Source organism: Vibrio sp. 10N.286.52.C3 (genome assembly GCF_041468865.1).
Classification (GTDB): Bacteria; Pseudomonadota; Gammaproteobacteria; order Enterobacterales; family Vibrionaceae; genus Vibrio; species Vibrio crassostreae_C.
In genome coordinates this window covers 1-57,671 of record NZ_JBFRJM010000005.1, presented here as the reverse complement: position 1 = coordinate 57,671, position 57,671 = coordinate 1, and the positions used below count along the sequence as shown (strand labels likewise).

Sequence of the window (57,671 nt, the reverse complement as noted above, 5' to 3'; positions counted from 1 at the left end):
GCTCTTGAAGTTCGCTATCTTTAATGTGCGGTTGAACTAGGTAAGCCATGGTTGCGAGTGAGCCAAGGCGTGCGTTCTCGCCTTGCCACCAGTAACCGGTTTCGTTCTGTTGAGCGACGAAGAAGGCATCACGTTTATCACCATCGACAGATTTAACGTATTGTCTTGGATAGCCAAATGGGTTGGTGACTTTGTCGGTGATGTTGATTTCGAACTGACAAGCTTGTTCAACAACTGTGCGCGCCTGTTCTTTTAATTCAGCATCGGTTTCGTTGTCGATGTATTCACATAGTGCAATCACAGGAAGACCGGCTTCAGCTGCGTGAAAGTATGGACGAGAGCCATCAGAGTTTGCCGACCAGAAGTGCTCAAATGAATCATCGGATTGCTGACGAGAGATTAAACGAGTCGCCCAAGTTCTTGCTTCTGATAGGTATTGCTGGTCTTGTGTTACGCGATACAGCTCATTGGCTGCGAGTAGGGCGCAATACTCATCGATGATGTTCTCTTCACCATCGTTTAGATACTGGAGGTTGTACTCTTTTAGATGCCAGTAACCCTTAACCGCCATTTCAAGGTATGTGTGGCTCGAGTAGCTGCCAGAGATTTCAAGCTCAGAAGCTGCGGCTAATGCTGCGATAGCAACACCTGCACCTTGTCGGTAGCCCGCTTGTAAGTCCGTTGATTTATGACCTTCTTGAGTCGCATAAGCGCAGATATCGCGTTGGTTGATATCTTTGCTCCATTTGTCGAATACCGTCATATAGAAGTATCCGTCAGCGTCTTGCATACGCACTAAGAAGTCGGCACCGAACAGAGCCTCTTCCGTTAGACGAGTCATGGAGAATTTCGGGAAGTCTGGGTTATGGCCAGTCAAGCGTACGCTTTTTAGCATGTTCCAAACGACCATCGGAATTTGTTGTGGGTTTAGGTAGTTACCATAAGACAGGTGGCTAAAATACTTACTGACATCACCTGATGCGTCATACCATCCACCGTGGACATCGACGTATCGGTCGGTACCTAGAATTTGTGCTTGTCGATCTTTTTTGTCGAAAATCCCGCCACAGCGTTGTGACTTAAAGTAATGAAGCACATCAGAAAACGTGTGGTTCATTAATAGGTTGCTACCAATCTCAAATACTTCTGAACGCAGGTTGTCAAAACGTAGGTAGTAGCGACCAGATTCAGTGACTGAACTGAAATCAATAGTGAAGAATTGCCCTTGATGCCAATTTGCTACGCGGCCTTGTTTAACCACATCAAAATTTCCGACAGTCATATGGTTGTCAGCACAGACGAGTAGAGCCGTAGTGCTTGATAGGCGAGCTTTCTTAGTTTGTAGGATAGCTTGCTTCGGGCCTGTGGACTCATAGCCAATATGGTTGGTCAATAACAGCATCAATATTCTCCGACAGTCCTAGTTTCTATTGGCTAGGTACTTGAATGTTTTGGATATAAATAGTTAGGGTCCGAAGACCCTAACTTGGGTTTTATTGCTTAGCTTTCGTGTAGGTAACAGCGCACAAAGTGGTTATCAGCGAGTTGCGTAACCCCTGGTAGCTGCTCTTTGCACTTATCCATTGCGTGAGTACATCGGCCTGCAAATGGGCAGCCTGCTGATACTGGTGTCCACAGAGGAATCTCACCTTTGTTGCCTGCAAGTTGCTCGTGGATCGACTTCTTAGGATCTGGAACGGCCGAAACAAGCAATTGGGTGTATGGGTGCTGAGGGTTAGCAATCACGTCATCGGTATCTCCCCATTCCACCATGTGTCCCACGTACATCACCGAAAGGTCTTCAGCGATGTAACGAGCGGTTGCGATATCGTGAGTGATGTAAAGCAGAGACATTTGCTTCTCGAACTTCATCTCTTCCATTAGGTTCAAAACACCGGCACGAATCGATACATCAAGCATTGAAGTTGGCTCATCGGCTAGTACAACTTCGGCACCTACCGCGATGTTGCGGGCTAGGTTGACACGTTGACGCTGACCACCAGACAGTTGGTGAGGGTATTTCTTCGCCGTCTCTTTTGGCGGAATGAGACCTACTTGCTCTAAAAGATCGTAAACGCGTTCTTCTAGCTCTTTCTTGTTGCCCGGAGATACTTTCTTGTGGATCAACAGTGGTCGAGCAATGTGGTGGAAGATATTGTGCGTTGGGTTCAATGAACCAAACGGGTCTTGCCATACCATCTGCACGCCTTCACGGTAGTGCATAAGATCTTTTCTGCTTGAGATCTCTTGGATATCACGACCTTTGTATTCGATCGTGCCGCCTGAAGGTGCGTACATTTTTGCGATCATTTTTGCGGTTGTTGATTTGCCTGAACCAGACTCACCAACCACTGCTAGGCCACGGCTTTTGTACATCTTGAATGACACGTCGTTAATCGCACGCATCATTGGGGTTTGAATGGTGGTACTGCTTATTGGGAAGTCTTTTACGACATTCTTGCCTTCTACCAATAATTGACCGAAATCTTTGCTCATAATTGTCTCCAGAATCCTTATTCGCTTTGCTTGTTTTTAGGCGGTCGAGCCGCCTTGTTCGTTATTCACGCTGAGTCAGCGTGCAAGCTATAGCTTCCTTTGTACTATTGGGTCACCGTACAGGTGGCAGTTAGACAAATGTCCCGGGTCGATAGAACGCAGCTTGGTTGGCACCTTGGTACACTTTTCATGTACACGGTCACAACGAGCTTGGAAACGACACCCTTCAGGGATCTCTAACAGGTTCAGAGGGTTACCCGGAATACCTGCTAACTTTGTCTTTGGCCCTGTCAGTGGAGGGAAAGAACTTCCCAACCCTTTGGTGTAAGGGTGGTAAGGGTTTTCTAGAATATCTTGAGAGTTAGCTACTTCGATTAGCTCACCTGAGTACATGATGCCGATGCGGTCAGAGAACTCGACCATCAATGACAAGTCATGGGTGATGAACAGAATCGAGAAGCCAAACTCTTCTTTCAGTGCATAGATCTTTTGTAGGATTTCGCGTTGCACAACCACATCAAGTGCGGTTGTCGGCTCATCCATAATGATCAGCTTTGGATTCAGTGCTAACGCGATAGCGATAACTAAGCGCTGACGCATGCCGCCAGAGAATTGGTGAGGGTAATCACTCAATCGGCTCGGGTGAATATCTACGATTTCAAGTAGACCTTCAGCACGTTGTTTAGCTTGCTCACGAGTCATGTTGGTGTGACGCATGATTACGTCACAGAACTGCTCTTCCATCGGTAGTACTGGGTTGAGTGCGTTCATCGCGCTCTGAAATACCATCGACATCTCGCTCCAACGGAACGACTGCATACGGTCATCACTGTATTCAAGGATGTTCTCACCGTTGAAGATAACCTCACCACCACTGATGTAAGCGGGCGGCTTATGAAGACGCATAAGAGAGAAAGCGACCGTTGATTTACCACAGCCAGATTCACCAGCTAGGCCGAAGACTTCACCTGGAGCGATGTCGAAACTTACGTTGTTACACGCACGAACATCGCCAGACTCTGTGATGTAATCCACGCATAAGTTGCGGATAGAAATTAGTGGTTCAGACATGATTATTTATCTCCGCTCCAAAGTGCATTTTGTGGTGGTAGTTCTGGTTCACGTTCTTCTTTGTCTTGAGCTGCTAGTTTCTTCCAACGCTTCATGCCTTTGTGAGAACGCAGTTGCGGGTTAGCAATTTCATCGACCGCGAAGTTAAGTAGAGCAAGGCCAGTTACAAGTAGTGTCAGTGCGATACAAGGAGCCAGCAGTTCCCACCAAGCGCCAATCAGCATTGATGAAGAGGTTTGAACGTTGTAAAGCATGATGCCCCAGCTGATTGTGTTCGGGTCACCAAGACCTAGGAACGAGATGGTTGCTTCCATCATGATTGCGTACATCACCGAACCGATGAAGCTTGCGCCAACGATAGAGATAAGGTTTGGCAGAATCTCTACGAAGATGATGCGGAATGAAGATTCACCCAAAACTTCAGCGGCTTTTACAAACTCTTTTTCACGCAGTGCTAAGGTTTGGGAGCGAACAACACGGGCACCCCAAGCCCAAGACATAAAGCCGATAACCAAGGTTATGGTGAGTGGCCCTGCCTCACCGATAAAGGCTGCTACTACGAACAGTAATGGGTATTGAGGGATTACCAGCATGATGTTCATTGCGGCTGTTAGAACGTCATCGACACGGCCACCGAAGTAACCTGCAGAAACACCAATAACAGTTGCGAGTAAACATACGGTTAGACCCGCACCAAAACCTACAGCAAGAGATACGCGTGCGCCGTATACCACTTGAGACCAAACGTCACGACCCATACGAGTTGTACCTAGTACGTGGTCTGCCTTTTTAGACATGATCAATGTACGACGGTCGTCTGCTAGATTTTGAGCAACCCAGCCATCAGGGTTAGTTTGTGCAGACTTCACCACGAAACCAGGATATTCGTGTGGGTTACCTGTACGCTTGTCTGGTACATGTTTGGTGATTAATGGAGCTGCAATCGCGCCAAGAATAAAAATACTTAGGATGATGACGCCTGTTAGGGCCATCGGGTTACGCCAAATGAGTTTTAAAAAGTCTTTCATGATTATTTACCACCCTTACGAAGACGAGGGTCAAGAACAACGTAAAGCATGTCTGCAACTAGGTTAAAGAACAGCATGAATAGCGTCATGATAAGCAGCTGACCTTGCAGTACTTGGTAGTCACGAGCGTTAATTGCGTTGAAAAGTACGCTGCCAAGACCTGGGTAGTTAAAGATGATTTCGATAATTAACTGACCGCCGATTGCCATACCTAGCGACATTGACAGGGCTGTCACACTAGGTAGCATCGCGTTACGAGCTGCGTAGTTGAATACCACTCGGTTTTCGCTCAGGCCTTTGCCTTTCGCCATGGTGATGTAGTCTTCGGCTAATAGGTTGATCATGTTGTTACGCATGTTTACTAGGAAGCCACCAATTTGAACAACAGAAGCACAGAACAGTGGTAAGAAGGCGTGGTAAGCGACATCTTTAATGAATGCCCAGCTTGTCCAATCAGGTATAGTACCAGCGGTGTAGGCATACCCTGTTGGGAACCACTTCAAGCCAATTGCAAAGGTAAATAGTGCAATCATCGCGATAACAACTTGAGGAACGGCTTGTAGAATCAGCATCCCTGGCGTTACGAAGGCATCGTACTTACTGCCGCGTTTCCACGCTGCGAAAATACCTAGGATTGAACCAATCGAGAAAGAAAGAATAACTGCGGTGCCGGCTAAGAAAAGCGACCAACCGAATGCTCCACCCAACAGTGTGTTTACAGAAAGTGGGTAGAATTGAATTGATGTACCAAGTTCCCAGCTAAGAATGTTCTTCATGTACGCCACGTATTGAACTAAGTAGCCACCATCAACGAAGCCTAATAGTTCTTTCATTGCAGCAATACGCTCTGGAGTAACTTGTACAGAAGCGTTCGCAAACATCATGGTAACTGGGTCACCAGGCATTGCTCTTGGAATAATAAAGTTTAACGTCGCAGCAACTAATAGCGCGACAAAATAAAATGACAAACGTCTTAAAAAATAACCCATAACTCACACCTTACTCACCCAGATTGTTTCCCTGTTTCTGGATTCAGGTCGCTCCTAGCGAAATTTGGAACGAAAAACCCCCTGACGACTAGCGCCATACTTTCAATTGAGAGTGTGGGGATTTTTATAAGCGGCGTAAGAGGTTACGCCGCAAGGATTGAACGATTACTTATTTAACTGGTTTTAGGTCCAGTACATGAAGTAGACGCTCTGGAATACCAGCCCAAATGTTTGGACGGCCTTTTGGATTTTCTTCGTTCCACCAACCAGTGAAGCGAGTTGTGTTGTATTGGTACATGTAAGCACCAGACATCACAGGGATTGTCACTTGGTCTGCAGCGATGATTTGCTGGATACCGTGTGCAATGTCTAGCTGCTCGTTCTTATCAGCTGTTTTGTAGAAGCTGTTTAGAAGACCATCTAGCTTGTCGTTTTTGTAGAAGTGCATTGCGAAACGAGGCATACCATCACCAGATTGTAGTGATGAGTTGTAAGCACTGTTCCAGTACGTGTATGGATCCGCACCGTGGAAGTAGTTTGTGTATGCTACGTCGTATGTACCTTCAAGCATTGCTTGGTTGTAAACAGAGAAGTCAGGTGTACGAGCTTTTGCTTTAATACCGATTTCGTTTAGCTGTTCTACCGCTAGTTGAACTGTGTTGTTGAAGTCAGTCCAGCCGTTTGGCGATTGAATCATTAGTTCGAAAGACTTGCCTGATGGAGTGTCAACAAAACCATCTTTGTTTACATCTTTGAAGCCAGCGTCAGCAAGAAGCTTCTTCGCGCCTTCAGCGTTGTAAGTGTTGAAGCCTTTGTACTTGTCATGAGTTTTTTCATCAGACCAAGCTTCAAACGCGTAGCCAAGACCCGATGCGAAATCGTTTACAGTACCGCCACCGTAGAATGCGATGTCGATGATAGTTTGACGGTCAAGAGCCATAGAGAAAGCACGACGGAAGTCAACGTTGCTCAATGCTTCATGCTTCGCAGCATCAGGATGCTTGAAGTTAACGATGAATGCCTGTGTACCTGCTGGCGGGTACCAGTAGTGGTGTTTAGGGCTAGCTGCTGCGTATGTACGATCGATATCTGGAACGAAAGAAGACGTCCAGTCCATTTCACTGTTTACAACTTTACCTAGGAATTGGTCGTTGTTCGCAATTTGTGGAACACGTAGACAGTCAACATCTAGGTTGTCTGCATCCCAGTAGTTCGGGTTTGCACACTGGATGTATAGCTGCGCTGTAAACGTATCGATTTCTGTAAATGGACCAGAACCTACCGGGTTCTCATTGGTAAACGTTGATGGATCTTTAACGTCTTTCCAGATGTGCTTAGGTACTACAGGTACTTTAGCAATCTCGTAAGGTACGTTTGAGTTTGCTTCTGTTAGTGTGAACTTAACTTGGTTGTCGTTCAGTTTTTCTACAGAAGTTACCCAAGAGTTGATACCAGATTGGTCAAGCTCTGGCTTCTCTTTTACAAGGTTGAAAGAAAAAACAACATCATCAGCAGAGAAAGTTTCTCCGTCAGACCATTTAACACCCTTACGAATGTCGAAAACAACGCTCATCAGATCATCTGACATCTTGAAGTTTTCAGCTAGACGGAACACTGGAGTGTTACCGTGCATTTCGTTAAATACTACTAGCGGCTCATACATGAAGTCAGTTGTAGTATGTAGGTTAGTAGCACCAAGGTACGGGTTAAAGTTACGTACGAATGTAGTGTACTCTTTCGGGTGAACGGTCAGTTCACTGCGTTCTGCAGCGGTTGCTACTGATGCAAAACCTGTTGTAGCAGTTGCAATAATTGCTGTTGCTATTGCTGTTTTTTTTATATTGGCAAGCATAGCTGTTCCTTACTATTTGCTTTCATTTCACTAATGGATTGAATGTTATCTGTCGCTAAATTGTTTAGTAGATACACACTCTGGTTAAAGGCCTACCTCTTCTTCGTTGCTCCAGATTCATCGTTGATTCTGAGAAGTGGTAAGAGTGGCCTGTAGGCCTTTGGCAGGAGTAAGAAAACACCTTATCGATGAATTAATCAAACTCGTTTCCCGTCAAAAACGTTAAAAACACACAACCCCACGTCATTAACGTCAAAATAGGTTGCTTTGGTGGTTTTTTGTACGCAATTGTTAAAGTGATGTGACTCGCATTTGGTTTTGAGGTTCTTGCAGGTTGTAAGTGGCCACTAACTTTAAAGGCTTTTTATTATAATGCATTACCCTACGTTGGTATAATTGTAGATCTCGGTCACTTGCCAGTTTTACGTTAAATTTCCCTAGAAAATTAAATCTGCCGTTCTGTTGTGACTCGCTTCTCAAACTGCAACAAAGAGTCAGGTAACGGTCAGATATGATTGAGAATAGAACGAAAAGTACTGACGGTTACCAGCACGCACTGTGAGTAATTAGCGTGAATTTCCCCTTGTTTAAAGGCGTAAAAAAAGTGCGTTGCAAGCGTTGGGATTCTACTTTTTGTGATTATTAGGCGTACAAAAAAGCCCACGCTAGGTGGGCTCCATTATTCAAAGTATCGTGATGTTGGTTCAGGGTTTAACTGGTCAGTAGTTTCTGAAGTTTATCCCTCAGCATCTCAATATGGGTTCTTTCTGGCGTCTGTTCTTTGCAGTGTTCCAGAATGAATTCGATTGAGCTCAGTACCGTTCGCCAGCGAGGCGTTTTCGGTAGGGTTTCTACGCGTAGGTATTTGTCTAGCGTTCGAGTTTGCAGCGTACTGCGGTCTAAGTAGACGCGCCACAAGCCACTCTTCTCGGCGAAAGCAAACTTGGTTTCACCCGTCACCGATTCCCAGTAGATGATGGCATTCGTCATCGCATCGACCAGTACCTCACGCATTAACTCTTGCTTGTTTTTACCTTCACCGGTTGCCTTGTCAGCAAGACGAGTAAATTCTCCGCCAAGCTCTTTAAGCTGCTGTAACTTATCTTTGTCGCCTTCAAAGGCATAACTAGAGAGAGCTTCAACCGCCGTTTCAAGGTTATTGATTCGGTTTGAGTTAACACCACCACCTACATTGAAGATATACATGGTGTCGAGCCCTGAGCCTTCAGGCAGCTTAAGGATGTCACTTGGTATGCGCTGACGTGTGTCGTCTATATAGATATCAATATCACCGCAGTAGTGGGCTTGTTCTACCTTAAGGTATTTAGGCGCAATGATCTCGTCCGCCATTGAGCGTTTGAGTTGTTCCTGTCCGCGTCTGAATAGCTTAGCTGCGGCTTCGTTAGCAAAGCGAATGCGTTGGTCATCACGAATACAGATGATGGCTTCAGGTGCCGATTCTAGTTGCTCTAGTAAGCGGCCTTGAGTTTCTAGCAAGTTAGCTTCAACCATCGCTCTATGTTTGAGCTCGAGTTGCAGTTGGTCGTTTTCAAGGCGTCTCTGTTCAGCTTTACTTGCTGATAGATGCGCTGTTATTCGAGCCGCTAATTCTTGTTTGTTGAACGGTTTAGACAAGTAGTCATTGGCACCCGCTTCGAAACCTCGAACACGGTCTTCTGCTTGGTTGAGGGCTGTTAGCATGATGATTGGCAACTGAGCATGGTCATACTGTTTACGCAGTGCTTCACAAACCTGATAGCCGCTCATTCCTGGCATCATGATGTCGAGTAGAAGCAGCTCTGGCTTCTCTTTTTCAATCAGTTCAATGGTTTCAGGGCCATCACATGCAGTACGTACTCGATAACCTTCTAACTTCAAGAAGCTGTCTAATACTCGCAGGTTAACCGGCTCATCATCGGCGATAACCAATAACGGGCCATCTGGGTTTTCACTGATAACACTGTTTTCTTGTTGGCTGTTATCAATTAAATCAGGCGCTTGGAAGTGCGAGTAATGACCGGATTCGTTGTAACTGTCCAGCTCACCTTGAGTCGCTAGGGGCAGGGTAAAGCTAAACGTAGTGCCAAGCATTGGTTGGCTACTTACGTACAGTGAACCGCCCATTAGCTCGATCAACTGACGGCTGATCGATAGTCCAAGCCCTGCACCTTGGCGGTAGTTACTCGCATCTTGGCCTGCTTGAATCAATGGCTCAAAGATGTGCTCAAGGTACTCGGCCGGTATACCTTGGCCAGTATCGACAACTTGCACACGAATGTTGTCATCGATAACGCTGGCAGAGATAACAATTTTACCTTCTGAGGTGTACTTGATGGCATTGCCGACCAAGTTATACATCACTTGCTCAAGTCGTTGAGGATCCGATGAAACCAGATCTAAATCACTTGGGACTTGGTTAATAATACGGATTGGCTTATTGCCCAATAGGTGATGAGACAACTCTAGGACCAAGCTGGTGGCTGCCGACAAATCAACGGCTGATTTCTTAATATCTAAGCTGCCATAGCGCATCTTGTGATAATCAAGCAGATCATCAACCAAGGTCGCCAATCTCTGACCGCTATTGATGATGATATCTAACTGATACTTCTGGTTTGCTGGAATAGGGCCGTTCGCTCCAGATATCAACGCTTCAGCGATACCCACCATGCCATGCAGTGGTGTTCTCAATTCATGTGAAGTAGTCGCTAAGAACTCATCTTTGAGTTTATTGGCCAGTTGTAACTCTTCGTTTTGCTTTTGAATGGTCTTAAGGTTGTCCTCAAGCTCATCGTTTTGGCTTTTGATGAGCTGCATTTTTTCACGAATAGATCGCTGCATTCTTTCGAAGCTCACCGCGAGTCGGCCTATCTCATCTTTGCGCTCGGTATTGATCATGGTTTCATCGAGATCACCCGCCGATACTTTTTCGGCAGCCCACGTCAGTTTAAGCAGTGGGGATGTGATGAAGTTAGACAGATAGTGCGATGCAACGACTACGAGAATGATCGCCGTTAGCATCACGATCACGAAGATCTTTTCTAACTGATGAATACGGGCAAACGCCTCTTTCTCTGGCAGCTCTACGACAAGAGCCCATGTTGCGTATTTCAGCTCAATTGGCGTATATGCCGCGATGATCGCTTGATCTAGGGTGTTGTCGAAGGTGCCAACCGCTGTTTCGCCAGCCAATGCTTTATCGACAACATCTAGGCTCAAGTTGATAGATTCTTGTGAATGAGCAAGGCTACGCGGCAGGTGATCATCACCTACAAGCAGCGTTTGAATATTCGAACTCTTGTTGAGATCCGCAATCAACTTAGTAATGCCGTTGATTGGTAGCCTAAACATCGCGTAACTGTGTAGGTAGCCTTGTTGAACGATAGGTGCGCCTAGCCATGCGGTCTGTTTGCCATTCTCGTCTTTAAAGTCAGAAACGATAACCGGCGTGTAATCTTCGTTAGATTTGCGTCGGTCGGTTACGTCTTTGGCTAGTCGTTGAAAGGTAATACCTAGGTTGGAATCCTTGTATTTGCCAGTCAGCAAGTTGGTGCCGTAATCGTCATTTTTAAAGACGGAATAAGCGACGTTACCGTTGATATCAACTAAGAGAATATCGTCAAAATCAGAGCGTTTAAGCAGTTCTAGGTAAGCATTATGGTAGCGCTTGTGGAGCAGGCGATAACGCTCGCTGCCAATAAAGCTGCTGGATTCAGGGAGGATCGACGTTTTGATTTGATCGCCAGACCCCTGAATGTAGCGCTGCTGCGCATTACTGCGTGCCTCGTCAATATCTAACCCCAATCGTTGAAATGCATTGATCAAACCATAAAATCGCCCGCCACTGGCATTGGCCAATTCTGAGCGAACAAAGCCCATCACTTGGGATTCTTGAGCTTGTAGGTAATCGACAATTTGCTGCTGCTTAGTATCACGAACCGAAACAAGGTGTGAGGTGCTTTGTTCCTGGAGATCCTGACTGTGCGATTGGAGGAAAAATATCGCGATAAGTGTCACAGGGGTAATACTGAGGACAAGAAATGCCAGCATTAGGGTATTTTGAAGGCGCTTAAACTTCTGCTTACGATAGAATCTAAACATAAATTGGGTACTACTTTCCTTTGATGTACTGCTAAAAGGGGCGAAAACAAGTACAGAGAATAGAATTAACGGGTTCCAATTTAACGAAATTAACGAGTTTTTTTACTTTGACAAGTAAGTGGTATTTAAAGCGTGTGCAAAAGCTCATTTTTATAGAGTTTTGACAAAAATATGAACAGACAGCGCAGATAATGACCCTGCGCTGTGCTAGAGAGGTTATTTGTTTGCGTGATAGATCGCGAATTTAGTGGTCTTATTTAGAGTCGCGCATTTTCCAAACGCTTGTTCAATAATTGGAATGTATTTTAAGAAACTATTCGCAACAATAATCATCTCACCAGAACGCTTCAAATGCTTAGGAGCCTGAGAAAGTAAGGTCTCAGTCGCGCTGTAGCTAGTGTCTAAACCTGAATGGAATGGTGGGTTACTGATGATGAACTGATAGTCTTCTGCAGTATCAGAATAGACATCGGATGCGAAGACTTTACCCGTTAAACCATTCGCTTCTAGCGTTGCTTGGCTTGATGCCACGGCAAATGCACTGATGTCGCACATTTCTAGTTCGATATCTGGGTTACGAGATGCCATCACCGCGCCCAATACGCCTGCACCACAGCCAAAATCCAGTACCTTGCCTTTTAGTTTTGGCAGAGTATCCAACAGAAGTTGGCTACCGACATCGAATTGACCGTGACTGAAGACGCCAGGAAGGCTTTTTACCGTAAGTGATTGCTCACCAATGTTAACCGTGTAGGTCTTAAACCAGTCTTGCAGGTTGAACGCTTGTGGTTGCTCGAAGCATTGACCCCAGTAGAAAGAGCAACGACGCGCTGAATCGTATTTAACAACTTTGCCGTAAGGAGCAAACATCTTCTCGATGCTTTTCACGCCTGAACGGTTTTCACCAACCACGACGATCTCGGTATCTTTGCCTAGCTTGGCAAATAGCATCGCCAACAAAAATTCCGCTTCCGCTTTGGCTTTTGGCCAGTACAACATCACTAAGTCGGCTTTGGTCTCTTCGGTAAACTCCGCACCATAAAAACGTTGGATGGTGTTGTAGCCTTCTAATTGACGGTAGTAGCTGTAATTAGAAGTAAACACAGAGACAGATTCACAATGCTTCGCTAACTCAACAGGGAACAAGTCTTCTGCCTCACCGGCAACTAAAACATGTTTGCCTTCAAAGTAGGCGAGTTGGCGTTGAGCAATCTGGCTTGGTGCAATATAAGCTGACATAGGACACTCTGTTGAATCGTTAGCAAAAAATGAGGGCAGATTTTCGCATAATCCGCCCAAAGCTTGAAGTGTTTAATACGGGTTCGCCAATCAAGTTGACGTCAAGTTCGTTAACTCTTGTCTTGCTGGTTTAAAAAGTCCTTAAACTCTTCATCGTAGATGTTGAATAGGACAATGGTAATCGCAAAAATCAATGGTCCGTAGATAAGACCAATTAGGCCAAACAGTTGAATACCACCCAATAGTGAGAAGAAGATCATCAGGGTATTCATGCCTGCACTGCCTTGCATTAGCAGCGGACGCAGAAGGTTATCAATTGAACCAACAATCGCTACACAGTAAACCGTTAGGAAAATCGCCCACGTGGTATCACCAGTTAGGAACAAGTAGGTTGCTGCTGGAATCCAGATTAATGCGGTACCCACAACTGGGATGAAAGAGGCAAAGCCCATCATAGTACCCCAGAATAGACCTGGGAAACCGGCAATCCACATACCTAAACCGCCGGCAAAACCTTGCGCGATTGCGGTTAAGAATGAGCCCATTACTGCTGATTTAGATACTTGTTCTATCTCTGTTAGAAGTTTGTCTTCTTGGCTACGAGACAGCGGCAGAATATGACGAACCACACTGATGATTTTGTCATGATCTCTTAATAAGAAGAACAAAACGAACAGCATCAAGAAGAAATCCATCAAGAAATTGGTTGCGTCACCTAAGATTTTGGCACTGATACCAACTAGCTTAGAACCAAAGCTGGTCGCAAACTCACCGACTTTTTGTGCGATGGCTTGGGGCTCAATGTTGTCGAAAGGCAGGTAGTTATTCACAAATGACAGCGCTTTGACCACTAACGGATGAGCAAACAGAGTCTGAATGCCACCGTGGGTCACCCATTGGTAAGTATTCTGAGAGAACAGAGAACCTTGCTGAACAATTGCTGCGAATACTGCCAATAAAGGGATAACAATAATGAAGGTCAGTATGATACAAGACAGCAGAGAGACGATGTTTTCTTTATTCGGGAGCTTTTTTTCAAGCCACTCATGGATTGGGAACATCAATAGTGAAATGATAAAGGCCATCACGATAGAGTTAACGTATGGCTCGATAAGCAAGTAACAAGCATAAGCCGCCGCGAGTAGGGCAATGATGATCACCCAGTGGCTGGAATTGATTTTGAGTTTTTCTGACACGGTAATGGTCTCTATATTTGCGTTCTGAGTTTATAATGGCTGCAAAACAGAGAGTTAGCAATGAGGAGTTTTGATAATGGGATGCTGTAATAAAGATAAGAAATGCCAAGACGAAGAACAGCAAACAAAAAAAGAGATCCCTTGGTTCAGAATGTTCCTTGGTACCTTGATGTTGTTGGTTTTCCTTTTCTGGGAACGTTAATGCTTTTGGTTCAGCTTTAGCCTTAGTCGACGGCTAAATAAGCTGTCATATTTGTGGCTGGTGAGCGCGATATATAAAAAAGGGCTGCATTTAATGCAGCCCTAAATTCAATCGGTTAGCGACTTATAAAGTGCTTTCGATTATTTGCTTTCAGCAGCAATGATCGCAAGAGAGCGGTCAGCAGCTTCTAGTGTTGCATCAAGTTCTTTTGAACCATGAGCAAGAGAAGTAAAGCTTGCTTCGAATGCTGAAGGTGCAAGGTAAACACCGTGATCTAACATTAGGTGGAAGAAGCGCTTGAAGCGTTCTACATCACACTTAGTTACATCTTCGTAGCACGTCACAGTTTCTTGGTCAGTGAAGAAGAAACCAAACATACCGCCAACTTGATGAACTAGCATCGGGATGCCGTGCTTGTCAGCAAGTTGCTTGAAGCCTTTTGCCAACTGCTTAGTTTTTGAAGCTAGACGCTTTTCGTTGCCTTCTTCTCGTAGAAGGTTCAAACATGCGTAGCCAGCAGCCATTGCAACAGGGTTACCTGAAAGCGTACCCGCTTGGTAAACAGGGCCAGTTGGTGCGATGTATTGCATCACGTCTTTACGACCACCGAAAGCACCGACAGGCATGCCGCCGCCAATCACTTTACCAAGACACGTTAGGTCTGGCTTGATGTTGTAGTAAGCCTGAGCACAACCTTCAGCAACGCGGAAACCTGTCATTACTTCATCAAAGATTAGCAATGCACCTTCTTGATCACAGATTTCACGTAGACCTTCGTGGAAGCCTTCTACAGGAGGGATACAGTTCATGTTACCCGCTACTGGCTCAACGATGATACAAGCGATCTCGCCTTTGTTTGCTGCGAAGATTTCACGTACTGAATCTAGATTGTTGAAGGTTGCTGTTAGCGTTAGTTTCGCAAAATCAGCCGGTACGCCTGGAGAGCTTGGTTGACCTAAAGTCAGTGCGCCAGAACCAGCTTTTACAAGTAGGCTGTCTGCGTGGCCGTGGTAGCAGCCTTCAAACTTAAGAATTTTGTCACGACCAGTGAAGCCACGAGCTAGACGAATCGCGCTCATTGTTGCTTCTGTACCTGAGCTCACCATACGTAGCTGTTCCATTGATGGAACCATCTCAGATACCAGTTCAGCCATTTTGATTTCAGTTTCGGTTGGAGCACCGAAGCTAAGGCCGCGTTGAGCTGCTGCAATAACTGCGTCACGAATAACCGCGTGGTTGTGACCAAGGATCATTGGACCCCAAGAGCCAACGTAATCGATATACGCTTTACCATCAGCATCAAAAATAAGTGGGCCATCAGCGCGTTCAACGAAGATTGGAGAACCACCTACGCCATTGAATGCACGAACTGGAGAGTTTACGCCACCAGGAATGGTTTGCTGTGCTTTTTCGTACAGCTCTGCTGATTTGGTCATTGATATATCCTCTTTTGACTGTCGGACCAATTGGCACGCATTGTACCTATCCCTAATCCAACTAGGAATGCTTTCGCCCAGATAATCACCCGAATCTGGTTGTTTTGTGTGGTTACACGTTTTAATTGTTAGATATTGGCGAGTTTACAGCAGTAAAAGGACCGATCCTGTGGTGAATACTTGAACGTTTCAGTCAGGTATTAGATAATCACCGGAATATAAGAAAATACTCAACAACTATGGTCTCGAATTAGATTTGTATCATGTTGTTTTTGACACAGGTAAGAGAGGTTGTCGTGAGCGAAGTAAATATCCCATTGTCTTTTTCTGATGCAGCAGCTACCCGCGTACAAACGCTAATTGCTGAAGAAGAAAACCCAGAACTAAAACTGCGTGTATACATTACAGGTGGTGGTTGTAGCGGTTTCCAATACGGCTTCACATTTGATGAAAAAGTAAATGATGGCGACACTACAATTGTAAACAGCGGTGTAACGCTGGTTGTTGATCCAATGAGCCTACAATACCTAATGGGCGGCATGGTTGATTACACTGAAGGCCTAGAAGGCGCACGCTTCTTTGTGAACAACCCGAACGCTACAACAACATGTGGTTGTGGCGCATCATTCAGCGTATAGCATGAGTTGAAAATAGCTTGAGCTCAAAGCTGTATTAGATACATTTCAAACGCCGAACTTATGTTCGGCGTTTTTGTTTTTACTTAGTAACTTATTACTTTTCAAAGCATTCCTCTCATTTTTAGTACACGGCATATTTTTTAAACTGTCGATAGCGTCCAACTTCGTTGAGGATTGGTCTGTTAAGGTTACCTTTGTGCATAAGGAAGTTGCACATCACGCTATTAAGCCAACTAGCGCGCCTGAATGACATCGGACAAAAGGATTTGTTATGCCCACTCTATTTTCTAACTCACCACTTTTTCAGAAATTGAAGCAGCCGTGGCTGGTTTCTCTGACTCTAGTCGTGTTGTTGTCGATCTGGCTTGGTTTAGGCGTAGGGCAAGCAGAAGAGTCGCCTGAGAAAAAAGCAACAGAAATTCCGCTGGCTAAGGTTTCCTTTCAAACCTTCACCTCATCACCGACCTTTAAAACGATTGATCTCTATGGAAGAACGGCGCCCGATAGGCATGCTCGTCTAGGTGCAGAAGTCGCGGGTAAGATTGTCAGATTGAATGTTGTTAAGGGGAGGGTGGTTAAAGCAGGACAAGCCATTGCCCAGATAGATAAGGGTGATTTAGAGATTCAACTAGAGCGAGCATCTGCGTTATATCGCTTGAAGCAGAAAGAGTTCAAAGCGGCGCAGTCACTGAAGAAAAGAGGACTGCAAGGTGAAATCGCCTACACCACAGCTGAGGCTTCATTAACAGAAGCAAAAGCCATGATGCGCAATGCGGAGTTGGCTTTAAAGAATACTGTGATTACTTCGCCTTTTTCGGGTGTGGTTCAAGATTTGATGGTGGAGCTCGGTGATTTCGTTAGTGTTGGCGATCCTGTTGCTGGCGTGATTGACCTCGATCCTTTGGTTATTGAGGCGGATGTCAGTGAGCGTCATATCCAACATTTGCTAGTCAATCAATCTGCTTTGGTTCGTTTGTTAGGGCGAGAAGAAGCGGAAGGCCGTTTACGCTATGTTTCTCGTATCTCTTCTGTTGCTACTAATACCTTCCCAATCGAGATAGAAATCGATAACTCTAAAGGCCTATTACCAGCAGGTGTCAGTGCCGAAGTTAAACTCAACCTAGAAACAAGAGATGCAATAAAGATAACACCGGCGATGCTAGCATTGGATGAGGCGGGTAACCTAGGGGTCAAAACCTTGGTTTCAGTCGATGACTCACCAACGGTGAAGTTTGTAGGCATTCAGCTAGTAAAGGCCGAACAAGATGGAGTGTGGCTCACGGGGCTAGGTCAACGCGTCGATATCATCACAGTAGGCCAAGGGTTTGTGCGTGATGGTGATTCGGTGATTGCTGTTGAGCAAGTCGCTGAACTCTCTAACGTAACCGCAGAGTAGGAGATAACCGATGTATTCAATTATTGATGCAGCCTTGTCTCGTGCTCGAACAATGCTCTCCCTTTTAGCGTTAATCCTTGTAGCCGGTGTCGTCACCTATATCACGATACCTAAGGAATCGAGCCCAGACATTACCATCCCAATTATCTATGTTTCGGTCGGGCACCAAGGGATCTCGCCAACGGATGCAGAACGTTTATTGGTTCGACCTATTGAGCAAGAGCTGAGGTCGATTGAAGGCGTAAAAGAGATGACAGCAACCGCAGCAGAAGGGCATGCCTCTGTTGTGTTGGAGTTTAATGTTGGCGTAGATCTCACCAAAGCAATGGCCGATGTGCGTGACGCGGTTGATCTGGCTAAACCAAAACTACCAGAAGACAGTGACGAACCGACCGTAAATGAGGTGACGCTGGCTTCTGAGCAACCTGTTTTGTCTGTTGTGCTATTCGGTACCGTTCCTGAGCGCACCATAGTGCAAATTGCCCGAGAGCTTGGAGACAAATTAGAAAGCTATCGCCAAATCCTTGAAGTCGATATTGCGGGCGATCGCGCTGACATCGTCGAGATCATTGTCGATCCGTTATTGATGGAGAGCTACAGCTTAGATCAAGCGGATATCTATAATCTGATCGCTCTGAACAATCGAGTGGTGGCCGCAGGTTTTGTTGATACTGGCTACGGACGTTTTTCTGTCAAAGTCCCTTCGGTATTTAACTCCTTAAAAGACGTGCTTGAGTTGCCTATTAAAGTGGATGGCAAGCAGGTGGTCACTTTTGGCGATGTCGCTACGGTTCGTCGAGCGTTTCGAGATCCTGAAAGTTTTGCTCGTTTAGATGGCAAATCTGCGGTGGTGTTGGATATCAAGAAGCGTGCAGGTGAGAACATCATCGAAACCGTTGAGCTAGTCAAAGCGGTAATGGCTGGTGCTCAGCAGCAAGCGGAATGGCCAAATAACCTGTTGGTCAAATACACCTGGGATGAATCTAAAGATGTGAAGATCATGCTTAATGATCTGCAAAACAATATCTTATCCGCCATTATTCTGGTGGTGATCGTTATCATCGCGATTCTTGGTGTGCGTACCGCTTTGTTAGTGGGTATTTCCATTCCAGGCTCATTCCTAACCGGGTTATTGGTTCTTTCGGTGTTTGGCTTAACCGTCAACATCGTAGTGCTGTTCTCTCTGATTATGGCGGTGGGGATGCTAGTAGACGGTGCGATTGTGGTGACCGAATTTGCAGACAGGCGAATGCAAGAGGGTGAAGGGCGCAAAGCCGCTTACCGAGATGCAGCGAAACGGATGGCGTGGCCGATAACCGCATCGACTGCCACAACCTTAGCCGCATTTGCTCCGTTACTGTTTTGGCCTGATGTGACGGGCGAATTTATGAAGTTCTTACCACTAACTCTGATCGCGACTTTAACTGCATCATTGATCATGGCGTTGTTGTTTGTGCCCGTGCTGGGCGGTTTGATTGGCAAACCTCAATACGTATCGTCTAAAAGCCAAGCTCGAATGGTCGCACTGCATAATGGTGACTTTTCACAGGCTACTGGTTTAACCAAGGCTTACTACCACACGCTTTCTTTAGCGATTAAACACCCCTTTAAGATTTTGTTCAGTGCGGCACTGCTCGCGGTTGCAGTTGGTTTTACTTATTCAAAAGCGGGTCTAGGTGCAGAGTTCTTCCCAGAAGTTGATCCGCCATTCTTTAATGTCAAAGTTCGCTCGCATGGGGATCTGTCTATCCAAGAAAAGGATGACATCATGCGTGATATTGAACTGATGATGCTCAATCATGATGAGTTCGATACCGTTTACACGCGTACTGGTGGTGACGACCAGATTGGTTTGATCTCAATTACGCCTGTTGACTGGCAATATCGACGCAGCGTTAAGGCGATTATTGATGAGTTGAAGGTACAAACCGATCAATACGCTGGTGTTGAGATTGAATATAAGTTCCCTGATGCTGGGCCTCCGGTTGAAAATGACTTAGTGATTGAGCTGTCGGCAAGAACTCCAGAGCAGCTCAATCAGGCTGCAAAAATTGTGAGAGGTTGGGCTGATGGAAATAAAGCACTGACCAATATCAGCGATACTGCGAGTAAAGATGGCATCGATTGGAAGGTGGATATTCGCCGCGACGATGCTGCGCGCTTTGCAGCTGATGCGACCTTAGTGGGTAATACCGTTCAATTCGTGACTAATGGTCTCAAGATTGGTGATTATCTGCCCGATGACTCTTCAGAAGAGGTCGATATCTTGGTGCGCTACCCTAATGATAAGCGTGATATCGGGCGCTTCGACCAGCTTAGGGTGAAAACGCCAGCAGGTTTAGTACCTATTACTAATTTCGCTCAGATCGTTCCCGACCATAAGCAAGACACCATTAAACGCCTTGATGGCAAGCGTGTGGTGAACATCATGGCGGATATGGAAGAAGGGTATAACCTTGCTCTCGAACTACCAAAGATCGAACAAGCATTGAGTGAGCTAGGGCTGCCGAGTAGCGTGGAATTTCGCATCCGTGGTCAAAACGAAGAACAAGAAAACTCGTCAGCCTTTATACAAAGTGCTTTCTTGGTTGCTTTGGCGGTAATGGCTTTGATTCTGATTACTCAGTTCAATAGCTTCTATCAAGCGTTTTTGATTCTGAGTGCTGTATTGTTTTCGACCGTTGGCGTGTTCGTTGGCTTACTGATCTTCCAACGTCCGTTTGGCATTGTGATGTCGGGAATTGGGGTAATAGCGCTCGCCGGCATAGTCGTGAACAACAACATCGTGTTGATTGATACTTATAATCAGCTCATCAAAAGAGGCTTGGACAAGCGAGATGCGATTCTAAGAACCGGTGTTCAGCGTTTAAGGCCAGTAATGCTCACGACGGTTACGACTATCTTAGGTTTAATGCCGATGGTGTTAGAGATGAACATCGACCTGATTAATCAAAAGATAGAGTTTGGCGCGCCAAGTACACAATGGTGGTCACAGCTTGCGACCGCTATTGCTGGTGGTTTGGCGTTTGCCACGGTGCTGACTTTAGTATTAACCCCTTGTTTGTTAATGCTTGGACGGAACAACAAACCTGAAAAACAGTAGCTAGTTGTGGTATGTGAGCATAAAAAAGAGCGCCTTGATGGGCGCTCTTTGCATTTTTCTATTTTGCAGTGAAGCTACAAACGCCTAGTTAGTCGCTAGTAACTGACCGTATCGCTCAAGGTTTCTTAATCGAATCTCTGAGTTGGCAATAAAGGTTGCTTTTGCTTTACCAGTTAACGACTTGGATTGAGGCAATTTCACGGTACGCGCATTTTTATGTACGCCATTAACCAAGAATTCATAATGTAAGTGCGGGCCAGTCACACGGCCTGTACCGCCCAAAGTACCAATGGTTTGGCCTTGTTTTACGCGCTGACCGGTTTTCACCATACGTCGCTTCATGTGCAGGTACTTGGTGATGTAGGTGTTGCTGTGGCGGATGAACACGTAGTTACCATTGAATTGGTTGTAACCTGACTTCTGAACAATACCGTCACCGGCTGCCCAGATAGGCGTGCCAACAGGGGCTGCGTAGTCAGTACCGCGGTGAGCTCGAATCTTACCGGTTACTGGGTGTCTCCTGGTAGGGTTAAAGTTCGATGTTACGCGACGAAAATCAATTGGTGAGCGCAAGAACGCCTTCTTCATCGCACGACCATTTTCATCGAAGTAGTTGCCGCTTTTATCATCCAATACCGCGGTAAATGAATCGCCTTGGTTTTTGAATACGGCTGCCATGATCTTACCGCGACCAACTACTTCACCTTCAACCACTTTCTCTTGGTATAAGATTTTGAAGCTGTCGTTCTTACGAATATCTAACGCAAAGTCGATATCCCAACCGAAGATGCCCGCCAGTTCCATAATTTGGTTTGCGGTTAAACCTGCGCTGACGCCAGCGTTCCAGAAGTTAGAGGTGATGTTGGCTTCGGCATAATTGTATTGGTATACCACTTCTTTTTTGTCGAAACTTGATGAGAAAGAATCGCCAGATTTAGTGATCTTGAAGCTTTCAAACGCACTAAGTTGTCGTTTTAACTGAATAAGGTCGTTGTTTTCATCAAAGCCGAACTGCAAGACATCACCAGGTCTTAGGTTAGACAGCTGCTTCTTAATATCATTATTGGTATTGAGTAGCGTGATCAGCAGACGGTATGAGAGGCCAATACGTTCAAATAAAACAGAGGTGCTTTCGCCAGAGCGAACGGTGTATTTCTCCCAATTGAGCACTGCCGTCGGTGGAGCGTCACTTGAGCTAATAAGTGCAGAGGCATTGATTGTCAGTGGGTAATGTTTTCCCACAACTAAAGCGCCCGAATCGTCACGCAAACTGTTGACGTCGGGGAATAAGAAAATCGCGACGAAAATTATGGCACTAAAAAATGCGATAAAAGCCCGGTGCAAAATAGGAAGGCGTGCAAAAATAGACAACATGTTCCGGTTCGTTCTGTAAATATTATGAAAATCGACGACGGAATAGTGTAACTGGTTTCAAAATACATCGCTATTCAAGTAAGATGTCTAATTAATGTATTTTTGCCAAATCTGTGGGAGTGAACAAGAATGGCGAGTATTGAAGCTGCACTAGCCGAGATCAAACGTGGCGTAGAAGAACTGATTCCAGAAGACGAACTGATTGCAAAACTAAAAGAAGGTCGTCCTTTACGCATTAAGCTGGGTGCCGATCCAACAGCTCCAGATATCCACCTAGGCCATACGGTTATCTTTAACAAGCTTCGTGCTTTCCAAGAGCTTGGTCATGAAGTGACATTCCTTATCGGTGATTTCACTGCAATGGTTGGTGACCCATCAGGTAAAAACTCAACACGTCCACCGCTAAGCCGCGAAGACGTATTGAAGAATGCTGAAACTTACAAAGAGCAAGTATTCAAGATTCTAGATCCTGCGAAGACGCAAATTCGTTTCAACTCTGAATGGCTATCTGAGCTTGGCGCTGAAGGCATGATTCGTCTTGCTTCTAACCAAACTGTTGCTCGTATGCTTGAGCGTGATGACTTCAAAAAGCGTTACGCTGGTGGTCAACCGATCGCAATCCACGAATTCATGTACCCACTTCTACAAGGTCACGACTCTGTTGCACTAGAGAGCGACGTTGAGCTTGGCGGTACTGACCAGAAGTTTAACCTTCTAATGGGTCGTGAACTGCAAAAAGCAGCAGGTCAAAAACCACAAGCGGTACTAATGATGCCACTACTTGTTGGTCTAGACGGTGTTAAGAAGATGTCTAAGTCTGCGCATAACTACATCGGTATTAGCGAAGCACCAAGCGAGATGTTTGGTAAGATCATGTCTATCTCTGACGATCTAATGTGGAGCTACTACGAGCTGCTGTCTTTCCGTCCTCTTGAAGAAGTTGCGGAACTGAAAGCTGGCGTTGATGCAGGTAAGAACCCGCGTGACGTTAAAGTGCTTCTTGCTAAAGAGATCATCGCTCGTTTCCACAGTGAAGCAGATGCTGAAGCCGCTGAGCAAGAGTTCGTTAACCGTTTTGCTAAGAACCAAGTTCCTGATGAAATGCCGGAGTTTGAATTCGAAGCAGGCCTGCCAATTGCGAACGTTCTAAAAGAAGCGGGTCTTGTAAACTCGACTTCTGATGCGATGCGTATGATCAAGCAAGGCGCTGCTAAGATCGAAGGCGAGAAGATTGAAGACAGCAAATTCGTGCCTGAAGCAGGTACTGCCGTTTACCAAGTAGGTAAGCGTAAGTTTGCTCGTATTACTATTAAGTAATAATGCACATCAATAATTGAACCAAAGGCATCCACGGATGCCTTTTTTATTGACTTAAAGTTGACGAAACTTTGAAACGCCTATTGCTACACTATGCGCGCTGTCAAATTGACAGTAATTCTGGAGATTTTTATGAACAATACCGACCATCCTCCTAGTTTGAATGGAGAAGAATAACCTGTCTCGGTATTGATCTATTGTCCTGCCGTTCAGGTAGGGTATCTTTGTTTTCCCCCGCATTCTTTTCCACACACTAGATTCTAACAAGTAGACACATCAGTAGCTTTCAGCTCTTGGTGCGCTTAGCTGTACGCTCTTGGTGTATTAGCTATAGGCTACTTGTTTTGATGGTCGTTACCTTTGCCAATCGGGAGATTCGCCATGACGGTAATGAACAACACTTTTTTATCTATCGAAGCTTTGTACACAGAGCAAGACATCCAAGCTGTATCGAATGCATTTCAACAGTACGGACGTGAACAACAAATTAATCTTTTGAATCGAATGCCGCTCGAAGATGCGGTGCTAGTGCTGGGGCAATGCTCTTTGAGTACGATTCAGACTTTACTTAGTGAGCTAGAAGAGCAGGGCTTTGAGAAGCGCTCTCGACATCTAGCTCACCAACTAGGGCTGATCTACTCTGAGGTAGAACCTCAACAGGGTTACCTTTCGACTGGCGTCATGAGCCACGTCAGGCAGCGTATCGGTTGGATTATTTCGTTAGCACTATTGGGAATCGTCTCAGGGCTTATCATTGCTCAGTATGAAGACATTCTCAGTCAGTTGGTACTTTTGGCAATCTACATGCCGGTAATTGCTGCTGCTGGTGGTAACACCGGAACACAAGCCGCGACTTTGGTTATCAGAGCCTTAGCCACAGGTGAGTTAAAAAAACGCCAATGGGCTAATGTTCTGTGGAAAGAGTTTAGAGTTGCTATTTGTCTAGCTCTAGCGATTGCTGTAGTGATGATTGGACGTATTCTGCTATTTAGCGAAAACCAATCGACAGGTGGCTATGACATCAACATGATTGCGTTAGCGATTGCGGTAGCGTTGTTTATTCAGGTGACCATATCAACCGTGCTCGGCGGCGGGTTACCGATAGTCGCTAGGCTATTTAAGCTTGATCCAGCGGTGTTAGTAAGTCCAGTACTTGCATCGATAGTGGATATCTCAGGAATGTGGATCTACTTCACTGTGGTGAACTCATTCCTCGGTATCGCTTAGCTCCTATAAAAATAGGCACCTATAAAAATAGCTAAATACATCTGAGAAACAAAAATGGCGCTGCAGATTGAAGGTCTTCAGCGCCATTTTTATTGTTTGAGTAGAAGTTTACACAGAGCTAAGCATTACTTAGATTTGCTTTGTGTTTGACTGAACTCGACCACATCTTTGTAGAAAGCACGTTCAAACTGGGTGATAGGTGCTTCCACTGGTTTGTCTGGATCTTGTTCTTCAGGGAAGTAATCACGAACAAACTGCACAAACAGAGAGCTTGGTTTTCCCGCCTTATCTAATCCGTATCCCGCCATGTTGTAACTGCCGTATAGAGAACCACTTTTGGCGATAATGTTGCCTTGAATCGGTGCTTTTCTCATGCTTTGACGGTATTTGAGCGTTCCATCAGTGCCAGATGTAGGCATAGCCTCAATCAGGTTGAGCTGTTGATCGTTTTCCCAGATATAACGAAGCACTTGAGCCATGGTCTGTGACCTCATTCGGTTATTTCTGGATAACCCTGAACCATCGACGAGCTGCGCTTTACTGAGGTCAATATTAGCCTTGGTCAGCAGTATCTGTTTTATCGCTTCAGTACCGTTATTGAAGCTACCCGGTTGAACATAAAATGTCGCTCCTAGCGTTTTAGTTAGATTATCTGCGATAAGGTTATCCGACTTCTTGAGCATGATATCGAGCAGTTCAGGAAGCTTTTCTGAGTTGTGACTAGCGACTAACGTGGTTTTGTCTGCTTTCGCTTTTTTACCAATAATCACATCACCTTTTACTTCTATTTTCAGTTCTTTGAGAAGCGATGTAACGACTTGATAGGTGTAAAGTTCTGGATTTTGAATCGCGAACTTGAGTGGCAGTGGCTTTTTACGCTCAACCAAGCAACCAGAGAGCTTGTAAGCGTTATCTGGTGTCGTTATTAGCTCTAAGTCGCATTGTGTCGCCTTCTGCCCAGAGCGAGTTACCGTGGCGGCAGTGGTTGTAACGTCTATCGGGTAGTGAGCGGGAATATAAACGCGTGTCGCACCATTATCTTTTGTATAAATAGAGGCTTGTGCGCAGTTGCTGTCCAAGGTCATTGCACTAGAAGGCGCGCTGTAACAAACCCCTAGAATGTCCCAAGGCCAACCCACCGCTCGCTGATAGCCCGTAAAAGTCGAGTTATCGAGGTATAAGTTGCCTTTGATAGTTCTTGATTGAGACTTAGCGTATTGAGCTAAAAGGCTTTTAAGCTGTTCTCGTTGCAGGGTTGGGTCGCCACTAAATGAAATGATAGAGTCATTCCTAGAACGAGCAATGCTGGTCGTGTAGTGAAAGTCATCTCCTAACTCCAACTTAGCCGCCAACGCTGTCACCAGCTTTAAAGTACTAGCGGGAGGATAGAAGCCATCACTGTTGGAATTCATTTTGTTTGAATCGCCCGTCAGGGATTCCAAAATCACACTGGTGCTACTGCCATCAAGCAGCTTATCTAGTGGTGAATAAGCGAAAGCGTTAATTGAGAAAGCGCTAATGGAAAAACTACATACCAGTAGTGTGGATAGAAGGCGCATAGAAGATTTCTTGGATGGCTGATGTTTTCAGTATACAGATATAAAAAACGCCCGCTAGATAGCGGGCGTTTTGATTCTCAATTAACTAATTAATCAATTAGATAATCAGAATTAGAAGTCGTAACGTAGACCAATAGCTAGCTCGTCTTCAGCTTGTGCTTTAGTTGCACCACGGTTAACTACAGTATCAGCTGTACCGAACTTGTCACCTTCAGAGATAAGGTTGAAGTTGTACGAGATGTAAGTACGGAAGTTAGGCTTGAAGTAGTAAGTCGCATCAACAGCAACGTTATCAGCTGATGTATCACCATCTGTTTCTGCGTTGTTGTACGTTAGCGTGAATGCAGCTTTGTCTAGCGTGTAAGCAGTTGCGAATTCGTAGCCAGTGTAGTCACCGTTGTCTTTCGATAGTTCACCGTCTGTGAATACACCAGCAAAGTATAGAGCTTCAGTACGGAAAGATGCCGCTAGCATGTATTCGTTTTGCTCTGCTTGATCAGCGTAACCTGCACCTAGCTTAACGCCAGAATCGCCGATTGCATAGATAGCAGATAGAGAGTAGCCATCTTCGTTGTTGTCATCGAAACCAGTGTCAGTTGTTGAATCTGTACGATCTGCAAAACGGTAGCTTGCTTTAACTGCTAGATCTTGGAATTCACCTTTGTAAGAAAGCATGTTGTCTGTACGGTCAGCCGCTGCAATTTTGTATGCCGCTGAGTTACCGTGGTAAGACATGATATCGGTAAAGTCTGTGATAACGCCTAGCGCACCGTCGTTTTTACCGTAAGTTACTTCACCGAATGTACCGCCGATACCAGCGTATGTGTAACGGTGATCGATAGAATCAGCATCGCCTTCGTAGTCGTTTGCGTTGTATTCTGCTTCGTAGAAACCAACGCCGTATAGGCCGTCTTGGATTTCAACTTTACCTAGGAAGTTAAGACGTACACGAGTGTTGTCTTGTGCTTTGCCATCTTTTAGAGATAGGCGAGCTTCCGCACGACCACCGATCTCTAGAGAAGTGCCGTTTGAGCTGTATACAGAAGTACCGGCAATATCACCAGCTTGTTTACCGTCGGCTGCCACTGCGTTAGTAGCAAGAGCTGCAGCAGATACAGCAAGCGCGATCATAGTCTTGTTCATGTTATTATTTCCTAATTACTGTCCATAGAAGTTTTATTAAGGATTTGAACCCTTTTGTGTATTGCCTGTATTAATCAGGCTTCATAATCATGATTAGAACAGAAGTCTGAAAATGCCAGTGCAATCCATGGGTTACTTTTTACCTCTAAAGTTCCATGGTCAGTTAGTAAAATGATATAAAACTAAAAAATGAACACTGTTTTATTATATCTTTTTTGTTTAAGTGGTTGTTTTTGAGTGTATTTTATAAAAGTGTGATCTGTGTTTATTTTGTTTGTTTTTTGTTTTTTTAGGTATTTAGCTCTCCACTTATTGATGGGGAGGTTATTATTCATTTTTGTGATGTCTGTAATTTAGACCTAGATAAAGCTTTTATAACGCAAAGTGGAATAAAGGTGATTTAGCCATAAAGTTTGTTTACACTAAGCCAAATCGTTTTGTTTCTATCACCCAATAAATACGTTGGGTGTATTTATGTTGGCCAAAGAAAGCTTTGGCATAGAGGTAAAAAATGGAAAAGGTTCCAATGACAGTACGTGGCGCTCAGCAGCTACGTGACGAATTAGATCGCCTACTTAAGCTACGCCCTGTTATCTCAGCAGCTATTGGTGAAGCACGTGAACTAGGTGACCTGAAAGAGAATGCTGAATACCACGCCGCTCGTGAAGAGCAGGGTATTTGTGAAGCTCAGATCCGTGATATTGAATATAAGCTATCACTGGCTCAGATCATCGATGTAACGCAAATGGATAATACGGGCAAGATTATCTTTGGTACGACAGTGACACTGATTGATGTGGATACCGATGATGAGTTCCGCTACCAAATCGTTTCAGAAGACGAAGCAGACATCAAAACGGGTCGCATTTCTGTGAAATCGCCAATTGCTCGCGGTCTTATCGGTAAAATGGAAGGCGACGAAGTCATGATCTCTACCCCTGGTGGTGACAAAGACTTCGAAATCGACAAAGTAGAATATATCTAATTGAATTTTCTTTGTTTCTGATAAGTAAAAAGGTCGCTAAATGCGACCTTTTTCGTTTCTCACGCTACACTAAAAGATAAGCGCTGTGGCTTCCTATTAGTGAAGTTAGCTTATATCAAACTCGCTTATTTACGTGGAATCTCGATTTTACGTGCTTCTGACTGGCGGAACAGTACTAGAACTTTACCGATAGTCTGTACTTTCTCAGCTTTAGTTTCACGTACAATTGCATCGATAATCAGTTGCTTAGTCTCACGGTCTTCTGATGCAACTTTAATCTTGATCAGTTCGTGGTGGTCTAGAGCTAATTCGATTTCCGCTAGAACAGCTTCAGTAAGTCCATTTGCGCCCATTAGCACAACAGGTTTTAAACTGTGAGCTAGGCCCTTTAGATGCTGCTTTTGTTTGGTACTTAGGTTCATTACGCGGCCAATTTTCTTTACTATTAGGGTTGAAAAAACCTATTTTAACGCCATCTAAAGCTGAAGACTATAATTTATTCAGCAATTAGTACTTTCCTCCAATTTAGGTATCCAATGAGCAAACAGAAACACTCGGCCAGTTCAGGCCGTTGGTTGAAGGAACACTTCGACGACAAGTACGCAAATGAAGCAAGAAAGAAAGGCTATCGTTCACGTGCTTATTTCAAAATGGAAGAGATTCAAACGAAAGATAAATTGCTGTCTCCTGGGATGACCATTGTGGATTTGGGTGCAGCACCTGGCGGTTGGTCTCAATATGCTGCTAAGATTGTTGGAGACAACGGACAAATCATTGCGTGTGACTTGTTACCAATGGATCCGATTGCTGGTGTTAGCTTTTTACAAGGCGATTTCCGCGAAGAAGCTGTGCTAGATGCCTTGTTGGAACGTATACAACCAAACATGGTTGATGTCGTGATGTCAGATATGGCACCTAATATAGCAGGCAACAATTCTGTGGATCAGCCAAGAGCTATGTATTTAGTTGAATTAGCTTTGGATATGTGTCGACAAGTTCTAGCTACCAATGGTAGTTTTGTTGTAAAAGTATTCCAAGGCGAAGGGTTTGACCAATACGTTAAGGACGTCCGTGAGATGTTTAAAACAGTAAAAGTTAGAAAACCCGACTCTTCTCGAGCTCGATCTCGTGAAGTGTTTATCGTAGCCACTGGTTACAAAGGTTAACGATTCTCTTCCAAGAGTGAGAGTTAACAACATGGCTACAGGTTACAAACTGTAGTACCCTACCTTTAATTACAATTAGTTATCGAGAGGCTTACACCTTGAGTGACATGGCAAAAAATTTAATTCTGTGGCTTGTTATCGCGGTAGTGTTGATGTCGGTATTCCAGAGCTTCGGCCCTGGGGAAAGTAACGGCAGAGCAGTAGATTACACCACGTTTGTACAGGAAGTTGGCCAAGGCCAGATTCAAGACGCACAGTTCAATAACAGCGAAATCACTTTCACACGTCGTGGTGGTGGTTCTAAGTATGTAACTTACATGCCTGTTTATGATCAAAAGCTACTTGATGACTTAATTAATCAAAACGTAAAAGTTCAGGGTACACCACCTGAAGAGCAGAGCCTGCTTGGCACTATCTTCATCTCATGGTTCCCAATGATCTTACTGATTGGTGTATGGATTTTCTTCATGCGTCAAATGCAAGGCGGCGGCGGCGGTAAAGGCGCGATGTCTTTCGGTAAGAGTAAAGCTCGAATGATGAGCGAAGAACAAATCAAAACCATGTTTGCTGATGTTGCTGGTTGTGACGAAGCAAAAGAAGACGTGAAAGAGCTTGTGGACTACCTTCGTGACCCAAGCCGCTTCCAAAAGCTAGGTGGTAAGATCCCGACAGGTATCCTGTTGGTTGGTCCTCCTGGTACGGGTAAAACATTGCTTGCAAAAGCGATTGCCGGTGAAGCGAAAGTACCGTTCTTTACTATCTCTGGTTCTGACTTCGTTGAAATGTTTGTTGGTGTTGGTGCATCTCGTGTGCGTGACATGTTTGAACAAGCGAAGAAAGCGGCACCTTGTATCATCTTTATCGATGAAATCGATGCTGTAGGTCGTCAACGTGGCGCTGGTGTTGGTGGTGGTCACGATGAACGTGAACAAACACTGAACCAAATGCTGGTTGAGATGGATGGTTTCGAAGGTAACGAAGGTATTATCGTTATCGCTGCGACTAACCGTCCAGACGTACTAGACCCTGCATTACTTCGTCCTGGTCGTTTTGACCGTCAAGTTGTGGTTGGTCTACCGGATGTACGTGGTCGTGAACAGATTCTTAAAGTACACATGCGTAAAGTGCCACTATCAGGTGATGTTGAACCGTCGCTGATCGCTCGTGGTACTCCAGGCTTCTCTGGTGCAGATCTTGCGAACCTTGTGAATGAAGCGGCGCTATTTGCTGCTCGTGGTAACAAGCGCAATGTATCTATGGTTGAGTTTGAACTTGCAAAAGACAAAATCATGATGGGTGCAGAGCGCCGTTCAATGGTTATGTCTGAAGAAGTGAAAGAGTCAACGGCTTACCACGAAGCGGGTCACGCAATTGTTGGTCGTTTGGTACCTGAACACGATCCAGTGTACAAGGTGTCAATCATTCCACGTGGTCGTGCGCTTGGTGTAACCATGTACTTGCCAGAGCAAGATCGTGTGAGCATGTCTCGCCAACATCTAGAGTCTATGATTTCTAGCCTGTACGGTGGTCGTCTTGCTGAAGAACTTATTTACGGTAAAGACAAAGTGTCAACTGGTGCGTCTAACGATATCGAACGTGCAACTGATATTGCTCGTAAGATGGTTACGCAGTGGGGCTTCTCTGAGAAATTGGGTCCTCTTCTTTACGCAGAAGAAGAAGGTGAAGTTTTCTTAGGTCGTGGTATGAGCCAAGCGAAACATGTTTCTGACGATACGACTAAGCTGATCGATGAAGAAATTCGTATTCTAATCGACCGCAACTACGATAGAGCTAAGAAGATTCTTGAAGATAACATGGATATCATGCATTCGATGAAAGACGCTCTAATGAAGTTCGAAACGATCGATGCAGGTCAGATTGATGACTTGATGGAACGCAAAGACGACATTCGTGAGCCAGCGGGTTGGGGTGATCAGGCGAAAGCAGAACCTGCAAAGGAAGAAGCTAAACCTGAAGCGAAATCAGAAGAAGCAACAGCTGAACCAAAAGCTGAAGAGTCGAAAGTTGAAGAAGCTAAATCTGAAGCAGATGATGCTCAAAACAAAGATTCTTAATTGCTAAGCTTTAAATTAAAACCCTGAGTACGCTCAGGGTTTTTCTGTTTCTAGCCCTAGATGTTTTTACCTTTAAGACCCACCTTCCATGATATTAAAAGCACACAATAAAACGCTCGTTTTAGACCGCCCACATGTGATGGGTATCCTCAATGTTACGCCTGACTCTTTCTCTGATGGCGGAAAATTCAATTCATTAGATAGTGCTCTACTGCAAGCAGAGCGAATGATTCAAGCTGGTGTTAGCATTATTGACATTGGTGGTGAGTCAACTCGCCCGGGAGCACCTGATGTACCTTTAGAAGAAGAGCTCGCTCGCGTTATTCCTGCCATTAAAGCAATTCGCGCTAAGTTTGATGTGTGGATCTCCATTGATACCAGTAAAGCTGAAGTGATGCGCCAAGCCGTTGAAGCGGGGGCTGATTTGATCAATGATGTGCGCGCACTGCAAGAGCCCGGAGCTCTGGAAGCGGCCGCCGATGCTAATGTGCCAGTTTGCCTGATGCACATGAAAGGTCAGCCAAGAACCATGCAAGCTAACCCTAATTACGATGATGTCCTAATGGATGTTGAAGCGTTCTTAAAAGAAAGGGTGGAGGCTTGTGAGGCTGTTGGTATATCAAAAGATCAGCTGATTCTTGATCCTGGTTTTGGTTTTGGTAAAACCATTGAGCATAATTACCACCTATTAGCGCACCTTGAAAAGTTTCACAGGCTTGGGTTGCCAGTCTTAGCGGGGATGTCGAGAAAGTCGATGATCTTTAAGCTACTAGACAAAGCTCCAGCAGATTGCATGGTTGCTAGCGTCACTTGCGCTACCATCGCTGCAATCAAAGGCGCACAAATTATTCGCGTTCATGATGTTGAAGATACATTGGAAGCGATGAAGATAATCGAAGTGATGAATAACAATCACTAATCATAATTAAGGAAAATCAATATGTCTGATAAGAGACGTTACTTCGGCACAGATGGTGTACGTGGCAAAGTAGGCCAGTACCCGATTACACCTGATTTTGTTCTGAAGCTTGGCTGGGCTGCGGGTCGTGTTCTTGCGAAGCAAGGCACAAAGAAAGTCATCATTGGTAAAGATACTCGTATCTCTGGTTACATGCTTGAGTCAGCGCTAGAAGCTGGCCTTGCTGCTGCTGGTCTTCAGGCTACGTTTACTGGCCCAATGCCAACACCTGCTGTGGCTTACCTAACTCAAACCTTCCGCGCTGAAGCCGGTATTGTTATCTCTGCATCACACAACCCATACTACGATAACGGTATCAAGTTCTTCTCTTCTGAGGGAACAAAACTGCCGGACGATATCGAGTTGGCAATTGAAGCAGAGTTGGATAAAGACATCGAATGTGTTGATTCTTCAGAGCTAGGTAAAGCAGTACGTTTGAACGATGCGGCTGGCCGTTACATCGAGTTCTGTAAAAGTACGTTCCCACATAAAATGACATTAGCTGGCATGAAGATCGTTATCGATTGTGCACATGGTGCGACTTACCACATTGCGCCTGCTGTATTTAAAGAACTGGGTGCTGAGGTCGTTGCGATTGGTGTTGAGCCAAACGGTACTAACATCAACCACGAAGTCGGTGCGACGGATGTACGTGCTCTGCAAGCAAAAGTGCTTGAAGAAAAAGCGGCATTAGGTCTTGGCTTTGATGGTGATGGTGACCGTATCATCATGGTTGACGAGCTAGGCAACAAAGTTGATGGCGACCAAATCGCTTACATTATTGCTCGTGATGCACTGCGTCGCGGTGAGTTGAAAGGCGGCGTTGTTGGTACACTAATGACCAACCTGGGTATGGAAAACGGCCTTAAGCAGTTAGGTATTCCGTTTGTACGTGCTGCTGTTGGTGACCGTTACGTAATGGAACAGCTTCTTGCTAAAGGCTGGAAGATCGGCGCTGAAAACTCGGGGCACGTTATCCTACTAGATAAAGTGACGACGGGTGATGCTATCGTTGCTGCTCTGCAAGTTTTGGCTTCAGTTGTTGATAGCGAAATGACACTGAATGAGTTGTCTCAGGGCATGACGTTGTACCCTCAAGTTCTAGAAAACGTTCGTTTCAGCGGAGATTCAAACCCACTAGAAGCCGAAGCGGTAAAAGCAGCGGTTGTTGAAGTAGAAGCAGAGCTTGGCGAGAAAGGCCGTGTACTATTACGCAAGTCTGGTACCGAGCCACTACTGCGTGTCATGGTTGAAGGCGAAGATGCAGAGCTTGTTCAAGCATCAGCGCTTAAGATTGCAGATGCAGTAAAAGCAAACTGCTAATTTAACCTTTTACTTAGCTGGCGCAGCGAATAGCGCTTGTGATTAGAAGTGGTTGACTTATATCACGGTCAAAAGATATAACGGTCAAAAGAGACATAAATGAGTTTTGTGTCGCTTTTGACCTTTTTTTGACCATTCACTTGGTAAAGGCTTATTTTTTAGCAAATTCTCCTTGTCAGCCATCGTCGCATTCGCTAGTATTGCTCGGCCTTCAGTTAGGAGGTCGCTAGCCTTGTTCTTAAAAATAGTTTTTTGAACGGCGCTGGCTCAACAATTAGGAACATAGGTGGAAAAATGTTTACAGTTCTACTTGTGATTTACCTGTTGGCAGCGCTTGGTGTAATTGGCCTAGTGTTGATTCAACAAGGTAAAGGCGCAGATATGGGAGCCTCTTTCGGTGCTGGCGCTTCAAACACTGTGTTTGGTGCTGGTGGCTCAGGAAATTTCCTTACCCGAATGACTGCAATTTTTGCAACTACATTTTTTATCCTTAGCTTAGTGCTTGGTAATATGTCTACACATAAAACTGAGTCACAATGGATTGACCCGACCCAAGGTCAGGTGATTCAACAAGCTGATGATGCAGTGAGTGAAGTTCCGGCGCAAGGCGACGAAATTCCACAATAATCTGTAAAGATTTGATGCCGAGATGGTGAAATTGGTAGACACGCTAGCATGAGGTGCTAGTGCCTTAGGGTGTGAGGGTTCGAGTCCCTCTCTCGGCACCATGTTTACAAACTTGTAAAACATCTTGTTGGGCGTATAATGCTCGCAAGTCGGACGCGGGATGGAGCAGTTTGGTAGCTCGTCGGGCTCATAACCCGAAGGTCGTCGGTTCAAATCCGGCTCCCGCAACCAATTTCAATGCTATTATATAGCTTGTATTGGTAGCAAGTTTGCACAGTGTGAACCTCACTGTGAGTTAGGTGCGATATCGAATGTGATGGCACTTAACATATAAGGGTCCAGCAACAAAAACCCCGGCTTATACGGGGTTTTTTGTTATCTAAGCATTTGTAAATGTATTTAGATAATGTTTGCTTGGAATTTAAATTGGGCTTTGAGCCCTTTTTTTGTTTCTGGAGTGGTTAAATGACTGGTTTAGAAAGACAACTTACTGAAATGCTTGACGCTCCAGTAGCAGCATCAGGTTATGAGTTAGTTGGATTAGAATTTATTCGTGCTGGTGAGCACTCAACGCTACGTATTTACATCGATTCACCAAACGGTATCAATGTAGATGATTGCGCTGAAGTTAGCCACCAAGTAAGTGCCGTAATGGACGTTGAAGATCCAATTTCAGTGGCTTATAACCTTGAAGTGTCTTCACCAGGTTTAGAGAGACCACTGTTCAAAGCAGAGCATTACCAACAATTTATTGGTCACGAGGTAAGCATCGTTTTGAAAATGGCTGTCGGCAACCGTCGTAAATGGAAAGGTGATATCCAATCTATCGAAGGCGAGACAGTGAAAGTATTGGTTGAAGGACAAGAAGAAGAATTCGTCCTGAGCAATATTGCGAAAGCTAACCTGATCCCTAAATTTTAGTTCTCCTAGAGAGAAGAGCTTAAGAGGCTAGATTAATGAACAAAGAAATTTTGGCGGTAGTAGAAGCTGTTTCAAATGAGAAAGCAGTTCCTCGTGAGCGTATTTTTGAAGCGCTTGAAATCGCGCTTGCAACGGCAACAAAAAAGAAAAGCGAACTAGAAATTGAAGTTCGTGTTGAAATTGACCGTAAAACGGGTGATTTCGAAACTTTCCGTCGTTGGGAAGCTGTTGAGGAAGTTGAATTCCCAACAAAAGAAATCTCTATTGAAGCTGCAAAGTACGATGACCCAGAGATCGAACTTGGCGGTTTCATTGAAGATGATATCGAATCAGTAACGTTTGACCGTATTACGACTCAAACGGCTAAGCAAGTTATCGTACAGAAAGTACGTGAAGCTGAACGCGCTCAAATCGTTGAGCAGTTCATCGATAACGAAGGCGAGCTAGTAACTGGCGCAGTTAAGAAAGTTAACCGTGACACTGTTATCCTAGACCTAGGTAACAACGCTGAAGCGGTAATCCTTCGTGATGACCAACTTCCTCGTGAAAACTTCCGTCCAGGTGACCGTGTTCGTGGTCTTCTTTACGCAGTTAAACCAGAAGCTCGTGGTTTCCAGCTTTTCGTTACTCGTTCGAAGCCAGAAATGCTAGCTGAACTATTCCGTGTTGAAGTGCCTGAGATTGGTGAAGAGCTAATTGAACTTAAAGGTGCTGCACGTGACGCTGGTTCTCGTGCTAAAATCGCTGTGAAAACAAACGACAAACGTATCGACCCTGTTGGTGCGTGTGTTGGTATGCGTGGCGCACGTGTACAAGCTGTTTCTAACGATCTTGGTGGTGAGCGTATCGATATCGTTCTTTGGGATGATAACCCGGCTCAATTCGTAATCAACGCAATGGCTCCTGCTGATGTTGCTTCAATCATCGTTGATGAAGACGCACACTCTATGGATATCGCTGTTGAAGCGGATAACCTAGCACAAGCGATTGGCCGTAGCGGTCAAAACGTACGTCTAGCTTCTCAACTAACGGGTTGGGAACTGAACGTAATGACTGTTGCTGATCTTGAGAAGAAGCACCAAGAAGAAGCAGTTGCTTCTATTGAAAACTTCATGAAGCACCTAGACATTGAAGAAGACTTTGCTCAAATGCTTGTTGAAGAAGGCTTCTCTACGCTTGAAGAAGTAGCATACGTTCCTGTGAACGAGCTTCTTGAAGTAGACGGTCTAGACGAAGGTATCGTTGAAGAACTACGTAACCGCGCAAAAGACGCACTGACTACTCTAGCGCTAGCGAAAGAAGAAACTTTCGACGGTGTTGAGCCTGCTGAAGACTTACTTGCACTTGAAGGTCTTGAGCGTGAAATGGCTTACAAGCTAGCAGCAAAAGGCGTTGCGACACTGGAAGACCTAGCTGACCAAGGCGTTGATGAACTAGAAGGCATCGAAGACCTAACTGCAGAGCGTGCAGGCGAGCTAATTATGGCTGCGCGTAACATCTGTTGGTTCGGCGACGAAGAATAATTCAGCAAGGAGAGAAAGCGGTATGACACAATTAACAGTTAAAGCACTGAGTGAAGAGATTGGTACGCCAGTTGACCGCTTAATTGAACAACTTGCTGATGCAGGCATGAAGAAAGCAGGGTCGGATCAAGTGACTGATTCAGAGAAGCAAACATTGCTAACGCACCTTAAAAAGGAGCACGGCGATACTTCAGGCGAAACAGAACCGACTCGTTTAACTCTTCAACGCAAGACCCGCAGCACGCTAAGTGTTGCCGCTGGAGGCGGTAAGAGTAAGGATGTTCAAGTAGAGGTACGTAAAAAGCGTACTTACGTGAAGCGCAGCACTATTGAAGATGAAGCGAAACGTGAAGCTGAGGAAGTAGCTAATCGTGAAGCGGAAGAGAAAGCACAACGCGATGCTGAAGAGCAAGCGAAACGTGATGCTGCAGAGAAAGCACAGCGCGAAGCCGAAGAAAAAGTAACACGTGAAGCGGATGCAAAACGTGAAGCTGAAGAGAAGGCTCAACGCGCACAAGCTGAAAAGGCTAAAAAAGACATGAATTCAAAAAATGCAGACGCTAACGCACAAGCGAAAAAAGAAGCGGATGAACTTAAAGCTCGTCAAGAGCTAGAAGCAACTCGTAAAGCAGAAGCTGAAGCAGCTAAGCTTGTTGAAGAAGCTCGTAAGTTAGCAGAAGAGAACCAAGAACGTTGGTCTGAAGAAGAGAAGAAGAAGAAAGAGCAAGAGAAATCTGCGGATTACCATGTGACTACTTCTACTTACGCTCGTGAAGCTGAAGATGCGGCAGATAAGAAAGATGAGAAAGCACCTCGTCGTCGCAAGAAGAAAGCAGCTCCTGCTAACCAACCTGCAAACAACCGTGGTGGTCGTAACCAACGTGGTCGTGGCGGTAAAGGTAAGCTTGCTAAACCAACTTCAATGCAGCAAGGCTTCGATAAGTCAGCAACTGTTGCTAAATCTGACGTTGCTATCGGCGAAACTATCGTTGTTTCTGAACTGGCTAGCAAAATGTCAGTTAAAGCAACTGAAGTTATCAAAGTAATGATGAAGATGGGCGCTATGGCGACTATCAACCAAGTGATCGACCAAGAAACAGCACAACTTGTTGCTGAAGAAATGGGTCACAAGGTAATCCTACGTAAAGAAAACGAACTTGAAGAAGCAGTACTAGCTGACCGTGATAGCGATGCTATCGCTGAAGGTCGTGCTCCTGTTGTTACTATCATGGGTCACGTTGACCACGGTAAAACTTCAACACTTGACTACATTCGTAAAGCACACGTTGCTTCTGGGGAAGCTGGCGGTATCACGCAGCACATTGGTGCTTACCACGTAGATACTGACAACGGCATGATCACTTTCCTTGATACTCCTGGACACGCGGCGTTTACCGCTATGCGTGCTCGTGGTGCTCAAGCGACAGATATCGTTGTACTTGTAGTTGCAGCAGACGATGGCGTAATGCCACAAACAATCGAAGCAATCCAGCACGCGAAAGCGGCAGGCGTTCCTCTGATTGTTGCTGTGAACAAGATCGATAAAGAGGGTGCAAACCCAGACAACGTTAAGAATGAGCTAGCTCAATACGACGTTATCCCTGAAGAATGGGGCGGTGAGAACATCTTCGTTCACATCTCTGCAAAACAGGGTACAAACATCGATGGTCTTCTAGAAGCAATCCTTCTTCAGTCTGAAGTTCTTGAACTTACAGCGGTTAAAGAAGGCATGGCGTCTGGTGTTGTTGTTGAATCTCGTCTTGATAAAGGTCGTGGTCCAGTTGCAACAGTACTAGTACAGTCTGGTACTCTAAACAAAGGCGATATCGTTCTTTGTGGTCAAGAGTACGGCCGTGTTCGTGCAATGCGTGATGAAAACGGTAAAGACATCGAAACTGCAGGTCCATCTATTCCTGTAGAAATTCTAGGTCTTTCTGGTGTTCCTTCGTCAGGCGATGAAGCGACTGTTGTACGTGATGAGCGTAAAGCACGTGAAGTTGCGAACTACCGTCAAGGTAAATTCCGTGATGTTAAACTAGCTCGCCAACAAAAAGCGAAACTAGAGAACATGTTCGCGAACATGACGGCTGGCGAAGTTGCTGAGCTTAACGTGGTACTTAAAGCTGACGTTCAAGGTTCTGTAGAAGCGATTGCTGACTCTCTACTGAAACTGTCAACTGACGAAGTGAAAGTGAACATCGTAGGTTCTGGTGTTGGTGGTATTACTGAAACTGATGCAACGCTTGCTGCAGCTTCTAACGCTATCATCCTTGGTTTCAACGTTCGTGCTGACGCAACTGCGCGTAACACGGTTCAGAACGAAAACCTAGATCTACGTTACTACTCAATCATTTACCAACTGATTGACGAAGTTAAACAGGCGATGGGCGGTATGCTTGCTCCTGAATTCCGTCAAGAGATCATTGGTCTTGCACAAGTTCGTGACGTATTTAAGTCGCCTAAACTTGGTGCAATCGCTGGTTGTATCGTGACTGAAGGTACGATTAAGCGTAGCAACCCAATCCGTGTACTTCGTGAAAACGTTGTTATCTACGAAGGTGAACTAGAGTCACTTCGTCGCTTTAAAGATGACGTTCAAGAAGTTAAGAACGGTTACGAGTGTGGTGTCGGCGTTAAGAACTACAACGACGTTCGCGTTGGTGACCAGATCGAAGTATTCGAAATCGTTGAGGTTAAACGTACTCTAGACTAATCAGTCTGTACGACTCGACATATTGACTAAGGTTACTAACATTACTAGTAAAGGTAATAAGTAATCGGTTGTTGAATACACCATGGGGGGCTGGTTATTACCAAGCCCCCCATCTTTCTAAGTGAGAAAAGAAAATGTCAAAAGAATTTAGCCGCACACAACGTGTGTCTCAGCAGCTTCAAAAAGAGCTTGCGCTTATCCTACAACGTGAAGTTCGTGACTCACGTATTGGTATGGTAACTATCTCAGACGTAGAAGTGTCTCGTGACCTTGCTTACGCAAAAGTGTTCGTGACTTTCCTATGTGTTGGTGAGCAAACACCGGAATCATGCCTTAAAGCTCTTAAAGAGCATGAAGTGCCAGTTCGTATGGCTCTTGGTAAGCGTATTCGCCACCGTCTAACGCCTGAAGTTCGTTTTACTTACGACAACACACTAGTAGAAGGCATGCGTATGTCTAACCTAGTAAGTGAAGTTCTGAACGACGACAAGCGTAAGCAAGAAGAAGCTGGCCGCACTGACGAAACTCAGTCTAAGGGCGAAGAGTAATGGCTCGCCGTCGTAAAGGTCGCCCTATCAACGGGGTAATTCTATTAGATAAGCCGACTGGCATTTCGTCTAATGATGCACTGCAAAAAGTAAAGCGTATTTACTTTGCAGAGAAGGCAGGGCACACCGGTGCTCTGGATCCTCTTGCGACTGGCATGCTGCCAATTTGTCTTGGTGAAGCGACGAAGTTCTCTCAGTTTCTTCTAGATTCTGATAAGCGCTACGTTGTTATCGCTAAGCTTGGTGAGCGTACCAATACCTCTGACTCTGATGGTGAAGTGGTAGAGACACGTGATGTTAACGTGACTCAAGAACAGCTTGAGCGTTGCATTGCGAGCTTCAAGGGTGAAACCGATCAGATACCATCAATGTTTTCGGCATTGAAGTATCAAGGTAAGCCTTTGTACGAATACGCACGTGCAGGTATTGAGGTTCCTCGTGAGTCTCGTAAGATCACTGTGTACTCTATTGAACTGCTTCGCTTTGAAGGTGATGAAGTTGAAATGGAAGTGCATTGTTCGAAAGGCACATACATCCGCACAATTACCGACGACCTTGGTGAAATGCTAGGTTGTGGTGCTCACGTGACCATGCTTCGTCGTACAGGTGTCGCAAAGTACCCATACGAGCGTATGGTGACTTTGGAGCAGTTAAACGAGATCCTAGAGCAAGCACAGGCGCAAGAAATTGCACCGAAAGAGCTGCTTGATCCACTGCTGATGCCAATGGACACTGCCGTTGAAGACTTACCAGAAGTAAACCTGAACGCGGAACTGACTGACCTAGTTCAGCACGGTATGCCAGTTCAGGTTGCTGGTGCGCCAACTGAAGGCACGGTTCGTATGACAAGTGGCGAAGAGAAGCTGTTTGTCGGCGTAGCTCAGATTGCTGAAGATGGCCGAGTTGCACCGAAGCGTTTGGTTGTTTTCAGAGATGAAGAGCCACAAGCGTAGCGCTTACATCGGATCTTAGCGCTGAGTCGTGAAAAGCGAGCAAATAAGATAGAAAGCGAACGCCTAATTTAGGTGGTTCGCTTTTTTCGTTTTTAATGGGTTCGATTGTTATTGCACCAACTGACAAACTTCCCTATAATCCTCGGCTCGCGTAGCGGCTGAATCAGAGATTGGCTGCTACAAATATAAACTTACTCTTATCAGGAGAGAATTATGTCTCTGAATGCAGAAACTAAAGCAGCAATCGTTGCAGAATACGCACAATCTGAAGGCGACACAGGTTCACCAGAAGTACAAGTAGCACTACTTACTGCTTCTATCAACCACCTACAAGGTCACTTCAAAGCGCACAAACACGATCACCACAGCCGTCGTGGTCTACTACGTATGGTTTCTAGCCGTCGTAAGCTTCTTGATTACTTGAAAGGCAAAAACCTTGCTCGTTACCAAGACCTAATCAAGCGTCTAGGCCTACGTCGCTAATAGCGATGTCTGCAAAGACAGTTTGAAGAAAAGGAGCATTTATGCTCCTTTTTTTGTGCCTGTAAGAAAATGCTAGGCTGGATGCTCAGAATATCATCTGGCTTTTTCTGATAGGAAATATATCTCCTAATAAAAATAGTTTATACTACGCCCGCCTATAGCGTTTTCAGCGTTTGGCAATCAACCTCTCAAGAGATTACAGTCACAGATGTCGGCCAATAGGTCGCGACTATTCAAAGGCGGATTTGGTCTTAATTCGGCGTATGAACACATACAAAGAGTCACCATCCTAAGTCCCTTTTCACTAGTCGCGATTGGTAATGTCTTGAGTCATTATTCACTTAATCTAAAGTCTGACTTTAGAGCTAAGGATATACAATGTTTGAAAAACCAGTTGTAAAATCGTTCCAGTACGGTAACCACACCGTTACTCTAGAAACGGGCGTAATTGCACGTCAAGCTACTGCTGCTGTAATGGCGACTATGGACGATACTTCAGTATTCGTTTCTGTTGTTGCTAAGAAAGAAGCAGTTGCAGGTCAAGACTTCTTCCCACTAACAGTAAACTACCAAGAGCGTACATACGCTGCGGGTAAAATCCCTGGTGGTTTCTTCAAGCGTGAAGGTCGTCCATCTGAAGGCGAAACACTAACAGCTCGTCTGATTGACCGTCCAATTCGTCCACTTTTCCCAAGTGCGTTTAAAAACGAAGTTCAAGTTATCGCTACGGTTGTTTCTATCAACCCTGACGTAAACCCAGACATGATCACTATGATCGCAACATCTGCTGCGCTTGCTATCTCTGGTGCTCCATTCAATGGTCCTATCGGTGCTGCACGTGTTGGTCACATCGACGGCGAACTTGTTCTTAACCCATCAAATACTGAGCTTGAAAACTCTAAACTAGACCTAGTTGTGTCTGGTACAGAAGGCGCAGTACTTATGGTTGAATCTGAAGCAGATAACCTATCTGAAGAAGAAATGCTTTCAGCTGTTGTTTACGGTCACGACCAACAACAAGTTGTAATCAAAGCAATCAACGAGTTTGCTGCTGAAGTTGCAACTCCATCTTGGAACTGGGAAGCACCAGCAGTTAACACTGAGCTTAAAGCTCAAGTTGCTGAACTTGCTGAAACTCGTCTATCTGACGCGTACCAGATCACTGAGAAAATGGCTCGTTACGAGCAAGTTGGCGTAATCAAGAACGACGTTGTTGAAGCTCTAATTGCACAAGACGAAAACCTAGATGAGCGCGAAATCCGCGGCATGCTTGGTTCTCTAGAGAAAAACGTAGTACGTAGCCGCATCATCGCTGGCAACCCACGTATCGATGGCCGTGAAAAAGACATGGTTCGTGCGCTAGACGTACGTACTGGTGTTCTTCCACGTACACACGGTTCTTCTCTATTCACTCGTGGTGAAACTCAAGCACTTGTTACTGCAACGCTTGGCACACAACGTGATGCTCAAATCATCGACAGCCTGATGGGTGAGAAGAAAGACAACTTCCTTCTACACTACAACTTCCCTCCATACTGTGTAGGTGAAACTGGTTTCGTTGGTTCTCCTAAGCGTCGTGAAATTGGTCACGGTAAGCTTGCTAAACGTGGTATCCAAGCAGTAATGCCTTCTGTTGAAGAATTCCCATACACAGTTCGTGTTGTATCGGAAATCACAGAATCTAACGGTTCTTCTTCAATGGCTTCTGTATGTGGTACATCTCTAGCTCTTATGGATGCTGGTGTTCCAATCAAAGCTTCTGTTGCGGGTATCGCAATGGGTCTTGTTAAAGAAGGCGACGATTTCGTTGTTCTTTCTGACATCCTTGGCGACGAAGATCACCTAGGTGACATGGACTTTAAAGTAGCAGGTACTAACGCTGGTATCACTGCACTTCAAATGGACATCAAGATCGAAGGTATCACTAAAGAGATCATGCAAATTGCACTTAACCAAGCGCAAGGTGCACGTAAGCACATCCTTTCTGTAATGGATGAAGCTATCTCTGGTGCTCGTGAAGATATCTCTGAATTCGCTCCACGTATCCACACAATGAAAATCAGCTCTGATAAGATCAAAGATGTTATCGGTAAAGGCGGCGCAGTTATCCGTGCTCTTTGTGAAGAAACTGGTACTACAATCGAAATCGAAGACGATGGCACAATCAAGATTGCTGCTACTGAAGGCGCAGCTGCTAAAGAAGCTATCCGTCGTATCGAAGAGATCACAGCTGAAGTTGAAGTTGGCCGCATTTACCAAGGTAAAGTTGCTCGTCTAGCTGACTTCGGTGCATTCGTTACTATCCTTCCAGGTAAAGATGGTCTAGTACACATCTCTCAAATCGCTGACAAGCGCGTTGAGAAAGTGTCTGACTACCTAACTGAAGGTCAAGAAGTTCCTGTTAAGGTTCTTGAAATTGACCGTCAAGGCCGTGTACGTCTAAGCATGAAAGAAGCAGTTGAAACGCCAGCTGAAGGCGAAGCACCTGCTGCTGAGTAATTCTCAGTGTGTCGATGGTGATATCGCTTTTTAGTGATTTCTAACCTATCGTCAACAAAGCATGTTATAAAGGGGAGCATATCGCTCCCCTTTTTTATTGCGGTCATAACAGGAGTAATTATTTGTGAAATGGTTTCAAACCGCGAGTATGTGTTTACTGCTTGTACTAACAGGTTGTGCGACAACATCAGATAACACCTCAAGTTGGGTTTATCCACCGATGGCTGTGCCACTGCAACCAAGCGTTCAGCAAGAAGTTCAAATTGCACGTCTTAGTCAGTTATTACAGCGCCCAGATTTGAACGATGAAGTTCGAGCTAAGATGCTGTTTGAACGTGGTAACTACTACGACAGTGTTGGCCTGCGTGATCTCGCGCGTCTCGACTTCAACCAATCTCTTTCATTGAACCCTGCTCAACCTGATATCTTCAATCTTTTGGGTGTTTACTTTACGCAGGTAGGGGAGTTTGATGCGGCTTATGAATCTTTTGATTCTACGTTAGAGCTTGATCCTGCAAACTCTTACGCAGAAAGGAACCGCTCTATCGCGCTTTACTATGGCGAGCGTTACGACTTAGCCAATGAAGAGATGATGAAGCACTATGCCGACGATCCTAGCGATCCGTTTCGCGCTCTGTGGTTGTACATCATTCAGCATGAGCTGACGCCAGAGCAGGCTAAGCTTGATTTGCAAAAACGTTACGAGAGCCGTGATGAGCAGTGGGGTTGGGTATTAGTCGCGATTATGCTTGATGACATTACTGAAGAGCAGGCTTTCAAGGCGATCTTAACCGGTACTCGTGACAACACGTTACTTGCGCAGCGTCTAACAGAGACGTACTTCTACCTTGCTAAGCGTTACCATATGAATGGTGATTACGCGAATGCTATCTCTTTGTACAAGTTAGGGGTTTCTTTTAACGTGTATGAATACGTAGAACACCGTTACTCTTTCTTAGAGTTAAGCCGTATCTTCACCACGCTTAAAGCTGAGCACTTAGCACAAGTTAAGTTAGCTGAGGCCGAAGAAGAAGCTAACGCTAAGTAAGCAACACATTTTGATTCCGAAAAGCCGCTGCCTGTCAGCGGTTTTTTTATGCTCCTTTTTTATGATCTTCATCTCGTTTTGATTGCTTTTTATTTAAACAACACTAAAATGGTTAGTCTTGCTAACTAAATGCCATTCTTTGATTAGGTGAGTATGCTGAACCAGAATTTAGAAAAGATTGAGCGCTTCGCCTCTAAGATATGGCGCACTCAGGTAAATGAAGATCCTATTTGCCAATTGAGCTTCAATGAATATGACTATTTGAAGGTCATTCAAGCCTCTCCTGAACCGATCCGATTGACAGATCTGGCGATTGAAATGCAAGTAACCAAGCCTTCAGCAACTACTATGGTTCAAAGGTTAGAGAGAAAAGGTCTCGTTGAGCGTAAAGCTTCGCTCGAAGATGCGAGGTCTAAGTTGGTCGTACTGACCAGCAAAGCGGAAGTCGGCTTGGAAGAAGAAAGTAAGATCTATCAGGTCATGGCACAGATACTGGAAAGCCGTTTGTCTGAGCAAGAATCTCAGCAGTTAAACCTATTATTAAATAAAGCTTTAAAGTAAATAATTTAGATATTTAGTTAGCCTTGTTAACTAATTTTTCGAGTCATATCTTGTTGATATGCGACTCACAAATGAAAGTAGAGTAAGAAATGAGTAACTCAATTAGTCGTCAATTTTGGCGATACACAATCCCTACCGTGGCGGCCATGTTGGTTAATGGCCTGTACCAAGTGGTGGATGGCATCTTCATTGGCCGCTATGTGGGGGCTGATGGACTTGCAGGTATCAATGTTGCGTGGCCTGTGATTGGTTCGATTCTTGGTATTGGTATGTTGGTGGGTGTGGGCACAGGTGCGCTTGTCTCGATTCGCCAAGGTGAAAAAGATACTCAAGGCGCTAAGCAGATCTTAGCAACGGGCTTAACCTTGTTGTTAGCGATAACGCCTATTGTCTCTGCATTGCTGTTCTTGTTTGCTGATAACTTCTTGCTTTGGCAGGGCGCTGAAGGGCGAGTGTATGAACTTGGTCTGCAGTACTTACACATTCTGATTGGTGCTAGTGTCTTCACGCTAGGTTCGATCGCGATGCCGTTTCTACTGCGTAACGATGACAGTCCGAACTTAGCGACGATACTGATGATCGTTGGTGCGGTGATTAATATCGTGCTCGATTACCTGTTTATCGCTCTCTATGGCTGGGAGTTGATGGGTGCAGCATTAGCAACAGCGATTGCCCAGTTTGTAGTAACGGCTCTCGGCTTGGCTTACTTCTTCTCGCGTCGAGCAAACCTACGTTTACGTTGGAATGAGTTGAGATTGAAGCTGGATGTGATTCCACAAATCTTCGCCATTGGTACATCAAGCTTCTTTATGTACGCTTATGGTTCGATGATGGTGGCGTTGCACAATGCGTTGTTCTCTCAATATGGCGACCAGTTGATGATTGGTGCGTACGCGATTTTGGGCTATATCGTGACGGTTTATTATCTCACGGCTGAAGGTATCGCCAACGGCATGCAACCTTTGGTGAGCTACAACCATGGTGCGCGTAACCAAGCGAACATCCGTAAGTTACTTAAGATAGCGATGATGAGTTCAGTATTGATTGGTGTGGCGTTCGTGCTGCTTCTCAATGCGTTCCCACGTGAGTTTGTATCAGTATTTAACTCAGACGAACCTCAGTTGGTTGAGTACACCGTGTTGGGTATTCGCCTTCACATGTTTGCACTGGCGCTGGATGGCTTCTTGGTAGTCGCAGCTGCTTACTATCAAGCGGTGAACAAGGGCAGCAAGGCGATGTTTGTGACTATAGGTAATATGCTTATCCAACTACCGTTCTTGTACATTATGCCTAAGTTGTATGGTGTGCCGGGGATCTGGATTGCGTACCCACTGTCTAACATCGCGCTAAGTGTGGTGGTGATGGTAATGCTCTACAAAGACTTAAAGAAGCTCGATGCCTCACCGATGGAAACAGCGACGGCATAGGTCTGTTTCTTAAGTCGAATTAAAAAGGTCTAGCGAATGCTAGACCTTTTTTGTATCTGTTGCTGGTTAGTTCAATGCGAGGAACTAGATGTTCTTAACGTCTAAACCTGCAAGCTGATGCCAGTAACCATTACATTGGCGGCTTTCAATCTTCATCGGTTTTTGACCTTGCTCGTTTGCTCTGAAGTTGTTGATTTCAGAGAAGGTATCGATACCGAGAGGGCTTAAACGAACCACATCAACCAGGTCGTGCATGTTCGGTAAATCATTGACTAGGTTGTAGCAGTAGCCTGATTGCGTCTGAATACCGTTAAGGTTGAAGACTGATTGGCCTTCTTGGCTTTCTACTTGTAGCCCTGTTGGGTACTTGATACAGCAGGTTTCGCAATCGTCTTTAGCTTTGTTTTCAGCGCGAGCGGTAAAGCAGCGTGCTGAGTAAGCAAGCGGCAGGTAGCCGTGGCTAAACACTTCAACTTCGAACTTGTTACGAATATTTAGCTCTTCGCACTGGGTCATTACGTTGCTTAGCCATTCGCGAGAAAGCTCAACCGGCATACACCAACGCGTCATGCCTTGTTTCAAGAATAGGTTCAGGGTGCGTGCGTTGTAGGTGTTTACTGCCGGGCCAACCACGAAAGGTACTTTGCTTTCGCTGGCCAGTTGAATTGCAGACACATCATTGGCTTCGATCGCAAAGTCACCGTTATCGATGTACTTCTTCATGATGTTGACTTCGCTTGGTGCTTCTAGCAATGCCATGGTGGAAAGTACGACTTGCTTACCTGAAGCCGACAGCTCTTTAGCAATGTCCATCCAGTGTTTCGCTTTCATCTCACGACGCTTTGAACACACCGCTTCACCTAGGTAGATGATATCGGCAGAGCTTGATTTCGCTTGCTCATAGAAGCTTTCAACGTCTTGTTTTGGCCAAAAATAAAGTAGAGGGCCTAATGCGTATTTCATTGAGTTCTCCATTTGGCTCTATTGCCATTTACGGTGATAAGCGCCAAGCGTGGTTTGTGTACCTTCCGATACATTCGCCAGTGTCGCATTCCAAGCTTGTTCCACTTGGTATTGTTCTGGGTTCGCTAAGTAGCGATCGATAGCTGCACGCCACGTACGAGTGACTTGTTCAACATAAGCCGGGCTGCGTTGGCGACCTTCAATCTTCACTGAGGCAACGTTCGCCGCGAAAAGCTCAGGCAACATGGATAGCGTGTTGAGGCTGGTTGGCTCTTCAAGTGCGTGATAGCGCTTACGTTCACCATCGATATCTGCTTCAAAGCGGCCTTTACACAGCGTTGGGTAACCTGCGTTTTCACCTGCTTCATATTTATCGATAAGGATTTCGTTCAAGCGAGATTCGAGGCCAGTTTCTGTTTCTTGCCAGCGAACGTATTTCGCCGGAGAACAAGCACCAACAGTATTTGGTGATTCGCCTGTCATGTATGAAGAGAGGTAGCAACGGCCTTCTGCCATGATGCACAAGCTACCAAAAGCGAATACTTCAAGGTCAACGTCAGAAGTGATGTTACGAGAAAGCTGTTTGACCTGATGAATCGACAACACACGCGGTAGTACGACACGCTTAACGTTGAAGTTTTTATGGTAGAAGTCGATAGCCGCCGCATTGGTCGCAGATGCTTGCACTGATAGGTGCAGTTCTAGATCAGGATACTTATTTGCTGCGTACTCAAGCACCGCGATGTCTGCGATGATCAGCGCATCAACACCCAGAGCAGCGGCGTTGTCTACGGCATTAGTCCAACGGTCGAAGCCATTTGGGTGAGCAAACGTATTTAGGGCAACATGAATTTTCTTGTTGTGGTCATGCACATACTGCACAGCACGATCGAGCTTTTTACCCGCAAAGTTTAGGCCTGCAAAGTGTCGGGCATTGGTATCGTCTTTGAATCCGATATAGACAGCATCCGCACCACAATCAATAGCGGTTTTCAAAGCAGGTAAGTTACCCGCTGGGCATAAGAGTTCCATTTGCTCACTACCAGTAGAATTAATTTGAAGCGAGCATTTTATGAAGAATTGTGAATGACGGAATTGATGTAAGGCAGGTTTAGATGGATAAATCTGCTTTTACTCCGTTTGAGGTACTGACGAGTGACCGTTTTACATGTTGGCTTGGTTTAAATATGAGGTACTTGATTAGTTCTTATGACGGCGGTTTTGGGCAAACAACTCTTCGACATCTTGTTTTGGTTGCGGACGGTAGAAGTGGAAGCCTTGAATCGAACTACAGTTGAGGTTCGATAATAGAGTCGCTTGCTCACTGGTTTCGACACCTTCAGCAACCACGGTCAAATCGAGAGATTTACCTAGGTTGATGATGTTTTCAATTACGGTGATTTGCTTTGGTAGGGTATCGATATCAGAGATGAAAGCACGGTCTATCTTAAGCTCATCAATTGGGAAGCGAGCAAGGTAAGACAGTGAAGAGTAACCTGTACCAAAATCATCAATGGAGAGAGCAAAGCCAAGTTTCTTGATGGCGTTAAGCATTTGGAGTGTGTGTTCACTATCACTCATCACCGCACTTTCCGTTAGCTCGAACGTAATCGCACTTGGATCAAGCTCGGTCGAACGCAGTAGCTTTTCCATGTAATCAATCAGTTTCGGGTTACCAAACTGTTCTGGTGAAAGGTTGATAGCCACTCGACCTGGAAGGATACCTTGCATCTTCCAGCGTTTAACCGTAGCAAACACTTCGCGCATTACCACTCGGCCAAGTTGTTCGATAAGACCAGCTCGCTCCGCTACAGGAATGAACGCAGCAGGACTGATATAACCTTCGACAGGATGCTTCCAACGTACCAGAGCTTCAGCGCCGTTGATGGTGAAATCACGGGCATTCACTTTTGGTTGATACCAAACCTCAAGTCCATTCTGTTGCAGCGCTTTTTGTAGCTCTATCTCAAGCCACAGTCGCATGCGCGCTTCTTTGTTCATCTGTTCGTTGAACTTGATCAGACGGTTGCGCCCACGATCTTTGGCTTCATACATTGCTGTGTCTGCATTTTGCAGCAAGATACGAGCATCAGTACCATCTTGAGGAAAACTCACGCTACCAATAGAGCAGGCTAAGCGCTTGCTAAAGTGGTGAAGATCGAAGGGTTGATTGATCAGGGAAATGATCTTTTCAGCGAGCATTTCAGGTGTTCGCTGATGTTCAGGTTCTGGAAGGATAATACCAAACTCATCCCCGCCTAAATGTCCAATCACGGCCTTACGAGGCAGTAAGCGTTTAAGACGCGAAGCGACCTCTTTAATCACCTTGTCACCGATGTGATGACCAAGTGAGTCATTGATATTCTTGAAGTTATCAATGTCTAAGTAGAGCATCACCACCGGCGTATCGTTGTGAATGAACTGCTCAAGACGCTTAGTAAACCCAACTCGGTTGTAGAGCTTGGTCAGTGCATCGATGTAGGCATCTTCACTGTTTGCCTGTGTGTATTGTTTTGCGGTTTCTTGTGCGTCTTGGATAAGCACCAACTGAGTGTTGCTTCCAAGAACAGTGGTGGAGTCGATGTTGAGCTGAACCTTACGTTCAAAGCCGCATCGTGCACCCGTTAAGCAAACCAAACCAGACTCAGAAATAATAGAGCTGAGGTTATTATTGAAGACTGTTTTGGTTTGTTCATCGATAAATAGGCGTCCCAACTCTTCACCAATTAACTCTGTGGTTGAGTTAAAGCCAAGCAAGCGCGCTGCTGCTGGGTTAGATGACAAGATGTAGTCACTTTCAACGAGCAGTAATCCATCTGGAAGTAGTTGAGATAGTTTGTGGAATTTGGCTTCGGATTCTTCTAAAGAACGGACAAGTACTTGGTTTTCTGATGTATCGAAGGCGTGAAAGACGATGTAGTCGGTTTTGTTGCCATTGGTAAGCGGAGATAGGCTGAAATGAAGGCTGGTATCGAGGTCTGTTTCGTTGAGGGTGACTTCGGCCTCAATCGTTTCGCCACTGAATGCACGCTCATAGTAAGGCTTGAGATGTTGGTAGAACTGTTCGCCCAATGTTTGGCGATCATTCATGCCTGCAAGCTCTGTTTGACTCAAACCAGCAATATCGCAGTAACGCTCATTCACCATAAAATAGTTATGTTGAGCATCAAGTACTGCAAAAAAGAACGGACTATTTGCAGTTAGCTGGGTAAACCAATGTTGTAGTTGTTGGGGAGGCATCAAAGTACTACCAATTCTCCAAGAGCTTGAATATTCACTATCGATAAATATTTATTACTTTTTGTGTGGCTATCGATATTTACCTGTGAGTGCAGCGATCCGCTGTAATTCTCATTACCTGAGTTACTATAACTGTGATTTTCAGGATATTAAAGGTCGAGTATCAAACAGAAGTTAATTTGATACATAACAGTAACTGAGATCTCAACATCATCTATGATGCATTCCATATTATTGACAAAGTTACGGATAAGTCACGTGATAAACAAGATTCGCACTCAACTAGTTCAAAATGCCGCATCAATTTTGCGATCTCCAGTCCAGTTATTGCCTAAAACAGTACAAAAAAGAGCCTTATTGGAGGCGCTTAAGAATGTATTCAAGGAAGCTTTAGAGGACGGTGACTTTGAGTTTTTAGAAGACAAATGGCTGAAAGTCTCAATAAAAGACATGGGGTTAAGTTGGTGTATTAGCTACAAAAATGAGCAACTGGTTGTAGCTGATAAAGAGGTGGTTGAAGATGTAAGCTTTAGCGGCAATCTTAACGATCTTGTGTTGATTGCGGGGCGTAAAGAAGACCCAGATACGCTTTTCTTCCAACGTAGACTGTCTATTGAAGGCGATACCGAGCTCGGTTTAGAAGTTAAAAACTTGATGGATAGCGTAGATTTGGACTTATTGCCGACTCCTATGAAAACTTTGTTAAATCAATTAGCTGATTTTGTGCAGAAGGGAGTACAATCCCCAGATACACAAAGTGAGGTAATGAATGCTTATTCGAACTGAAGCACCGGCAGATATACTTGTCATTGATCGTTTATTGAAATCTGTTTTTGAAACAGATGCAGAAGCTAACTTGGTTATGAGCTTGCGTGAGAATAGCCATTTAACGCTATCGCTGGTGGCTTGTTCTGATGAAGGCGAGGTGGTTGGTCACCTGATGTTTAGCCCTATCACTCTTGATGGCGACGATCATAACTGGCAAGGGCTTGCGCCTCTCGCTGTGAAAGAAGAGTTCCGCAACCAAGGCATTGCCAAATCTCTAGTTGAAGATGCGTTTTCCACTTTGGTTGATTTTGGTTACCCAGCTTGCGTTGTGTTGGGTGACCCTGCTTATTACAGCCGCTTTGGTTTCAAGGCTGCGAGCGAGTTTGGCCTGAGTTGTGTTTGGGATGTGCCTGAAGGTGCTTTCCAAGCGATTGAATTGGTAAACGGTGCGTTTGCTGGACATGCTGGTGAGATTGCTTACAGCCCCGAGTTCAACGACTTATAAGCTGATTTATCACGCAACAAGATACAAACTGATTTAGTCTAAATAAAGGAGCTTGATGCTCCTTTATTTTTTGTTAGTATCAGCCCTGCTCTAATAAGCGCTCTTTCAATAGAGGCAGCTTTCACAAAACTAGTTCTAACAAACTTCTGGTTTCAATAAACTTTGGCTCCAATAAACTTAAGGTTACTACCGCTAGATATGTCACAAACACACGCGCAATACCTACATGAGATGGGCATTAGCCAATGGGAACTAAGTCACCCAGAGCGTTTAGCAGGTTATGAATCTGAATTGACTCCGCTCTCGAGCGATTGCAAGTTACTGTTGGTTTCGCCTGAAAAACCTCAGGAAGATCTCGCCGTGATGTTTGAGCGAGTACTCAAAAGTATCAAGCTCGACTTATCTCAGGCTTTACACCTTCAACCGCAACACTTGTCTACTGTGGATTTAGGTTCGGTTGAGTGGATATGGTTTGCTGGTTGTGAGTCGGCTCAAGAGCTGAAGGCTAAAACACTTCAATCGCCATTACTGTCTGACATTAACGGTAACAACCAACACCGCCGCGACTTATGGCAACAAATTTGTGCTTATGACTAATCAATTTTTACCGACTTCACAACAACACCTAGACGCCATTTGGAAGATAGAGCAGGCCGCGCATTCTCACCCTTGGTCTGAAAATATGATCCGAGATCTTGATAGCCGAGGCGCTTGTCATCATGTCCTTGAAGTTGATGGACAAGTGGTGGGCTATTTCTTCGCGCAAAACATCGTTGGCGAAGTCACATTGCTTAATATCGCGGTAGACCCAAGCCAGCAAGGCAAAGGGTATGGAAAAGCGTTAACGGAACATTTCCTTGATATGTGTGAGCAAGCTGACGCGGAAAGTGCTTGGCTAGAAGTTCGCGAAAGTAATGTGAACGCGTTTAATCTTTACGAAAAGGCAGGCTTCAACGAAGTTGATCGCCGTCGTAATTACTATCCAACTAAACAAGGCAACGAAGATGCCATCATTATGAGCTATCTTTTTATGTCTTTTAGCTAGTCATGTTACGTCTTTTCGCTAACTAGATAGCTAATCACAAAATTAGCCAAAAAATAGGGTGTAAACTGACCCTTTAGAAAGTGATACGCTTTCTGTATAATCCGCACACAGAATTCAAGGGCAAGTATTATCTACTTGCCCTTTTTACGCTTTAGATCAGCAAAGGGCGACTATGTCTTTCCAACAAGAAGTGAGCAAACGTAGAACGTTTGCGATTATCTCTCACCCGGATGCGGGTAAAACCACGATTACTGAAAAAGTTCTTTTATTCGGAAACGCGATTCAAAAAGCGGGTACCGTAAAAGGCCGTGGCTCTAACCAGCACGCTAAATCTGACTGGATGGAGATGGAAAAAGAACGTGGTATCTCGGTAACTACGTCGGTAATGCAATTCCCATACAATGATTGCCTAGTAAACCTACTAGATACTCCAGGACACGAAGATTTCTCGGAAGATACGTACCGTACGCTAACAGCGGTTGATTCATGTTTGATGGTTATCGATGCTGCGAAAGGTGTCGAGGATCGTACTCGTAAACTAATGGAAGTAACACGTCTGCGTGATACGCCAATCGTAACGTTTATGAACAAACTTGACCGTGACGTTCGTGACCCAATGGAAGTGCTTGATGAAGTAGAGAGCGAGCTAGGTATGGCTTGTGCTCCAATCTCATGGCCAATTGGTTGCGGTAAAGAGTTTAAAGGTGTTTACCACATTCACCGTGATGAAACGATCTTGTATGAATCTGGCCACGGCCACGAGATCCAAGAAGTTCGTATCATCAAAGGTCTAGATAACCCTGAGCTAGATGAAGCAGTAGGTGCTGATCTTGCGGAAAGCGTACGTGAAGAGCTAGAGCTTGTTATCGGTGCTTGTCCTGAGTTTGACCATGAATTATTCCTAGCGGGTGAACTAACGCCGGTTTACTTCGGTACTGCATTGGGTAACTTTGGTGTTGACCACATGCTTGATGGTCTAACGAAATGGGCTCCAGCACCTCAAACGCGTCAGGCGAACGAGCGTGATGTTGAAGCGACAGAAGAGAAGTTCTCTGGTTTCGTATTTAAGATCCAAGCAAACATGGACCCTAAACACCGTGACCGTATCGCATTCATGCGTATCGTTTCGGGTACTTACAACCAAGGTATGAAGATGAACCATGTTCGTACAGGCAAGAGTGTAAGTATCTCTGATGCGGTAACCTTTATGGCGGGCGACCGTGCGCGTGCTGAAAAAGCATACGCGGGTGATATTATCGGTCTACATAACCACGGTACTATCCAGATTGGTGATACCTTCACTCAAGGTGAGAGCCTGAAGTTCGCTGGTATCCCTAACTTCGCACCTGAGCTATTCCGTCGTATTCGCCTGCGCGATCCACTTAAGCAGAAGCAACTTCTAAAAGGCTTAGTTCAGCTTTCAGAAGAGGGCGCAGTACAAGTATTCCGTCCTATGCAGAACAACGACCTGATCGTTGGTGCGGTTGGTGTGCTTCAGTTCGACGTGGTTGTAGCGCGCTTGAAAGCGGAATACAACGTAGAAGCTATCTACGAAGGTGTTAACGTTGCAACAGCTCGTTGGGTTGAATGTGATGACGCTAAGAAACTTGAAGAATTCAAACGTAAGAACCAATCTAACCTTGCGCTAGATGGCGGTGATAACCTGTCTTACATCGCACCAACTATGGTGAACTTGAACCTAGCTTCTGAACGCTTCCCTGAAGTTCAGTTCCGAGCGACGCGCGAGCACTAATAGCGACAGTTCTACATAACACTGTTGGATAATATTAAAGCCGAATTGCTTCTAGCATTCGGCTTTTTTGTTACACTAAGAGTACACCGTTTTGATGGAGTAAAGCGTGTTTGATCTCAATTTAGTAAAGCCATTCCTCTCTGTATATCAACAAAGATCGATAACCAAAGCGGCTGAATCGTTAGAGCTAACTCAACCTGCGGTCAGTGCTGCAATCAAGAGGTTTGAAGCGGTGGTAGGCTATGCGTTGTTCGTAAGAGTAGGGCGTTCAATAGAACCAACGTCAATGGCTCACAAATTGGCAGGTCAATTATCTGATGCTTTAGAGTTGATGGAAGGTGCAGTATCAAGAAAGCGTGATTTTACCGTTTATATGCCTGCGAATCTGCTCCACAAGATGCCCATGCTTAATGGTGTTCAGTTAGTTGAATCCCCAATTTCTGTAGAGAATGTTGTCGAGGATATCCGACTCAATCGAGTAGATTTAGTGGTCGATACTGGTTTACCTAAACAGTCAAGTTTAGCGTCTGAATTTGCAACTACTGATAGATTGCTTCTTATGAGTGATCCTGAAAACAGTCAATTTGGTGAGAAGATTTCGATGGATGAGTTTCTTGAAGCACGGCATGTAACCTTGAAGTTACTTCGCCAAGATACTCAAATAGTCGACTTTCTTTCCGAAAAGAGCTTCACTCGTGATGTTGCTATTGAAGTAAGAAACATCACTAACTTGATATTGGCGGTAAAAGGGACTGACTACATTGCTGCGGTTCCGGTTAGCATGATCCAATTAGCAAAAACCATTGGCTTACGGATTCATGAGCCTCCATTCTCAATGCGTCCTGTGGAGTTTGAGTTTTTCTATCACAAGAAGTATCAAACTAATGGGCAACACCAAGAGTTGCGAGAGAAGCTTAAACAGCTACTAAATAGCTAGAAATCGAAGGCTAAACCGAATTCCACATAGTTTTTGTTTTCAGGGTATATGGTGTAGGTAACGGACGGTTTTACGTACTTCAAGTTAAAGAATACAGCTACTTCGTGATAATGAATGTTGGTCCTAGTTTCATTTCTGATATGTCTAGATCTCGTAGTAGTATCATCTTTAATATAAAAGTCTTGGGTATCTTTTTTGAATCCGATTTCTTGGTTGAATTTGTAAAGAAAGTCAGCATATTGAATCGGGCTCCACAGAGCGCCTGCACTATAATCGAATGTGTCAGAGGCTCTATATTCCATGCATAAGTTTGGAAGACAAGCATCGAAATCTCTGTCCATATAGTTGTAGTTGATATCGCCAAGCAGTGTCCAATTTTCATGAATCAACTTAGCAACAAAAATGCCTGTTGTGATCTCATGTTCGCTGACTTTTATGGTGTTTTCAGTGTAGTACGTGTCCCCTTGCCAGAATGAATATCCCAACCCTGCTTGCCAATAGTCTTGAGTATCAACCTCTCCAAAAACACGCAATTTATCATTGATTTGATAGTTGATATCAAGAGTGGCAACCGTTTTTTCGTTGTCTGGGTTTTGAGATAAGCTGACGGAAAAAATATCCGTAAAACGCTCAATAGATTCAACCAGAGTGTCATTTGCTGATGAATGAAAAGGGAAGGTGGAAGCAAGTATTAATAGAAGGCGTTTCATATTCAAATTCCGAATCGCTTTCCTTAGCTAGTGAGTAAAAACACCCGATAATAGCGTTCACTATTATCGGGTGAGCGGGTTCAACTCAGGTTGAATTTTAGCCGCGTAAACGTTGTTGAATAGCGGATTTAGCTTTCTGTAGTTTAGTTGGGTCGATAGATTGAAGCTTGCTACGGTCGATGTTTGAACCATCAAACACATGATCGTGATTCTTTGTTTGAATACGTACACCGTCATCTATTTTTGAAACAGTCGCAACCCATTGACCGTTGCCTTTGACTAAAGAGAATTGGTCAGAAGTAACATCGCCTTCCACACGAAGTAGTGTTTTTTCAAAGTCTCCGTTGCCAATAAATACGAGCTCGCCATCTTTGCGTTGGACAGTACCTACCCACTCGCTGGTGTTTTCGTCGATAATGTGGATTTCGCCGTTAATGATCTTAACTGTCAGGTCACGCTCTTCCATCTCGGGGCGGTCTTCACCGAAATCTGGAGACCAACGAGGTGTATCATCAAAGTCCATATCTGGGTGCTCTGGAGAGGCTGGGAGAGCAGGTCGTGGGCTATCAATTA

The 57,671-nt window shown here is 45.0% G+C and carries 47 protein-coding genes and 2 tRNA genes (1 of these 49 running past the window's edge); 30 read left to right on the top strand and 19 right to left on the bottom strand.

The features are described from left to right. The 9 genes from AB4138_RS02675 to AB4138_RS02635 all read right to left on the bottom strand — a co-directional run. Positions 1–1,402 carry the 5' portion of a glycoside hydrolase family 9 protein gene (locus AB4138_RS02675; protein WP_017063263.1) on the bottom strand. It extends 320 nt beyond the left edge of the window, so the window shows 1,402 of its 1,722 coding nt (coding positions 1–1,402); the start codon lies at positions 1,400–1,402; its stop codon lies beyond the left edge, outside the window. Between the two features lie 98 nt (positions 1,403–1,500). Then, positions 1,501–2,496: an ABC transporter ATP-binding protein gene (locus AB4138_RS02670; RefSeq protein WP_017059411.1), complete on the bottom strand. Its 996-nt coding sequence runs from the start codon at positions 2,494–2,496 to the stop codon at positions 1,501–1,503. An 87-nt stretch (positions 2,497–2,583) separates the two neighbouring features. Next, a complete protein-coding gene (locus AB4138_RS02665) occupies positions 2,584–3,567 on the bottom strand; it encodes an ABC transporter ATP-binding protein (protein WP_017063265.1) in 984 nt (327 codons plus the stop codon). Between the two features lie 2 nt (positions 3,568–3,569). Beyond that, on the bottom strand, positions 3,570–4,595 hold the full coding sequence (locus tag AB4138_RS02660) for an ABC transporter permease (RefSeq protein WP_017056648.1): 1,026 nt from the start codon (positions 4,593–4,595) through the stop codon (positions 3,570–3,572). 2 nt (positions 4,596–4,597) lie between these two features. Next, complete coding sequence (locus AB4138_RS02655) at positions 4,598–5,584, bottom strand: ABC transporter permease (protein WP_017059409.1); 987 nt, start codon at positions 5,582–5,584, stop codon at positions 4,598–4,600. Between the two features lie 169 nt (positions 5,585–5,753). After that, positions 5,754–7,436, bottom strand: coding sequence for an ABC transporter substrate-binding protein (locus AB4138_RS02650; protein ID WP_017056650.1), 1,683 nt, complete (start codon positions 7,434–7,436; stop codon positions 5,754–5,756). Between the two features lie 711 nt (positions 7,437–8,147). Further along, positions 8,148–11,537, bottom strand: a complete 3,390-nt coding sequence (locus tag AB4138_RS02645; RefSeq protein ID WP_372304917.1) for a response regulator — start codon at positions 11,535–11,537, stop codon at positions 8,148–8,150. A gap of 216 nt (positions 11,538–11,753) precedes the next feature. Further along, entirely contained in the window at positions 11,754–12,776 is a 1,023-nt protein-coding gene (gene rsmC / locus AB4138_RS02640; RefSeq protein ID WP_017066801.1) for a 16S rRNA (guanine(1207)-N(2))-methyltransferase RsmC, read from the bottom strand. 110 nt (positions 12,777–12,886) lie between these two features. Further along, positions 12,887–13,972: an AI-2E family transporter gene (locus AB4138_RS02635; protein ID WP_017059406.1), complete on the bottom strand. Its 1,086-nt coding sequence runs from the start codon at positions 13,970–13,972 to the stop codon at positions 12,887–12,889. Between the two features lie 76 nt (positions 13,973–14,048). Between AB4138_RS02635 and AB4138_RS02630 the strand changes: the two genes are divergently transcribed. Further along, the gene (locus AB4138_RS02630) at positions 14,049–14,174 is read left to right on the top strand and encodes a hypothetical protein (RefSeq protein WP_004734537.1); all 126 of its coding nucleotides are present in this window, start codon (positions 14,049–14,051) and stop codon (positions 14,172–14,174) included. Between the two features lie 140 nt (positions 14,175–14,314). Here the strand turns inward: AB4138_RS02630 and hemL are convergent, their stop codons facing one another. Continuing rightward, positions 14,315–15,610: a glutamate-1-semialdehyde 2,1-aminomutase gene (gene hemL / locus AB4138_RS02625; protein ID WP_010436060.1), complete on the bottom strand. Its 1,296-nt coding sequence runs from the start codon at positions 15,608–15,610 to the stop codon at positions 14,315–14,317. Positions 15,611–15,906: 296 nt separating this feature from the next. Here hemL and erpA point away from each other — a divergent pair, with 296 nt between their 5' ends. The 3 genes from erpA (at position 15,907) to AB4138_RS02610 (ending at position 20,747) form a co-directional block, all read left to right on the top strand. After that, the gene (gene erpA, locus AB4138_RS02620) at positions 15,907–16,248 is read left to right on the top strand and encodes an iron-sulfur cluster insertion protein ErpA (protein WP_004734539.1); all 342 of its coding nucleotides are present in this window, start codon (positions 15,907–15,909) and stop codon (positions 16,246–16,248) included. A gap of 271 nt (positions 16,249–16,519) precedes the next feature. Next, positions 16,520–17,644 carry an efflux RND transporter periplasmic adaptor subunit gene (locus AB4138_RS02615; RefSeq protein ID WP_102393170.1) on the top strand — a complete coding sequence of 375 codons (1,125 nt, stop codon included), beginning with the start codon at positions 16,520–16,522 and terminating at the stop codon, positions 17,642–17,644. A gap of 10 nt (positions 17,645–17,654) precedes the next feature. Beyond that, positions 17,655–20,747, top strand: a complete 3,093-nt coding sequence (locus AB4138_RS02610) for an efflux RND transporter permease subunit (protein ID WP_372304914.1) — start codon at positions 17,655–17,657, stop codon at positions 20,745–20,747. A gap of 84 nt (positions 20,748–20,831) precedes the next feature. Here AB4138_RS02610 and AB4138_RS02605 read toward each other — a convergent pair whose 3' ends face one another. Then, complete coding sequence (locus tag AB4138_RS02605; RefSeq protein WP_372304912.1) at positions 20,832–22,121, bottom strand: peptidoglycan DD-metalloendopeptidase family protein; 1,290 nt, start codon at positions 22,119–22,121, stop codon at positions 20,832–20,834. A gap of 129 nt (positions 22,122–22,250) precedes the next feature. Between AB4138_RS02605 and tyrS the strand changes: the two genes are divergently transcribed. Continuing rightward, positions 22,251–23,438, top strand: coding sequence for a tyrosine--tRNA ligase (gene tyrS, locus AB4138_RS02600; RefSeq protein WP_372304909.1), 1,188 nt, complete (start codon positions 22,251–22,253; stop codon positions 23,436–23,438). 381 nt (positions 23,439–23,819) lie between these two features. Continuing rightward, positions 23,820–24,665, top strand: coding sequence for a magnesium transporter (locus AB4138_RS02595; RefSeq protein WP_372157545.1), 846 nt, complete (start codon positions 23,820–23,822; stop codon positions 24,663–24,665). A gap of 125 nt (positions 24,666–24,790) precedes the next feature. Here the strand turns inward: AB4138_RS02595 and dacB are convergent, their stop codons facing one another. Both dacB and AB4138_RS02585 read right to left on the bottom strand, forming a co-directional pair. Continuing rightward, positions 24,791–26,224: a serine-type D-Ala-D-Ala carboxypeptidase gene (gene dacB / locus AB4138_RS02590; RefSeq protein WP_372304907.1), complete on the bottom strand. Its 1,434-nt coding sequence runs from the start codon at positions 26,222–26,224 to the stop codon at positions 24,791–24,793. Positions 26,225–26,335: 111 nt separating this feature from the next. Next, positions 26,336–27,367, bottom strand: a complete 1,032-nt coding sequence (locus AB4138_RS02585) for a porin (RefSeq protein ID WP_372304904.1) — start codon at positions 27,365–27,367, stop codon at positions 26,336–26,338. Between the two features lie 511 nt (positions 27,368–27,878). Between AB4138_RS02585 and greA the strand changes: the two genes are divergently transcribed. Beyond that, positions 27,879–28,352 carry a transcription elongation factor GreA gene (greA, locus tag AB4138_RS02580; protein WP_017059397.1) on the top strand — a complete coding sequence of 158 codons (474 nt, stop codon included), beginning with the start codon at positions 27,879–27,881 and terminating at the stop codon, positions 28,350–28,352. Between the two features lie 125 nt (positions 28,353–28,477). Here the strand turns inward: greA and yhbY are convergent, their stop codons facing one another. Beyond that, positions 28,478–28,774, bottom strand: a complete 297-nt coding sequence (gene yhbY / locus AB4138_RS02575; protein ID WP_004738252.1) for a ribosome assembly RNA-binding protein YhbY — start codon at positions 28,772–28,774, stop codon at positions 28,478–28,480. 114 nt (positions 28,775–28,888) lie between these two features. On the opposite strand from yhbY, the gene rlmE reads away from it, so the two are divergent. The 17 genes from rlmE (at position 28,889) to AB4138_RS02490 (ending at position 47,177) form a co-directional block, all read left to right on the top strand. Then, positions 28,889–29,518 carry a 23S rRNA (uridine(2552)-2'-O)-methyltransferase RlmE gene (rlmE, locus tag AB4138_RS02570; RefSeq protein WP_017059396.1) on the top strand — a complete coding sequence of 210 codons (630 nt, stop codon included), beginning with the start codon at positions 28,889–28,891 and terminating at the stop codon, positions 29,516–29,518. A 107-nt stretch (positions 29,519–29,625) separates the two neighbouring features. Then, positions 29,626–31,593 carry an ATP-dependent zinc metalloprotease FtsH gene (ftsH, locus tag AB4138_RS02565; protein WP_372304901.1) on the top strand — a complete coding sequence of 656 codons (1,968 nt, stop codon included), beginning with the start codon at positions 29,626–29,628 and terminating at the stop codon, positions 31,591–31,593. Positions 31,594–31,681: 88 nt separating this feature from the next. Continuing rightward, a complete protein-coding gene (folP, locus tag AB4138_RS02560) occupies positions 31,682–32,512 on the top strand; it encodes a dihydropteroate synthase (protein ID WP_372224047.1) in 831 nt (276 codons plus the stop codon). A 21-nt stretch (positions 32,513–32,533) separates the two neighbouring features. Next, positions 32,534–33,874, top strand: coding sequence for a phosphoglucosamine mutase (gene glmM, locus AB4138_RS02555; protein WP_017059393.1), 1,341 nt, complete (start codon positions 32,534–32,536; stop codon positions 33,872–33,874). A gap of 294 nt (positions 33,875–34,168) precedes the next feature. Beyond that, positions 34,169–34,501 (top strand): preprotein translocase subunit SecG, encoded by a 333-nt coding sequence (gene secG, locus AB4138_RS02550; RefSeq protein ID WP_017059392.1) that lies wholly within the window; start codon positions 34,169–34,171, stop codon positions 34,499–34,501. A gap of 16 nt (positions 34,502–34,517) precedes the next feature. Next, positions 34,518–34,602 (top strand) — tRNA-Leu (locus tag AB4138_RS02545). A gap of 53 nt (positions 34,603–34,655) precedes the next feature. Then, positions 34,656–34,732: transfer RNA gene (locus AB4138_RS02540), tRNA-Met, on the top strand. 234 nt (positions 34,733–34,966) lie between these two features. After that, on the top strand, positions 34,967–35,422 hold the full coding sequence (gene rimP / locus AB4138_RS02535; RefSeq protein ID WP_004738265.1) for a ribosome maturation factor RimP: 456 nt from the start codon (positions 34,967–34,969) through the stop codon (positions 35,420–35,422). Positions 35,423–35,457: 35 nt separating this feature from the next. Beyond that, complete coding sequence (gene nusA, locus AB4138_RS02530) at positions 35,458–36,945, top strand: transcription termination factor NusA (RefSeq protein WP_010436132.1); 1,488 nt, start codon at positions 35,458–35,460, stop codon at positions 36,943–36,945. Between the two features lie 22 nt (positions 36,946–36,967). After that, entirely contained in the window at positions 36,968–39,658 is a 2,691-nt protein-coding gene (gene infB / locus AB4138_RS02525) for a translation initiation factor IF-2 (RefSeq protein ID WP_017059231.1), read from the top strand. Between the two features lie 134 nt (positions 39,659–39,792). Then, a complete protein-coding gene (gene rbfA / locus AB4138_RS02520) occupies positions 39,793–40,206 on the top strand; it encodes a 30S ribosome-binding factor RbfA (protein ID WP_017065964.1) in 414 nt (137 codons plus the stop codon). Continuing rightward, positions 40,206–41,159 carry a tRNA pseudouridine(55) synthase TruB gene (truB, locus tag AB4138_RS02515; protein WP_017059233.1) on the top strand — a complete coding sequence of 318 codons (954 nt, stop codon included), beginning with the start codon at positions 40,206–40,208 and terminating at the stop codon, positions 41,157–41,159. Before rbfA ends, truB begins: the two co-directional genes overlap by 1 nt. Before the next feature lie 213 nt (positions 41,160–41,372). Further along, a complete protein-coding gene (gene rpsO / locus AB4138_RS02510) occupies positions 41,373–41,642 on the top strand; it encodes a 30S ribosomal protein S15 (protein ID WP_010436144.1) in 270 nt (89 codons plus the stop codon). Positions 41,643–42,020: 378 nt separating this feature from the next. Next, on the top strand, positions 42,021–44,141 hold the full coding sequence (gene pnp, locus AB4138_RS02505) for a polyribonucleotide nucleotidyltransferase (protein ID WP_017059234.1): 2,121 nt from the start codon (positions 42,021–42,023) through the stop codon (positions 44,139–44,141). Between the two features lie 124 nt (positions 44,142–44,265). Further along, positions 44,266–45,189, top strand: coding sequence for a lipoprotein NlpI (nlpI, locus tag AB4138_RS02500; protein ID WP_017065965.1), 924 nt, complete (start codon positions 44,266–44,268; stop codon positions 45,187–45,189). 153 nt (positions 45,190–45,342) lie between these two features. Beyond that, positions 45,343–45,750 (top strand): MarR family winged helix-turn-helix transcriptional regulator, encoded by a 408-nt coding sequence (locus tag AB4138_RS02495; RefSeq protein WP_017056675.1) that lies wholly within the window; start codon positions 45,343–45,345, stop codon positions 45,748–45,750. Positions 45,751–45,839: 89 nt separating this feature from the next. Then, on the top strand, positions 45,840–47,177 hold the full coding sequence (locus AB4138_RS02490) for an MATE family efflux transporter (protein WP_017065966.1): 1,338 nt from the start codon (positions 45,840–45,842) through the stop codon (positions 47,175–47,177). A gap of 84 nt (positions 47,178–47,261) precedes the next feature. Here the strand turns inward: AB4138_RS02490 and AB4138_RS02485 are convergent, their stop codons facing one another. From AB4138_RS02485 to AB4138_RS02470, 3 genes are all read right to left on the bottom strand, one after another. Continuing rightward, on the bottom strand, positions 47,262–48,140 hold the full coding sequence (locus AB4138_RS02485) for a U32 family peptidase (RefSeq protein ID WP_017059237.1): 879 nt from the start codon (positions 48,138–48,140) through the stop codon (positions 47,262–47,264). An 18-nt stretch (positions 48,141–48,158) separates the two neighbouring features. Continuing rightward, the gene (locus tag AB4138_RS02480; protein WP_017059238.1) at positions 48,159–49,172 is read right to left on the bottom strand and encodes a peptidase U32 family protein; all 1,014 of its coding nucleotides are present in this window, start codon (positions 49,170–49,172) and stop codon (positions 48,159–48,161) included. A 168-nt stretch (positions 49,173–49,340) separates the two neighbouring features. Further along, positions 49,341–51,380 (bottom strand): EAL domain-containing protein, encoded by a 2,040-nt coding sequence (locus AB4138_RS02470; RefSeq protein WP_372304898.1) that lies wholly within the window; start codon positions 51,378–51,380, stop codon positions 49,341–49,343. A gap of 258 nt (positions 51,381–51,638) precedes the next feature. Here AB4138_RS02470 and AB4138_RS02465 point away from each other — a divergent pair, with 258 nt between their 5' ends. The 6 genes from AB4138_RS02465 (at position 51,639) to AB4138_RS02440 (ending at position 56,388) form a co-directional block, all read left to right on the top strand. After that, positions 51,639–52,166 carry an SCP2 domain-containing protein gene (locus AB4138_RS02465; protein WP_029235120.1) on the top strand — a complete coding sequence of 176 codons (528 nt, stop codon included), beginning with the start codon at positions 51,639–51,641 and terminating at the stop codon, positions 52,164–52,166. Continuing rightward, positions 52,150–52,653, top strand: coding sequence for a GNAT family N-acetyltransferase (locus AB4138_RS02460; protein WP_017063279.1), 504 nt, complete (start codon positions 52,150–52,152; stop codon positions 52,651–52,653). Before AB4138_RS02465 ends, AB4138_RS02460 begins: the two co-directional genes overlap by 17 nt. 198 nt (positions 52,654–52,851) lie before the next feature. Next, positions 52,852–53,250: a DNA polymerase III subunit psi gene (locus tag AB4138_RS02455; RefSeq protein WP_017063280.1), complete on the top strand. Its 399-nt coding sequence runs from the start codon at positions 52,852–52,854 to the stop codon at positions 53,248–53,250. Beyond that, positions 53,243–53,698, top strand: a complete 456-nt coding sequence (gene rimI / locus AB4138_RS02450; RefSeq protein WP_017063281.1) for a ribosomal protein S18-alanine N-acetyltransferase — start codon at positions 53,243–53,245, stop codon at positions 53,696–53,698. Before AB4138_RS02455 ends, rimI begins: the two co-directional genes overlap by 8 nt. A gap of 172 nt (positions 53,699–53,870) precedes the next feature. Further along, positions 53,871–55,451, top strand: a complete 1,581-nt coding sequence (prfC, locus tag AB4138_RS02445; RefSeq protein WP_017059244.1) for a peptide chain release factor 3 — start codon at positions 53,871–53,873, stop codon at positions 55,449–55,451. Positions 55,452–55,557: 106 nt separating this feature from the next. Next, positions 55,558–56,388, top strand: a complete 831-nt coding sequence (locus tag AB4138_RS02440; RefSeq protein ID WP_372304895.1) for a LysR family transcriptional regulator — start codon at positions 55,558–55,560, stop codon at positions 56,386–56,388. On the opposite strand, the gene AB4138_RS02435 is transcribed toward AB4138_RS02440, so the two are convergent. Together AB4138_RS02435 and AB4138_RS02430 are read right to left on the bottom strand one after the other, a co-directional pair. Beyond that, entirely contained in the window at positions 56,385–57,098 is a 714-nt protein-coding gene (locus AB4138_RS02435) for a hypothetical protein (protein ID WP_371721149.1), read from the bottom strand. The two genes, AB4138_RS02440 and AB4138_RS02435, sit on opposite strands and share 4 nt — an antisense overlap. 97 nt (positions 57,099–57,195) lie before the next feature. Further along, a partial coding sequence (locus tag AB4138_RS02430) for a hypothetical protein (RefSeq protein WP_372174756.1) occupies positions 57,196–57,671 on the bottom strand: 476 nt, incomplete at its 5' end.

Excerpts from the sequence above, each read along its gene's own strand:
- AB4138_RS02670 (WP_017059411.1), bottom strand. The coding sequence starts at position 2,496 with ATGAGCAAAGATTTCGGTCAATTATTGGTAGAAGGCAAGAATGTCGTA.
- ftsH (WP_372304901.1), top strand. The coding sequence starts at position 29,626 with ATGGCAAAAAATTTAATTCTGTGGCTTGTTATCGCGGTAGTGTTGATG.
- rimP (WP_004738265.1), top strand. The coding sequence starts at position 34,967 with ATGACTGGTTTAGAAAGACAACTTACTGAAATGCTTGACGCTCCAGTA.
- AB4138_RS02610 (WP_372304914.1), top strand. The coding sequence starts at position 17,655 with ATGTATTCAATTATTGATGCAGCCTTGTCTCGTGCTCGAACAATGCTC.
- AB4138_RS02645 (WP_372304917.1), bottom strand. The coding sequence starts at position 11,537 with ATGTTTAGATTCTATCGTAAGCAGAAGTTTAAGCGCCTTCAAAATACC.
- tyrS (WP_372304909.1), top strand. The coding sequence starts at position 22,251 with ATGGCGAGTATTGAAGCTGCACTAGCCGAGATCAAACGTGGCGTAGAA.
- glmM (WP_017059393.1), top strand. The coding sequence starts at position 32,534 with ATGTCTGATAAGAGACGTTACTTCGGCACAGATGGTGTACGTGGCAAA.
- truB (WP_017059233.1), top strand. The coding sequence starts at position 40,206 with ATGGCTCGCCGTCGTAAAGGTCGCCCTATCAACGGGGTAATTCTATTA.
- AB4138_RS02470 (WP_372304898.1), bottom strand. The coding sequence starts at position 51,380 with ATGCCTCCCCAACAACTACAACATTGGTTTACCCAGCTAACTGCAAAT.
- pnp (WP_017059234.1), top strand. The coding sequence starts at position 42,021 with ATGTTTGAAAAACCAGTTGTAAAATCGTTCCAGTACGGTAACCACACC.
- rbfA (WP_017065964.1), top strand. The coding sequence starts at position 39,793 with ATGTCAAAAGAATTTAGCCGCACACAACGTGTGTCTCAGCAGCTTCAA.
- rpsO (WP_010436144.1), top strand. The coding sequence starts at position 41,373 with ATGTCTCTGAATGCAGAAACTAAAGCAGCAATCGTTGCAGAATACGCA.
- greA (WP_017059397.1), top strand. The coding sequence starts at position 27,879 with ATGGAAAAGGTTCCAATGACAGTACGTGGCGCTCAGCAGCTACGTGAC.
- AB4138_RS02585 (WP_372304904.1), bottom strand. The coding sequence starts at position 27,367 with ATGAACAAGACTATGATCGCGCTTGCTGTATCTGCTGCAGCTCTTGCT.
- dacB (WP_372304907.1), bottom strand. The coding sequence starts at position 26,224 with ATGCGCCTTCTATCCACACTACTGGTATGTAGTTTTTCCATTAGCGCT.
- nusA (WP_010436132.1), top strand. The coding sequence starts at position 35,458 with ATGAACAAAGAAATTTTGGCGGTAGTAGAAGCTGTTTCAAATGAGAAA.
- yhbY (WP_004738252.1), bottom strand. The coding sequence starts at position 28,774 with ATGAACCTAAGTACCAAACAAAAGCAGCATCTAAAGGGCCTAGCTCAC.
- folP (WP_372224047.1), top strand. The coding sequence starts at position 31,682 with ATGATATTAAAAGCACACAATAAAACGCTCGTTTTAGACCGCCCACAT.
- prfC (WP_017059244.1), top strand. The coding sequence starts at position 53,871 with ATGTCTTTCCAACAAGAAGTGAGCAAACGTAGAACGTTTGCGATTATC.
- AB4138_RS02660 (WP_017056648.1), bottom strand. The coding sequence starts at position 4,595 with ATGAAAGACTTTTTAAAACTCATTTGGCGTAACCCGATGGCCCTAACA.
- AB4138_RS02485 (WP_017059237.1), bottom strand. The coding sequence starts at position 48,140 with ATGAAATACGCATTAGGCCCTCTACTTTATTTTTGGCCAAAACAAGAC.
- AB4138_RS02435 (WP_371721149.1), bottom strand. The coding sequence starts at position 57,098 with ATGAAACGCCTTCTATTAATACTTGCTTCCACCTTCCCTTTTCATTCA.
- AB4138_RS02595 (WP_372157545.1), top strand. The coding sequence starts at position 23,820 with ATGACGGTAATGAACAACACTTTTTTATCTATCGAAGCTTTGTACACA.
- AB4138_RS02460 (WP_017063279.1), top strand. The coding sequence starts at position 52,150 with ATGCTTATTCGAACTGAAGCACCGGCAGATATACTTGTCATTGATCGT.
- AB4138_RS02615 (WP_102393170.1), top strand. The coding sequence starts at position 16,520 with ATGCCCACTCTATTTTCTAACTCACCACTTTTTCAGAAATTGAAGCAG.
- AB4138_RS02655 (WP_017059409.1), bottom strand. The coding sequence starts at position 5,584 with ATGGGTTATTTTTTAAGACGTTTGTCATTTTATTTTGTCGCGCTATTA.
- hemL (WP_010436060.1), bottom strand. The coding sequence starts at position 15,610 with ATGACCAAATCAGCAGAGCTGTACGAAAAAGCACAGCAAACCATTCCT.
- AB4138_RS02490 (WP_017065966.1), top strand. The coding sequence starts at position 45,840 with ATGAGTAACTCAATTAGTCGTCAATTTTGGCGATACACAATCCCTACC.
- secG (WP_017059392.1), top strand. The coding sequence starts at position 34,169 with ATGTTTACAGTTCTACTTGTGATTTACCTGTTGGCAGCGCTTGGTGTA.
- rimI (WP_017063281.1), top strand. The coding sequence starts at position 53,243 with ATGACTAATCAATTTTTACCGACTTCACAACAACACCTAGACGCCATT.
- AB4138_RS02495 (WP_017056675.1), top strand. The coding sequence starts at position 45,343 with ATGCTGAACCAGAATTTAGAAAAGATTGAGCGCTTCGCCTCTAAGATA.
- AB4138_RS02605 (WP_372304912.1), bottom strand. The coding sequence starts at position 22,121 with ATGTTGTCTATTTTTGCACGCCTTCCTATTTTGCACCGGGCTTTTATC.
- AB4138_RS02455 (WP_017063280.1), top strand. The coding sequence starts at position 52,852 with ATGTCACAAACACACGCGCAATACCTACATGAGATGGGCATTAGCCAA.
- rsmC (WP_017066801.1), bottom strand. The coding sequence starts at position 12,776 with ATGTCAGCTTATATTGCACCAAGCCAGATTGCTCAACGCCAACTCGCC.
- rlmE (WP_017059396.1), top strand. The coding sequence starts at position 28,889 with ATGAGCAAACAGAAACACTCGGCCAGTTCAGGCCGTTGGTTGAAGGAA.
- infB (WP_017059231.1), top strand. The coding sequence starts at position 36,968 with ATGACACAATTAACAGTTAAAGCACTGAGTGAAGAGATTGGTACGCCA.
- AB4138_RS02665 (WP_017063265.1), bottom strand. The coding sequence starts at position 3,567 with ATGTCTGAACCACTAATTTCTATCCGCAACTTATGCGTGGATTACATC.
- AB4138_RS02650 (WP_017056650.1), bottom strand. The coding sequence starts at position 7,436 with ATGCTTGCCAATATAAAAAAAACAGCAATAGCAACAGCAATTATTGCA.
- AB4138_RS02480 (WP_017059238.1), bottom strand. The coding sequence starts at position 49,172 with ATGGAACTCTTATGCCCAGCGGGTAACTTACCTGCTTTGAAAACCGCT.
- AB4138_RS02630 (WP_004734537.1), top strand. The coding sequence starts at position 14,049 with ATGGGATGCTGTAATAAAGATAAGAAATGCCAAGACGAAGAACAGCAA.